This is a genomic window from Geodermatophilus sp. SYSU D00705 (genome assembly GCF_054050135.1).
Genome location: NZ_JBJGYT010000012.1, coordinates 56,105 through 111,677, shown reverse-complemented (window position 1 = coordinate 111,677; position 55,573 = coordinate 56,105). Strand labels below are relative to the sequence as shown.

Below are 55,573 nucleotides of genomic sequence, written 5' to 3'. Positions count from 1 at the left end.
GGGCAGGGCGCGGATGGCCGCCGGGGTGCCGTCGAGGTTGTTGCCGCCGTGGTTGGACACCGAGATCGCCGTGACGCCGGCGTCCACCGCGCGCTCGGCGTCGTCGACCCGCATGACGCCCTTGAGCATGAAGTGCCCACCCCACTGCTCGCGCAGCCAGGCGACGTCGTCCCACGAGGGCATCGGTGACTGGGTCCACTCGCCGTAGGCGCCGAAGAAGGTCGGCGCCGGCGCGCCGGGCTCGGCGACCATGTTGGGCACGGTGAGGTCCGGGACCTTCCCGGTCCGGGCGAAGTCGAGCAGCCACCGGGGCTTGAGCAGGACCTGCGGCGCGTACCGGCGGGCGGCCTCGAGGTCGATCTTCTCGGGGATGAACGGGCTGCCCCAGTCGCGGCCGTAGGCGAACGACCAGTCCAGCGTGGCGATGAGGCCGACCGCGCCGGCCCGGCGGGCGCGCTCCATGCGGGCGGCCATCGCGTCGCGGTCGCCGACCCAGTACATCTGGAAGAACGTCTGCGGGTTGGCCGCGACGACCTCCTCGACCGGCTTGCTGGCGAAGGAGGACAGGCCCATCGCCACGCCCCGGGCGGCCGCGGCCCGTGCGACGGCGACCTCGCCGTCGGGGTGCACGGCCTGCACGCCGGTCGGGCTGATCACCACCGGCATCGACACCGGCTGACCCATGACCGACGTCGCCAGCCGGCGGTCGTTGCTCAGGCCCGCCACGTGCGGCGCGAACCCCAGCTCGCCGAAGGCCGCGGTGTTGTCCTCGACGGTCAGCCCCCGGTCGGAGCCGGCCACCAGGGCGCCGTAGACGCCCTTCGGCAACCGCCGCTCCGCCCGCCGCTGGGCCTCCGCCACCGACTCGAACCAGGCGTTCGCCATCGCCGCACCCTCCCGTCGTCGCGTGCCGTGCCCGACCACCCTCGCCCGCCGACGGCGGGCGCGCAGCGCGGACCGGGGTCGGCCACCGGCTACCGGACCGGGGCCGCGGCGCCGCCGGCCGGCCGCCGGAGCAGCACGGCCCGCAGCCGGTCGCCGTCCTCGACGTACCACTGACGGGTGCGCTCGGCCCGCTGCAGCCCGCCGCCGGAGAGGTACTCGGCGAAGCCGGCGTGGCCGCCGGCGGCCGCGGTGCCGGCGATGTCGTAGCACCAGTCGTGGTTGAGCCGGACGGCGGTGACCAGCCGGTCCCGGTCGGCGTCGGTCAGGCCGTAGCGGTCCGCGAAGCGCCGGAGGCGGAACAGCCCGCGCCCGCGCCGCAGGTCGTCGACGTACCGGTCCGGTCGCAGCGGCGCCCACAGGCGGACGGCGCAGGCGACGTCCCAGACCCGCGAGCCGGGGCTGGCCAGGTCGAAGTCGATGAGCGCGACCGCCCGCCCGCCGCGGAACACGACGTTGTCCAGGTTGACGTCGTTGTGGCTGACCAGCTCGCCGGCGAACGGGGCGGGCGGCGACGCGGGCCAGGCGTACGGCGACGGGTCGAAGCTGCCCACCGCCCGGTGGTAGTCGCGCAGCAGCGCGGCCACGCTGTCCAGCGCCTCGTCGGTGAGCGCCCACGGCGGGTACGGCGGGGTGACCGCGGTGCCGGGCACGAACGAGAGCACTTCGCGGCCCAGGTCGTCCAGGCCCAGGAACCGGGGCGCGCCGGCGAACCCGACGTCGGCGAGGTGGCGCAGCAGGGCGTGGGTGGCCGGGCTGGTCGGGCGCAGCGGACGCCGGACGGTGTCCCCGACCCGCACGACCTCGCCGCGGTTGGCCGTGCCGCCCACCAGGGCGACCTCGGTGTCCCTGTTCTCGGGCACCGGACCTCCAGGTCCTCGTGCCCGCGCCGGCCCGGGCCCCTCAGGTCTCCTCGAGCACGGCCCGCGCGAGCGCCGTGTGGGTCACGATGCCCCCGACGAGGCCGCTGCGGAGGGCGGCGCGCACGGCCGGCGCCTTCCGCACGCCGTAGGGGACGACGACGACCTCGGGGATCGCCCGCATCTCCTCGGCGCTGATCGCGATCATCCGGTCGGCCAGCTCCGTCGGGACGGGCTCGCCCTCGGCGGAGACGAAGACGCCGGAGATGTCGGCGCAGACCCCCAGCTCGCGCAACGCCCGCCGGTCGGCCTCCGAGGCCGAGTCGTGGATGGTCGACTGGCCCGGCTCCCACAGCCCCACGCCGGCGACGGCCTTGGTGACCGACGGCAGCTGGCCGAAGGCGCGGGCGACCTCGGGCTGCTGGCGCAGGGCGCGCGCGGTGGCGGCGTCGGGCACCGTGAGCGGCGCGTAGAAGCAGTGCGCCACCCCGCCCGAGGCGGCGGCCACGTCGCGGACGACGTCGACGGAGGTGTCCGGCCCGTCGGGGAGGGAGAGCGCCCCGGTGAGCTGGACGACCGGCGTGCCCGGCAGCGGGGGGAGGGCCCGCGCCATCGCGCTGACCGACCGCGCCCAGGCCAGGCCGAGCACGTCCTGCGCCGTCACCACCTCGGCGAGCAGCTGCGCGGCGGCGCGGCCGACGTGGTCGCGCAGGGTGGGCGGGTCGTCGTCCGGCGTGTCGACGACGACCGAGTGCTGCAGCCCGTACCGGTCCCGCAGCCGCGCCGACAGGTCGACGTCGATCTCGCCGTCGTGCCGGATCTCGATGCGCACCAGGCCGCTGGCCCGCGCGGCGTCGAGCAGCCGCGCGACCTTGAACCGGCTGAGCCCGAACTCGCCGGCGATCTCCACCTTCGACCGGCCGTCGAGGTAGTAGCGGCGCGCGACGGACGCGGTGAGGACCACCTGGGCGGGGCCGGTGTCCTGCGGGGGCATGCGGGGCCCTTCTGCTCAGCCGAGCGGATCGGTCGCTCCCATTGCACCGCATCTTGACGCCGACCGGCGTCCTGACGAGACTTCCGTCACACAGATGAGGGATGAGCCGCTCAGATGAGCAGCGCTGTCCCGGTGCCTGTCCGGGGAGAGACCATGTCTGCACCCGTCCACCGAGGTCGCCGGTCCCGCCGGGCCGGGCACCGACCCCGTCTGGCACTCGCCTCGGCCACCGCCCTGGCCCTGGGGGTCAGCGGGTGCGCCGGCTGGGGCGGGGGTCCCGGCGGGGGCGGGGAGGACAGCATCAACGTGCTGATGGTCAACAACCCGCAGATGGTCGACCTGCAGCAGCTCACCGCGGAGCACTTCACCGCCGAGACCGGCATCTCGGTGAACTACACGGTGCTGCCGGAGAACGACGTCCGGGACAAGATCAGCCAGGAGTTCTCCAGCCAGGCCGGCCAGTACGACGTCGCCACACTGAGCAACTTCGAGATCCCGATCTACGCGCGCAGCGGGTGGGTGGCGCCGCTGGACGACTACATCGCGGCCGATGCCGAGTTCGACCAGGCCGACGTCCTCGGCCCGATGACACAGTCCCTCTCCGGGGACGACGGCCGGGTCTACGGCGAGCCGTTCTACGGCGAGTCCTCGTTCCTCATGTACCGCACCGACGTCCTGGAGGCGGCCGGCCTCACGATGCCGGAGAAGCCGACCTGGCAGGAGGTCGCCGACATCGCCGCGGCCGTCGACGGCACGCAGCCGGGCATGGCCGGCATCTGCCTGCGCGGGCAGCCCGGCTGGGGCCAGATCTTCGCGCCGCTGACCACGGCGGTGAACACCTTCGGCGGCACCTGGTTCACCGAGGACTGGGAGGCGCAGGTCAACAGCCCGGAGTTCGTCGAGGCCACCCAGTTCTACGTCGACCTCGTCCGCGAGCACGGGGAGGTCGGTGCACCCCAGGCCGGCTTCACCGAGTGCCTCAACAACCTGATCCAGGGCAACGTCGCCATGTGGTACGACGCCACCTCGGCCGCCGGGTCGCTCGAGGCCGAGGGCTCCCCGGTCAAGGGCAAGATCGGCTACGTCGCCGCGCCGGTGGTGGAGACCCAGAGCTCGGGGTGGCTGTACGCCTGGGCGTGGAGCATCCAGCAGGCGAGCACCAAGAAGGACAACGCGTGGGAGTTCATCTCCTGGGCGTCCAGCCGGGAGTACGAGGAGCTGGTCGGTCAGGAGCTCGGCTGGTCGCGGGTCCCGGCGGGAAAGCGGGCGTCGACCTACGAGAACCCCGACTACCTCGCGGAGGCCGGCGCCTTCGCCCAGCCGACGGTCGAGGCGATCCGGTCGGCCGACCCGTTGAACCCCGGCGTGCAGCCTCGCCCGGCGCCCGGCATCCAGTTCGTCGGCATCCCGGAGTTCCCCGACCTGGGCACGCGGGTGTCCCAGGACGTCAGCTCGGCGATCGCCGGCCGGATGACCGTGCAGGAGGCCCTCGACCGGGGGCAGCAGCTGGCCGAGGACGTCGCCGAGCGCTACCAGGAGCGGGAGTCGTCGGGATGACCGCCACCACCTCGTCGCGCGGCACGCAGCCCGCGCTGCCCGAACCCCCACCCGACCGGGAGCGGCCATGAGCACCACCCTGGAACGCAGCCGCGAGGACGTCCGGCCGCCCGGCCCCCCGTCCGGCGGAGCACTGCGCCGGTCGGCCGACTGGGCGCGGCGGGCGCCGCTGCTGCCGGCGCTGGTCTTCATGATCATCGTGACCCAGCTGCCGTTCGTGGCCACGCTGGTCATCTCGTTCATGGACTGGAACGCCTACTACCCGGACGAGCGCGGGTTCACCGGCTTCAGCAACTACGTCGACGTCGTCACCGACGTCGCCACGCGCGACGCGATCATCGTGACCATCCAGCTCACCGTGGTGGTCGTGCTGGTCAGCCTGCTGCTCGGCATGGGCATCGCGCTGCTGCTGGACCGCAAGTTCCTGGGGCGCGGCGCGGTGCGCACGATGATGATCACGCCGTTCCTCGTCGTCCCGGTCGCCGCGGCCCTGCTGTGGAAGCACGCGCTGTTCAACCCCGAGTACGGCCTGCTCAACGGCACCCTGACCTGGCTCTGGGGGCTGTTCGGCTCGGACGACGCGCCGCAGCCGGACTGGATCACGATGGCGCCGCTGGCGTCGATCGAGATCGCCCTCATCTGGCAGTGGACGCCGTTCATGATGCTGATCCTGCTGGCGGGCCTGCAGAGCCGGCCGCTGGACGTGATCGAGGCGGCCCGGATCGACGGCGCCAGCAGCTGGCAGATCTTCCGCTACATGACCTTCCCGCACCTGCGCCGCTACCTGGAGCTGGGTGCGCTGCTCGGGGCGATCTACATCGTGCAGACCTTCGACGCGGTCTTCGTCATCACCTCGGGTGGCCTGGGCACCGCGAACCTGCCCTACACGATCTACCAGACCTTCTACACCGCCCACGACTACGGCCTGGCGTCGGCGGCAGGCGTCATCACCGTGATCGGCACGATCGTCATCGCCACCCTGGCGCTGCGGACGGTGTCGACGCTGTTCCAGGAGGAGAACGTGCGATGAGCTCGGTCACCGACGTCGCCCCGGTCCCCGCCACCCGCACGTCCGAGGGGGCGCCCCGCCGGCCGCGCAAGCCGCGGGGCGGGCTGGTCCTCGGCCTGGTGGCCTGGGTGGTCGGGCTCCTCTTCGTGACCCCCGTGCTGTGGATGGTGCTCACGTCGTTCCACAGCGAGGAGGCCGCCGCCACCAACCCGCCCTCGGTCTTCGCACCGCTGACCCTGGAGGGCTACCGGACGTTCTTCGGCGTCGGCACCGGGACCAACCCCTGGCCGGCACTGCTGAACTCGCTGACCGCCAGCATCGTCTCCACGATCCTGGTGCTGCTGCTGGCGATCCCGGCGGCGTACGCGCTGTCGATCCGGCCGGTGCGCAAGTGGACCGACGTCATGTTCTTCTTCCTGTCCACCCGCATGCTGCCGGTGGTGGCCGGGATCCTGCCGATCTACCTGTTCGCCCAGTGGAGCGGGCTGCTCGACAACATCTGGCTGCTCATCGTGCTCTACACCTCGATGAACCTGCCGATCGCGGTCTGGATGATGCGCTCGTTCCTCGCCGAGGTCCCGGTGGAGATCCTCGAGGCGGCCGCGATGGACGGCGCCGGGCTGTTGCGGACGCTGCGCCAGGTCGTGGCGCCCATCGTCCTGCCGGGGATCGCGGCGACCTCGCTGATCTGCTTCATCTTCAGCTGGAACGAGCTGCTGCTGGCCCGGACCCTCACCGGGACCCGGGCCCTGACCGCGCCGGTGTACCTGACCGGGTTCGTGACCAGCCAGGGCCTGTTCCTCGCCCAGATGTGCGCGGCGGCCTTCGTGGTGTCCCTGCCGGTGCTCGTCGCCGGGTTCGCCGCGCAGGACAAGCTGGTGCAGGGCCTGTCGCTCGGCGCCGTGAAGTGAGGGCAGTCGTCCGCCCGCAGGTGGCCGTCGTCCACCCCCAGACCTGACTCGAGCGAGGAGAACCCGATGGCCTCCGTCACCTACGACAAGGCGAGCCGGATCTACCCGGGCTCGGACAAGCCCGCGGTCGACTCCCTCGACCTGCAGATCGCCGACGGCGAGTTCCTCGTCCTGGTCGGGCCCTCCGGCTGCGGCAAGTCCACGAGCCTCCGGATGCTCGCCGGCCTGGAGGACGTCGACCGCGGGAGCATCCGCATCGGGGACCGGGACGTCACGAACCTGAAGTCCAAGGACCGGGACATCGCGATGGTGTTCCAGAGCTACGCCCTGTACCCCCACATGACGGTGGGCGACAACATGGGCTTCGCCCTGAAGATCGCCGGCAAGAGCCGGGAGGAGATCGCGACCCGGGTCCGGGAGGCGGCCAGGATCCTCGACCTGGAGCAGTTCCTGGACCGCAAGCCGAAGGCGCTCTCCGGCGGCCAGCGCCAGCGCGTCGCCATGGGCCGGGCCATCGTCCGCCAGCCGCAGGTGTTCTGCATGGACGAGCCGCTGTCCAACCTCGACGCCAAGCTGCGGGTGCAGACCCGCACGCAGATCGCCGCGCTGCAGCGCCGCCTGGGGACGACGACGGTCTACGTCACCCACGACCAGGTCGAGGCGATGACGATGGGCGACCGCGTGGCGGTGCTCCGGGCGGGCGTCCTGGAGCAGTGCGACACGCCCCTGCGGCTCTACCAGGAGCCGGCCAACGTCTTCGTCGCCGGGTTCATCGGCTCTCCGGGCATGAACATCGCCGAGTTCCGCATCGAGGACGGCCACGCGGTGCTCGGGCGGGCGCGCCTGCCGCTGAGCACCGCGGCCCTGAGCGCGCTGTCCGCGGAGGGGGCCGACCGCGTCGTCGTCGGCTTCCGGCCCGAGGCCCTCGACCTCGTCTCGGCGCAGGACGCCGGCGCCTTCCCCGTGGACGTCGGGGTGGTCGAGGAACTCGGCTCGGACGCGTTCCTGCACGGGACGCTGCCGGAGCTGCGCGAGGACTCGGGCCCCCTCGGCGACAGCATCGTCGCGCGGGTCGACCCGGCCCGGCCGCCGGCGAAGGGTGAGCAGGTGCACCTGCGCATCCAGCCGGGCAAGGAGCACGTGTTCTCGCCGTCGACCGGACGGCGGCTGCCCACCTGACCCCCGAGGAGACCGTCATGGCGCCGCTTGACGCCTCGTCGCTGCCGTCGCTCGCGGGCACGGTGTCGGTGCCGACCTACGACCGGTCCCGGCTGCGGGCCGGCATCGTGCACCTGGGCGTCGGCGCGTTCCACCGGTCCCACCAGGCGATGTACCTCGACCGCCTGCTGGAGCGCGGCGAGGCGGAGGAGTGGGCCATCTGCGGCGTCGGCGTGCTGCCGTCGGACCGTCGCATGGCCGAGGTGATGGCGGCTCAGGACGGGCTGTACACGCTGGTCGTCAAGCACCCCGACGGCAGCCTCGAGGCCCGGGTGGTGGGGTCGATCGTCGAGTACCTGCTGGCCCCCGACGACCCCGACGCGGTGGTCGAGAAGATGGCCGCCGAGACCACGCGGATCGTCTCCCTGACCGTCACCGAGGGCGGCTACAACGTCGACCCGGTGACGGGGGAGTTCGACGCTTCCGACCCCGGCGTCGTGCACGACCTGCGGCCCGGGGCGGCCCCGGCGACGTCCTTCGGCCTGGTGGTGGAGGCGCTGGTCCGCCGGCGCGACCGTGGGCTGCCCCCGTTCACCGTGGTCTCCTGCGACAACATCCAGCACAACGGCGACGTCGCCCGCCGCAGCTTCGCCGCCTACGCCTCGCTGCGGGACCCGGACCTCGGCACGTGGGTCGACCGCGAGGTGCCGTTCCCCAACTCGATGGTCGACCGGATCACCCCCGCGACCACCGACGACGACCGCGCCGAGGTCGCCCGGCGCTTCGGCGTCGACGACGGCTGGCCGGTGGTCTGCGAGCCGTTCACCCAGTGGGTCGTCGAGGACCGCTTCGGCCTCGGCCGCCCGCCCCTGGAGGACGCCGGGGTGCAGGTCGTCGAGGACGTCGACCCGTACGAGCGGATGAAGCTGCGGCTGCTCAACGCCGGCCACCAGGGGCTGGCCTACCTCGGGCGTCTTGCCGGCTACCGGCTGGTGCACGACGCGGCGCAGGACCCGCTGTTCCGGCGGTTCCTGCTCGGCTACATGGAGGAGGAGGCGACGCCGACCCTCCTGCCGGTCCCCGGGATCGACCTCGACGAGTACCGGCACAGCCTGATCGAGCGCTTCTCCAACCCGCACATCCGGGACACGCTGGCGCGGCTGGCCTTCGACGGCTCCGAGCGGCTGCCGAAGTGGCTGCTGCCCGTGGTGCGCGACAACCTCGCCGCCGGCGGGGAGGTGCGCCGGTCGGCCGCGATCGTCGCCGGCTGGGCGCGGTACTCCGAGGGTGTGGACGAGGACGGGCAGCCGATCGAGATCGCCGACCGCCGGCGGGACACCCTCGCCGCCTCCGCCCGCCGCCAGCGGCAGGACCCGCTGGCCTTCGTCGCCGACCGCGAGCTGTTCGGGGACCTGGTCGACGACGAGCGGTTCACCTCGGCCTACCTCGCGGCGCTGACCTCGCTGCACGAGCGGGGGGCCCGGGCCACCCTCGACGCTCTGGTGGCCGAGCTGGCCGGCACCTGACCCTCCGGTCAGCCGCCGGGGGTGCCCGGCTCCCGGTGCAGGCCCAGGCCCGCGATCCACAGGTCCAGCAGGACGTCGAGCACCACCTGCCGGTCGGTCTGCCAGTACCCGATCACCCAGTCGGTGACGAAGTCGGTCAGCTGGATGATCAGCAGGCTCAGCCGCAGCCGCGCCTCCTCGCGGTGGTCCTCGCCCCACCGCGCCAGGTAGCCGGACATCGCGTCCGCGCACCGGCCCAGGAACTGCGGGGTGAGCGCGGCGAGCTCCGGCTCGAGCCCGACGGCCTGGCGGTTGACGACGACGTCGTCGCGGTGCCGCTCGTAGAAGCCCAGGGCGTCGTCGAGCCAGGCCCGCAGCTGCTCGCGGGTGGGGACGCCGAGGGCGTCGAGGCGCTGGTAGTACTCGATGGTCTCGGGCATCAGCCGGCGCTCGGCGAGCGCCGCGGCGGCCTGCCACTTGCCGTCGAAGTGCAGGTAGAAGGTCGCGCGGCTGGCGCCGGCCCGCGAGGCGATCTGCTCGATCGTGGTGGCGGCGTAGCCCCGCTCCACGAACAGCTCCTCGGCCGCCTGCAGGAGCACCTCGAAGGTCGAGGCCTTCTGCGCCTCGCGGATGCTCGGGCGCGCCCTCACCTGCGCTGCGGGGGCCTCCTCGGACACCGGCTGAGTGTAGGGACGGAACGACGCCGTCCGCTCCGCCGTCCGGGCCACGGGCGCGGCGGCTCCCCGGGGCCCGCCGGCGGGGCTCACCCCAGGCTGGCCCGGACGGCGTCGATGAGGGCGGCGGTCCGCGGCTCGCCGACCAGGGAGGCGCCCAGCTGGTTCTGCGCGTAGCCGAAGCCCACCCGGTGCTCGACGTCGGCGAAGCCCAGGGCCCCGCCGGCCCCCTGGTGGCCGAAGGAGGCGGGACCCAGCAGCGGCAGCCCGGCGTGGTCGAGCATGAAGCCGGTGCCGAACCGGCTCGGGTTCATCAGGACCCGGTCGGCGCCGAAGACCTGCTCGGCGCGGGCGGCCTCGACGGTGGCCTCGGACAGCAGGCGGACGCCGTCCACCGGTGCGACGGTCGCCGCGTACATGCGGGCCAGCGAGCGGGCGTTGGTCACGCCGTTGGCGGCCGGCTGCTGCATGCGCAGGGCACGCGGGTCGTTCCACGTCTCGGCGTGCGGGGTGGGCAGCGCGCCGTTGGTCGACAGCACCCGGGCGAACAGCGACGTGGGGTCCGTCATCGCCCCCACGATCTGCAGGACTGCAGCCTTGACCTGCGGGTCCTCGATGGCGTCGAGCGCCCCGGGGTCGGGGACGCCGTCGATCAGGGGCGCGTGGTCGACGTCGGTGCCCTCGGGGACGCCGATCCAGAGGTGCAGCTCGAGCGGCGCGGCGATCCGCTCGGCGAACTCCTCGCCGAGGGACCGGCCGGTGACCCGGGCGACCAGCTCGCCGAGCAGCCACCCGAAGGTGAGGGCGTGGTAGCCGTGCGCGGTGCCCGGCTCCCACAGCGGCTCCTGCGCGGCGAGCGCGGCGGCGGCCGGGCGGCCGGCGAACAGCTCCTCCCGGGTCAGCGGCGCGGTGGGCACCGGCAGGCCCGCCTGGTGGGTGAGCAGCATGCGCACCGGGACGCCGGCCTTGCCGCCCTCGGCGAACTCCGGCCAGTAGGTGGCCACCGGGGCGTCGAGGTCGAGCACGCCGGCCTCGGTGAGGGCGTGCACCAGGATCGCCGTCGCCCCCTTGGTCGCGGAGTAGACGGTCGTGGTGGTGTCCGGGCCCCACGCGCGGCCGGTGACCGGGTCGGCGACCCCGCCCCACAGGTCCACGACGGGGCTGCCGTCGACGTAGACCGCCACCGAGGCGCCGACGTCCCCGCGGACCCGGAAGTTGTCCTCGAAGGCCTCCCGCACGCCATCGAACCCCGGAGCGACGTGCCCCTCGACCGACAACTCTGCGGCCATGACCTCTCCTCGGTCTGCGCTGACGACGTCCGCCGGCAGGCCCGGCCGACCCCTTCCCACGGGTGTGAGCCGCGCCACAGTAGGGCGGCTCCGACGGTCGGGTCAACGAGTCGCTGGACCGCAGTCCAGTCAGTTGACGGCGGACCGGGGGCGCTGTCACTGTGACCCACCTCACTGCCGGGCCGGGCAGTGGTCACCCCCTCTGTCCCGATCGCCAGGAGGCACGGACATGCGCTGTGGGATCACGCTCTTCATCCAGGGCTACCAGGACTGGGACCGCTTCGAGGCGGTCGAGGCCGGGGAGCCGGTGCCCCCGCTGGACCCCGCGGAGGACGCTCGGCGCTACGACGAGGAGATCGAGTCGGCGCTCAAGATCGAGGACCTCGGCTTCGACTCGCTGTGGACCGTCGAGCACCACGTCAGCCCGTACACGATGATCACCAACCCGATCCAGCTGCTGACCTACTTCGCCGGCGCCACCAGCCGGATCGACGTCGGCACGATGATCGTCGTGCTGCCCTGGCACCACCCGCTGCGCGTCGCCGAGGACATGACGATGCTCCAGTACGTCCTGCGCGGGCGGACGCCGTTCATCGGGGTCGGCCGCGGCGCCGGCCGGCGCGAGTTCCGGCAGCTGGGCTTCGACATGAACGAGTCCAAGGAGCGCTTCGCCGAGAGCATCCAGGTCATCCAGAAGGCGCTCACCGAGGAGCGGTTCAGCTTCGCCGGGGAGCACTACCGGTTCGAGGACGTGTCGATGCGGCCCCGCCCGCGCGACCCGCAGCAGCTGCTGGACGCGATGCACTTCTCGTGGGGGTCGCCGGCCTCGGCGCCCATCGGGGCCCGCTTCGGCCTGAAGCCGCTGATCATCCCGCAGAAGCCGTGGGCGGACTACCACGCCGACCTCACCGAGTTCAGCCGCGCCCGCGCAGAGTGCGGGCTGCCGCCGGTGCGGCCGCGGATCCACATGAACGTCTTCTGCGCCGAGACCGAGGCCGAGGCGGAGGCGGGTGCCCGCCAGTTCGTGCCGCAGTACGCCGACAGCGCCGTCCGGAACTACGAGCTGTTCAGCAACCACTTCGCCACGACGAAGGGCTACGAGCACTACGCGCAGATGGCGAACGCCGTGCCGTCGAAGGAGGTCGCCACCGCCGGCATGGCGCAGACCTACCTCGACAACCACGTCTGGGGCACGCCCGAGCAGTGCATCGCCAAGCTGCGGGCGATCGCCGAGGAGTTCCACCCCGAGGAGTTCATGCTGGTCATGCGCTTCGGCAACATGCCCCAGGACGTCGCCGAGAGGAGCACCGCCCTCTTCGCCCGCGAGGTGCTGCCGGCCGTGCACGAGTTCCCGACGATGGAGCCGATCGGCTACGAGCTGGAGGCCGCCGCCGTCTGACCGCCAGCCGGGGCCGGCCCGGGGTGCGCGTCCAGCCGTCTCCCAGGCGCCCCCAGCCGGCCCCCGGCCGGGCGGACGACCCTCCCTCCGGGAACCGGCCGGACGACGGAGGACAGATGGCGCACCACCAGCAGGACGACCCGGCGACGCGGTACCAGGGCCGCCTCCTGCCCCGACCCCGCGAGGAGGTCGTCGACCAGGGGCTCGGCTCCGACGTCGGCCCCCTGCTCACCCGCCGCCGGCTGCTGGGCTCTCGCGCACCGTGCCGTCGCGCGGCCGGGCTGGGACCGTGGAGGCGTGCCCGCCGTGACCGCCCTGCCCGAGGCCGTGCGGTCCCGGTTCCGCGCCCGCGTGTCCGGCGACCCGGCCGGGGTGCCCGACTGGGTCCGCGACATCGGCACCGTGGGCAGCGGACCGGGATGGTTCGAGCCGGACGGCGTCGTGTGGTGGGTGCACGGCGACCTGTCCACCCTCGTCGGCGGGATCGCCGCGCTCCTCGGCCAGGCCGCCCACCCGCTCGCGCTGGCCGGCGTGCAACGGCACTCCGCCTACCTGGCCGACCCCTGGGCGCGGCTGGCCGGCACGGCGCGCTGGCTGGTGGTGACGACGTTCGGGTCGGCGGAGCTGGCCGAGCGGGAGGCCGCCCGGGTGCGCCGCATGCACACCGTCGTCCGCGGCACCGACGCCGCGGGCCGGCCCTACTCCGCCGGCGACCCGGACCTGCTGCGCTGGGTGCACCTCGCGTTCACCGACGCCTTCCTCGCCGCGCAGCAGGCCGTCGGCCGCCCGGCGCCGGCGCGCTTCGGGCGCCGCTGGCCGGACACCTACGTGGCCGAGTGGGCCCGCAGCGCCCGTGCCCTCGGCGCCGGCGACCTGCCGGCGACCGCGGCCGAGCTGGCCGAGGCGCTGGCCTCCTACCGGCCGGTGCTCGAGCCGGTGCCGGGCGAGCTGCGCTCCTTCCTCACCGCTCCGCCCGGCCTCGGCGCAGGGGAGCAGGTGTTCTACCAGGGCCTCGCCGGGGCCGCCGGGCTGCTCGTGTCGCCGGTGGTCGCCGCGGCGGCCGGGGTGCCCGGCCGGGGCCGCGGCGTCGTCCGGCTGCCGGTGACGCGGGCGCAGCTGCGGGCGCTGCAGGTGGTGCTGGGGCCGCGCAGCCCCTCGGAGGAGGCAGCGCGCCGGCGGCTGCGGCTCGGCCCCGAGTCGACGTGGACCGGCCGGCGGCCGTGAGGGACCATCGGGCGCGGGTGCCGGAGGAGCGGGAGGGCGGCATGGCCACGGTCAGTCTCTCGGCCGGCGACTTCGCCGAGACGGTGGGGGCCGGCGGCATCGTCCTCGTCGACTTCCGGGCGTCCTGGTACGGCCCGAGCCGCGGGTTCGCGCCGGTGTTCGAGGCGGCCGCCGAGCGCCATCCGGACCTCCTCTTCGCCACCGTCGACGCGGAGGCCGAGCGCGGCCTGGCGGCGGCCGTCGGGGTCCGGGCGGTGCCGACGCTGATGGTGTTCCGCGACGGGGTCCCGGTCTTCGCCGAGCCCGGCGCGCTGCCGGCCGACTCGGTGGAGCTGCTCATCGCCACGATCCGGGAGCTGGACATGGCCGCGGTGCGGGAGCAGTTCCCGCACCGGTGACCGCCCGGCGTCAGCGCGCCCGCGCCCGGCTGCTCGACGGCGAGGCGGTCCGGGAGGTCGTCGTCACCGTTCCCTGACGGCACCGCGGCCGGGCCCCGGTGTCGGGACCCGGCCGCTGCGGGCGGGGGATCAGTGCAGTGGTGCCGGTGCCGGCTCGTCGTCGGCGGCACGCTGGCCGTCGGCGTCCGCCGGCTCCTCCGGCCGGTCCGCGGGTACGTGCCGTCGGGCCGGCTCGGGGTCCTCCACCGCCTCGCCGCGGGCGACCATCCCGGCGACGTCGGACAGCGGGATCTCCTTGAGCAGCAGCGCCAGCACCAGCGCGATGGCGAAGGCCGGCAGCAGGTACCCGAACACCGGGGCCAGGGCGTCGGCGTAGGAGTCGACGATGGCCGTGCGCAGCGGGTCCCCGGCCGCCTGCACCGCGGCCGGCACCAGGCTCTCCGGCGAGGTGATGCCCGCCGCGACCGCCTGCTCGCCGTTGGCCTGCAGCGCGCCGGTGAGGTTCTCGGTGAGCCGGCTGGTGAAGATCGTCCCGAAGATCGCCACGCCGAGGGTGGCGCCGACCTCGCGGAAGTAGTTGTTGGTGGCGGTGGCCGCGCCCAGGTCCGCCGGCGGGACGGCGTTCTGCGCCACCAGCACGACGATCTGCATGATCAGCCCGAGGCCCAGGCCGATGACGAACAGCATCGTGCAGATCGTCACCAGCGACGTCTCCCCCGACAGCGTGGTCATCCAGGCCATCGCGGCGGCCACGACGAGCACCCCGATGATCGGGAAGGCCTTGTACCGCCCGGTCTTCGTGGTCGCGATGCCCGAGCCGATGACGGTGATGAACAGGCCGCCCATCATCGGCAGCAGCAGCAGGCCGGAGTTGGCCGCCGAGGTCCCCGAGGCCATCTGCAGGAACGTCGGCATGAACGCGATCGCCGAGAACATGCCCAGGCCCACGGCGGCGCCGAGCGCGGTGGTGACGACGAAGGTGCGGTTGCGGAACAGGCTCAGCGGGATGATCGGCTGCGCCGCCCGCTGCTCCACCAGGACGAAGGCCAGCGCCGAGACGACGAACGCGGCCATGAGGGCCAGCGTGGCGCCGTCGGTCCAGCCGCGGTCGCCGCCGAAGTCGGTGAAGAAGATCAGCGACGTGGTGGTCGCCGACAGGGTCACGACGCCGGCGTAGTCCACCGGCTCGGTGTTGCGCCGGCGCGGCAGGGTGAGGGCGAACCAGCCGATGAGCAGGGCGGCGACGCCGACCGGCACGTTGATCCAGAAGCACCACTGCCAGCCCAGGCTCGCGTGGTCGGTGAAGTAGCCGCCCACCAGCGGGCCGGCGACGGCGGAGAGCCCGAAGACGGCGCCCAGCGGGCCCATGTACTTGCCGCGCTCCCGGGCGGGGACGACGTCGGCGATGATCGCCTGCGACAGGATCATCATGCCGCCGCCGCCGAGGCCCTGGACGCCGCGCCAGATGACGAACCAGGTGAAGTCCGGCGACAGGGCGGCGCCGACGCTGGCGACGGTGAACAGGCCGATCGCGACCAGAAACAGGGTGCGCCGGCCCCACAGGTCGCCGAACTTGCCGTAGATCGGCATGACGATCGTGCTGGCCAGCAGGTAGGCCGTGGTCACCCAGGCCATGTGGGAGACGCCGCCGAGGTCGCCGACGATCGTCGGCATCGCCGTCGAGATGATCGTCTGGTCCAGGCTCGACACGAGCATGCCCGCGATGAGCGCGGAGAAGATGAGGTTGATCCGGCGTCGGGTCAGGACGATCGGCGCCGGATCGGTGGTGGCGGTGGTCAACGTGCTCCCTGGACGGGTCGTGGCGCCGAGGTCGTCGGCGCCGGGCTGAGGGTGGCGAGGAACGCGGTCCGCGTCGCCTCGAGGTAGGGGGAGAGGGGTGTGCCGTCGTCGGCCTCGAACCAGGCGCGGCAGGCCGACCGCACCAGCGCCTGGGCGGTGGCGGCGAGCGCGGTGCAGCCGGTGTCGGGGCCGGGCAGGCCGAGGCGCTGTGCGAGCAGGCCGGCGATCTCCTGCTCGTGCGAGGCGGCCCGGGCCAGGTGGACGGCGAGCAGGCGGGGCTCGCGCTCGGCCAGCGCCATCGCCGTCTGCAGGCCGGTGCGGCCGACCTCGGTGAACAGCGGGGTCGGGTCGAGCAGGCCGAGCAGGTCGGCCAGGAGGTCGCCGGTGGGGCCGCCGGCGAGGAAGGCCGCCCGGGTCTCCGGGGTGCCGACGGGGGGCTCCTCGCCGATGACGGCGAGTTCCTTCGACTCGAAGTAGTTGAAGAAGGTGCGCAGGGAGACCCCCGCGCGGCTGCAGATCTGCTCGACCGTGACGCCGTCGAGCCCGGCGGCCAGGACGAGTTCCTGGGCCGCCTCGGTGAGCCGCCGCCGGGTGTCGGACTTCTTGCGCTCCCGGAGCCCGCTTTCTTGCACGCCGTGCATCGTTGCACGGTGTGCACTCATTTCCCAGGACGTGTGGCGGAGCGCACGGGCGGGTCGCACCCGGGGGCCGGCCCGCCGCACCCGGCGGCGGGCCGGACGCCGTCAGGCCCGGGCGAGCACCTCGAGCGCGGCCTCGGCGCAGGCGGTGTCCTCCTCCGGGGTCGCGCCGCTCACGCCGACACCGCCGACGACCTCGCCGTCCCGGAGCACCGGGAGGCCGCCACCGAGGGTCGTGGGGCGGAAGCCGAGCTGGGCACCGGCCACGACCAGCACCTCCGGGCGGCGTTCCTCCACGTCGCGGAGCTCCCCGGAGGGACGGCGGAACGCCGTGGCCGTGGCCGCCTTGGTGCGCGCGATGCCCGCGGTGAACCCGGGGGCGCCGTCCGCGCGGGAGACGACGACCTCCATCCCGGCACCGTCGACCACCGCGACGCTCACCCGCACGCCCAGCCCCTCCGCGTGGGCGAGGGCGGCGTCCACCGCCGCGCGTGCCTGCTCGTTCCCGATGCCGTGGCTCATGCCCGTTCCTCCCGGTCGTCGTCGGGCCGCGGGAGCTCGCGACCCCCGGCACACCGTGCCAACGGGGAGCGGAACGGGCGAAGCCGGGTCAGGCGAGAGGGAGGGCGGGTCAGCGGGGGAGGGTGATCCGGTACTGGGCCATCTTCCGGTACAGCGTGGCCCGGCCGATGCCCAGCTCCTCGGCGGCGCGGGTGATCGTCGTCCCCGGTTCGGTGAGGCAGCGGACGATCTCGTCGCGCTCGAGGCGCTCCAGCCGGCTGAGCGGGCGGCCGCCGCCGTCGAGCACCTCCGGCGGCAGGTGGTGGACGTCGACGAGGTCGGCGCGGGCCGCCGCGTCGCGGACCGCGCGCCGCAGCTGGCGCACGTTGCCCGGCCAGGCGCAGGTGGTCAGGGCGCGCGCGGCGCGGGGGGTGAAGTCGACCGGGCGGTGCCGCTCCTGCCGGGCGAACCAGGCGGCCAGCGGCAGCACGTCGTCGGTGCGGTGCCGCAGCGCGGGCGCCTCGACGACGGTGTCGACGAGGGTGGCCAGGCGGCCGGGCACCGCGGTGAAGTCGGGTGCGGTGAGCACGAACGGCTGGGGCCGGCCGCTGCGGCGCACCGCGGCGAGGGTCTGCGCCAGCTCGTCGGCGGCCCAGGCGGGCAGGTGCGCCAGGCCGGAGACGATGACGAGGGTGTCGGGGTCGCGCAGCTCCGGTGTCCACAGCTCCAGCCAGGGCGCGACGTCCCCGCCCTCGGGCGCCCGCGCGTGCAGCACCCGCTGGCGGGGGGCGACCCGGCGGCGGGCCGCGGCGGCCAGCGTCGCCTTGCCGCTGCCCGGTTCCCCGACGACCGCGGTCACCCGGTCCGCCGCCGCGGCGGCGCCGGCCACCGCGGCGCGCCACCCGGCCGACACGCACGGGTCGCCCGCCTCCGCCGCGAGGTGCCCGCCGACGACGTGGAAGACCTCGCCCCGCGGGGCCGGTCGGACCGTGCGACCGCCGGCGCGGACCAGCATCAGCGCGCTCGTGGCGCTGGCCGCGGCCTGGGCCAGGCCGAGCAGCAGCTCCGAGGACGAATCCGACCAGGTGGTGAGGTTGATGCTGCCCGCGAGGTCGCCGCTCACCGGGTCGACGACGGGCACCGCGGCGCAGGTGAACCCGCGCAGCTCGGCGCACCAGTGGTCGGCGGCCCGGACCAGCGACGGTGCGCGGTCGGCGAGGGACAGGCCCAGCCCGTTGGTGCCGGCGTTGCGCTCGGCGTAGGAGAAGCCCGGCGCCAGGTGGACCCGGTCGAGGGAGCGGAGGATGCCGGCGTCGCGGCACAGCCGGGCCAGCACCAGGCCCTCGGCGTCGGCGACCATGAGGCTGACCGGCTCGTTCGGGATCGCCGCCTGCAGGTCGGTGAGCACCCGGTGCGCGCACTCGTACAGCAGCGACCCGGTGTCCATGGAGCCGGTGAAGACGGGGACGACCTCGTCGGGGGTGACGCCGTAGTCCTGGCTGCGGCGCCACGAGGCCCGCAGCCGGGGCGGCGCCGGCCGGGCGGCCAGCGCGGGGTCGGTGAGGGGGTCGGGGGTGGCCCGGGGCACGTCCACGGGACACCTCCTGGGCGGGGCGGGCCGGGTGGCTGTGGCCCGCGCCACACGAATGTAACCCCGCAGGACGCCGTCCAGGGGGCGTTCCAAAGTGAGACAACGAGCGGCTTCTGCCGCCGTCCGGCCCTGCCTAGCGTCTGCTCCACGAGCGTGACAGGCGTCACAGGAGAGCCGACGGAGGCCGCACATGTACACCAAGGACGGCGAGAAGTACTACGTGGTGGACGCCCACATCGCGCTGTGGGACGCCCGCCCGGAGAACCAGCGCAACGTCCACGGCAAGCAGTTCATCGACTGCTTCTACGACTACCACCGCAACCTCAGCCCGGAGTCGGAGGTCTGGGGGTACGAGGAGTACCTGTACCAGGGCGGCGAGCGGCTGATGCGCGACGTGTTCGTCGACGGGATCGTCGACCACGCGATCTTCCAGCCGGCCCGGCTGGCGGAGTTCTACCACCGGGGCTTCGGCCAGACCGACGAGGCGTTCGCGCTGGCCCAGGCCCACCCGGACAAGCTGACCTACAACCACTACTGGGACCCCCGCGACGGGGAGAACGGCCTGGACCGGCTGCGCGCCGACGCCGAGCGGTTCGGCCTCAAGGGCGTGAAGCTCTACACCGCCGACTGGCACGGCGAGTCCCGCGGCTGGAAGCTCACCGACCCCATGGCCTACCGGTACTTCGAGGTCTGCCGCGAGCTGGGCATCACGAACATCCACATCCACAAGGGCCCGACCATCCGCCCGCTGGACCGGGACGCCTTCGACGTCGCCGACGTCGACCACGTGGCCAGCGACTTCACCGACCTGACCTTCGTCGTCGAGCACTGCGGGCTGCCCCGGCTGGAGGACTTCTGCTGGATCGCCACCCAGGAGCCCAACGTGCACGCGGGCCTGGCCGTGGCGATGCCGTTCATCCACACCCGGCCGCGCTACTTCGCGCAGATCATCGGCGAGCTCGTCTACTGGATCGGCGAGGACCGCATCCTCTTCTCCAGCGACTACGCCCTCTGGACGCCGAAGTGGCTGGTCGAGCGGTTCGTGGACTTCCAGATCCCGGAGGACATGACCGAGTACGCGCCGCTCTCCACCACCGTGAAGAAGAAGGTGCTCGGCCTCAACGCCGCGCGACTCTACGACCTCCCCGTTCCGGAGGAGTGCCGGCTGCCCGAGGCCGCCGAGACCGAGACCGGCCCGCGCGAGCCGGGGGCCGCCGACCTGGCGATGGCCGGGGGGAGCAGCCGGTGACCCAGGTCCTCACCGGGGAGGTCACCGAGGCCGCCGTCCGCGCCGCGCTGGACGCCGTCGTCGACCCCGAGCTGGACGAGCCGATCACCGACCTCGGCTTCGTCCGCTCGGTGGCCGTGGACGGCGCGACCGTCGAGGTGCACCTGCGCCTGCCGACGTCGTTCTGCGCGCCCAACTTCGCCTGGCTGATGGCCTCCGACGCCCGCGAGGCGGTGGCCGCCGTCCGGGGGGTCGGGCGGGTCGTGGTGGCCCTCGACGACCACTCCGACTCCGACCTGATCAACCGCGGGCTCGCCGCGGGCACGGACTACCGGGCCACCTTCGCCCACGAGGCGGAGGAGTCCCTCGACGAGCTGCGGGCCACCTTCACCCGCAAGGCGCACACCGCGGCGATGGAGCGGGCGCTGACCGCGCTGCTGCGCGCCGACCGGTCGCTGACCGAGGCCGACGTCGCCGGCCTGACCCTCGCCGACCTGCCGGCCGGTGCCCCCACCACCGTGGCGCTGCTGCGGCGGCGGGCGGCGCTGGGGCTGTCCACCGACCCCGGCGCGCCGGTGCTGGTCGGCGACGACGGGAGCCGCCCGAGCCCCGAGCAGGCCCCGCTGGTCCTGCGCCGGGCCCGGTCGGTGCGGATCTCCGTCGACGGCAACGCGCACTTCTGCCGCGGGCTGCTCGCCACCCGCTACCCGGGGGCGGAGGCCGACCAGGTGCCCCGCCCCGAGGACCGTCCCCTGATCCCGCTCACCGTCTCGAAGGGAACGCACCCGTGAAGGCCGTCCGTGTGCACGAGTACCACTCCGACCCGAGGATCGACGACATCCCCGAACCGCAGATCCAGGGTCCGCTCGACGTCATCGTCAAGATCGGCGGCGCCGGGGTGTGCCGGACCGACCTGCACATCCTCGAGGGGCAGTGGGCCGAGCTGCAGAACCCGGAGCTGCCCTACGTGATCGGGCACGAGAACGCCGGGTGGGTGCACGCGGTGGGGGAGGGTGTCACCAACGTCGCCGTCGGTGACACCGTGATCCTGCACCCCCAGCCCAGCTGCGGCCTGTGCGCGGCCTGTCGCGCCGGCCACGACATGCAGTGTGCGAACGCCTTCTTCCCCGGGCTGTCGAACGACGACGGCGGCATGGCCGAGTACCTGCGCACCACCGCCCGGGCCTGCGTGAAGCTCGACCCGTCCACCAACCCGGCCGACGTCGCCGCACTCGCCGACGCCGGCATCACCGCCTACCACGCGGTGCGCAAGGCCCTGCCGCTGCTGCACCCGGGCACGACGACGGTCGTGCAGGGCGCGGGCGGCCTCGGCCACATCGGCGTCCAGTGCCTGGCCGCGCTGTCGGGCACCCGGATCATCGTCGTCGACCGCAACCCCGACGCCCTGGAGCTCGCCCGGCAGATCGGCGCGGACGAGACCGTGCTCGCCGACGGCGACCAGGTGCAGGCGGTCCAGGACCTGACCGGCGGGGGCGCGAACGTCGTCCTCGACTTCGTCGCCGAGCAGGGCGCGGAGATGGACGGCTGGCACATGACCGGCCCGGCCGGCTCGTACTACGTCATCGGCTACGGCGGCGAGCTGCGCATCCCGACGCTGGACTTCGTCGCCGGCGAGAAGAACATCGTCGGCAACATCGTCGGCACGTACACCGACCTGGCCGAGCTGATGGTGCTCGCGCAGGCCGGGAAGGTCACCCTGCACACCCAGCAGTACCCGCTCGACCGGGCCGTGGACGCGCTGCGCGACCTCGACGCCGGGAAGGTCCGGGGGCGCGCGATCCTCGTCCCCTGACGAACGGCCGCCACGGCTCGCCGGCTCGCCCGGCCCGCTCCAGGCCCGGGCGAGCACGGCCACGGCGGCCTCAGTCGCGCCGGGCCAGGGCGGCGGACTGTTCCGCGCAGAGCTCGGACAGCGCCTGCGGCGCGGCGCGGCAGATCCGCGGGAAGCTCAGGTAGCCGTGCGGCATCGCCACGTACCCGGTCAGGCGGACCGGGACGCCGGCCCGGCGCAGCGCGGCGGCGTAGCGCAGGCCGTCGTCGCGGATCGGGTCGTGCTCGGCCACCTGGACCAGTGCCGGCGGCAGCCCGGCGAGGTCGTCGGCGAACAGCGGTGAGGCGTAGGGGTGGGTCGGGTCCTGGCCGCCGAGGTAGTGGTCGCGGAACGACAGGCAGTCGGCCTTCGTGAGGATCGGCGCGTGCGCGTTCTCCTCGATCGAGGGGCTGCTCATGGTGAGGTCGACCGCCGGGTAGACCAGCCCCTGGTGGGCGATCCGCGGACCGGAGCGGTCACGGGCCATCAGGCTGACCACGGCGGCCAGGTTGCCCCCCGCGCTGTCACCCATGACCGCGACGCGGCCGGGGTCGGCGCCGAGGTCCGCCGCCCGGTCCACCACGTCGACGAGGGCGCCGTAGCAGTCCTCGGCCGCCGCGGGCCAGCGGTGCCCGGGCGCCAGCCGGTAGTCCACCGAGACCACCACGGCGCCGGTGGTCGTCGACACGTGGCTGCACAGCCAGTCCGCGGTGTCGAGCGACCCGATCGTCCAGCCTCCGCCGTGGAAGTTGACGACGAGCGGCAGTCGTCGGTCGGCGGCACGGGCGGGCCGGTAGACCCGGATCGGCACGGACGCCACCTCGCCTTTCGCGGTGCCGTCCGCGAGCGTCACGCCACCGGCGACCGCGCCGAACAGCAGGTCCGTCAGCGGGTTGTGGCCGATCCGCTGCTGCTGCGCCCGCTGCAGCCGGGCGTCGTCCATCGAGGCGACCGAGGCCAGGCCGGCCAGCCGGCCGAGCAGCCGCACGCGCAGGTCCATCCGTGTCATGCCGCCATCCTGCCCCGAGGGTGGCCCGTGCCCGGTCCTACGCCGTGCTCGTGGCCAGCTCTGCCGCCGCGGCCTCCGCGCGGCGCCACGGGCGGACGACGGTCAGGACCAGCACGGCCATGAGCGCGCTCGCGGCCAGCATCGTCGCGGCCATGACGGCGCCGGTGGTGCCGGTCAGCGAAGCGAGCGGCGGCAGGGCCGCGCCGGCACCGAACACCACCATGCCGAGCAGGGCCGAGGCGGCCCCGGCCGCGGACCCGTGCGGCGTGAGCGCCAGCGCGGTGCTGTTGGCGCCCACGCCGCTGAGGCAGGCGACGACGACGAACAGCGGCACGAGTACCGCGACCAGTTCCTCGCTGAGCGCGCCGGCGAGCAGCGCAGCCGACGCGGCGACGACCAGCAGCACCGACGCGACGAGCAGCCGCGCCGGGCCCAGGCGCATGACCAGGGCCCCGTTGACCTGGCCGCCCAGCACCAGCCCGACGGCGTTGGCCGCGAACACCAGGGAGAAGGCCTGTGCGTCCAGGCCGTGCTCCTCCTGCAGCACGAACGAGCTCATCGAGATGTAGGTGAACAGGACACTGCCCTGCAGTGCGTTGACCGCCAGGTACCCGGCGAAGGCCCGGTCCGTGACCAGGCCGCCCATCTGGCGCAGCTGCGCCCGGACGCCGGCGGTGTGCCGTCCCTCCTCCGGGAGGGTCTCGGGCAGCGCCGCGCGTGAGCCGAGCAGGATGACCGCCCCGATCCCCGCCAGGGCCAGGAACAACCCGCGCCAGTCGGCGAACCGCAGGATCTGCGCGCCCAGCACGGGCGCGATCACCGGCGCCAGGCCGAAGACGAGCACCAGGTGCGAGAACACGCGCGCGGCCCGCCGTCCCTCGAACAGGTCCCGGACGACGGCCCGAGCGATGACGATGCCCGCGCCGCCGGCCAGCCCCTGCACGAAGCGCAGCGCGAGCAGGAGCCAGATCGAGGACGCCAGGGCGCACAGCGCCGAGGTCAGCACGAAGAGCGCCACCCCGACCAGCAGCGGGCGGCGGCGCCCCACCCGGTCGCTGAACGGGCCGGTGACCAACTGTCCGAAGGCGAGGCCCCCAGACAGGTGGCCATGGTGGCCTGCGCCAGCGACGGCGTGGTGTCCAGCGCTCCTGCCATGTCCGGCAGGCCCGGGAGGTAGAGGTCGGTCGCCAGCGGCCCGAAGGCGGTCAGCGCGCCGAGGACCAGGTAGGTGCTGCGGGGGATCCGCGGCTGCGCCATCGGGCTCCTGTCGTCGGGCGGTCGTCGTCCCGGCCAACGTCTCTCCTCCGGACGGCCCCGGCGAGGACGTCGTCCCGGAGTGCGGAACGAGCGCGCCACGACCTCGTCGGGCGAACGGGGGCGCCCTGGCAGGCACGGACCGGTCCACGGAACGGCACGCGGGTGTTGTCCAGATCACTCCGGTGGCCTGTCCTGGCGCCCCCCACACGCCCCGGAGGTGCAGCAGTGGAACTCAGGCGATCGGCCGGCGACCCGCAGGAACGCCGTGACCGGTCGGGTCGGTGCACTCGTCCTGCGTCCGCCCCGCCGAGCCGCCGCTGATCATGCGTGACACGGTGTTCTGCCTGATCGGCGACGCCGACCACGACGCCATCCGGGCGTCCGTGGAGGAGATGGCCGAGACGGTGGCCGAGTACGTGTCGGGCTACCGGCTCAAGCAGGACGTCCAGTTCACCCCGATCCCCGACGGGGAGCCGGTGCACACCCTCCTGCCTGAGGGCGCCGGTCCGGTCACCACCAAGGTGACGGTCTTCCTCGAGGTGGAGGGCGCCGCCCACTACCTGCCGGCCTACGCCGGCAACCTCGACATCATGACCTCGGCGGCCCTGCAGGTCGGCGAGCGTCTGGCCACCCGGACCCCTGCGCAGGTGACCGCATGACCGCACGGAAGCTCTACGTCCAGGACGTCACGCTGCGGGACGGCATGCACGCCGTCCGGCACCGGATCTCACCCGCCGACGTCGCTCGCATCGTCGCCGCGCTCGACGCTGCCGGGGTCGACGCGATCGAGGTCGCCCACGGCGACGGGCTGGCCGGCGGGAGTCTCAACTACGGCCCCGGCTCGAACAGCGACTGGGAGTGGATCGAGGCCGCCGCCGAGCACTGCGACCGAGCGGTGCTGACCACGCTGCTGCTGCCGGGCATCGGCACCATCGCCGAGCTCGAGCACGCCTACTCCCTCGGCGTGCGGTCCATCCGCATCGCCACCCACTGCACCGAGGCCGACGTCGCCGCCCAGCACATCGCCACCGCCCGCGACCTGGGCATGGACGTGTCCGGGTTCCTCATGCTCAGCCACATGGCCCCCGCCGCCGAGCTCGCGCGGCAGGCCGAGCTCATGGAGTCCTACGGCGCACACTGCGTCTACGTCACCGACTCCGGCGGCCGGCTGACCATGGACGGCGTGCGCGAGCGGGTGCGCGCCTACCGCGACGTGCTCGACCCGGGCACGCAGATCGGCATCCACGCCCACCAGAACCTGTCGCTGGCGGTGGCCAACTCCGTCGTCGCCGTGGAAGAGGGCGTCACCCGGGTGGACGCCTCCTTGGCCGGGCACGGTGCCGGCGCGGGCAACTGCCCCATCGAGCCGTTCATCGCCGTGGCGAACCTCCAGGAGTGGCAGCACGGCTGCGACCTGCTCGCCCTGCAGGACGCCGCCGACGACCTCGTCCGCCCGCTGCAGGACCGCCCCGTCCAGGTCGACCGGGAGACCCTCACGCTCGGCTACGCCGGCGTCTACTCGAGCTTCCTCCGGCACGCCGAGGCCGCCGCGACGCAGTACGGCATCGACGTCCGCAGCATCCTGATCGAGGTCGGGAGGCGCCGCCTCGTGGGTGGCCAGGAGGACATGATCGTCGACATCGCCCTCGACCTGCTCGCCGAGCGCGCGGCCGAGGTCGCGTAGCCGCTCGTCGTCCGTACCTGCCCGCGCCCCCTTGTCGACCGGGGGGCGCGGGCGGTCTCCTGTTTGCGGCCCTACCCTGCCCGCAGCCGCGTCGTCTTCCCGAGGAGCCCCATGTTCTCGAAGGTCCTGGTCGCCAACCGCGGGGAGATCGCCGTCCGGGCGTTCCGTGCCGCCTACGAGCTGGGTGCGGGCACGGTCGCGGTGTTCCCCTGGGAGGACCGCAACTCCGTCCACCGGCTCAAGGCCGACGAGAGCTACCAGATCGGTGAGGAGGGCCACCCGGTCCGCGCCTACCTGTCGGTGGACGAGATCGTCGGCGCCGCGCGGCGGGCCGGCGCGGACGCCGTATACCCCGGCTACGGGTTCCTGTCGGAGAACCCGGACCTGTCGGCGGCCTGCGCCCGGGAGGGCATCACCTTCGTCGGCCCGTCGGCCGAGGTGCTGGAGCTGACCGGCAACAAGGCCCGGGCGATCGCCGCCGCCCGGGAGGCCGGCCTGCCGGTCCTCGCGAGCACCGAGCCCAGCGACGACGTCGACGCGGTGCTGACCGCCGCGCGGGACATGCCGTTCCCGGTGTTCGTGAAGGCCGTCGCCGGCGGCGGCGGGCGCGGCATGCGCCGGGTGGAGGACCCCGCAGAGCTGGCCGGCGCGGTGCAGGCGGCGATGCGGGAGGCCGAGGCAGCCTTCGGCGACGCCACCGTCTTCGTCGAGCAGGCGGTCGTCGACCCGCGGCACATCGAGGTGCAGATCCTCGCCGACGGGCAGGGGAACGTCGTCCACCTCTTCGAGCGGGACTGCTCGGTGCAGCGCCGGCACCAGAAGGTGGTCGAGCTGGCCCCGGCCCCCAACCTGGACCCCGCGCTGCGGGAGCGCATCTGCGCCGACGCGGTCGCCTTCGCCCGCGCCATCGGCTACGTCAACGCCGGCACCGTCGAGTTCCTGCTCGACGCCCAGGGCCGGCACGTGTTCATCGAGATGAACCCGCGCATCCAGGTCGAGCACACGGTCACCGAGGAGGTCACCGACGTCGACCTGGTGCAGTCCCAGCTGCGGATCGCCTCGGGGGAGACCCTCGCCGACCTCGGTCTGTCGCAGGACACCATCCGGCTGCGGGGCGCGGCGCTGCAGTGCCGCATCACCACCGAGGACCCCGCCAACGGCTTCCGTCCGGACACCGGCCGGATCACCGCCTACCGCTCGCCGGGCGGCGCGGGCATCCGGCTGGACGGCGGCGCCTCGCTGGGCGCGGAGGTGGAGGCGCACTTCGACTCGCTGCTGGTCAAGCTGACCTGCCGCGGCCGGGACTTCGCCACCGCGGTCGCCCGGGCGCGGCGCGCGGTGGCCGAGTTCCGCATCCGCGGGGTGGCCACGAACATCCCGTTCCTGGCCGCCCTGCTCGACGACCCCGACTTCGCCGCCGGGCGGGTGACGACGTCGTTCATCGAGCAGCGCCCGGACCTGCTCACCGCGCGCAGCAGCGCCGACCGCGGCACCCGGCTGCTGACCTACCTGGCCGACGTGACGGTCAACCAGCCCCACGGGGAACGCCCGCACCTGGTCGACCCGCTGGAGAAGCTGCCCCGGGTGGACCTGCGCGCCACGCCCCCCGACGGCTCGCGGCAGCGGCTGGCCGAGCTCGGGCCGGAGGCGTTCGCCGCGGACCTGCGCGCACAGACCGCGCTGGCGGTCACCGACACCACCTTCCGCGACGCGCACCAGTCGCTGCTGGCCACCCGGGTGCGCACCAAGGACCTGCTCGGCGTCGCCGGGCACGTCGCCCGGACCACCCCGCAGCTGCTGTCCCTGGAGGCGTGGGGCGGGGCCACCTACGACGTGGCGCTGCGCTTCCTGCACGAGGACCCGTGGGAGCGGCTGGCCGCGCTGCGGGAGGCGGTGCCCAACATCTGCCTGCAGATGCTGCTGCGCGGCCGCAACACCGTCGGCTACACGCCCTACCCGGAGCAGGTGACCACGGCGTTCGTGGCCGAGGCGGCGCGCACCGGCATCGACGTCTTCCGCATCTTCGACGCGCTCAACGACGTCGCCCAGATGCGCCCGGCCATCGACGCGGTCCGCGAGACCGGGACGGCGGTGGCCGAGGTGGCGCTGTGCTACACCGGCGACCTCTCCGACCCCGGCGAGACGCTGTACACGCTGGACTACTTCCTGCGGCTGGCCGAGCAGATCGTCGACGCCGGCGCGCACATCCTGGCGATCAAGGACATGGCCGGGCTGCTCCGGCCGCCGGCCGCCGCGACGCTGGTGACCGCGCTGCGGGAGCGGTTCGACCTCCCCGTCCACCTGCACACCCACGACACCGCCGGCGGCCAGCTGGCCACGCTCATGGCGGCCTGGCAGGCCGGCGTGGACGCGGTCGACGGCGCGGTCGCGTCCATGGCCGGCACCACGAGTCAGCCGCCGCTGTCGGCGATCGTGGCCGGCACCGACGCCACCGAGCGGGCCACCGGCCTGGACCTGCGGGCGGTCAACGACCTGGAGCCGTACTGGGAGGCGGTGCGCCGCATCTACGCGCCGTTCGAGTCCGGCCTGCCGTCACCGACCGGGCGGGTCTACACCCACGAGATCCCCGGGGGACAGCTGTCCAACCTGCGCCAGCAGGCGATCGCGCTCGGGCTGGGGCAGCGGTTCGAGGAGGTCGAGGACGCCTACGCCGCCGCCGACCGGCTGCTCGGCCGGCTGGTCAAGGTCACGCCGAGCTCGAAGGTGGTCGGCGACCTCGCGCTGCAGCTGGTCGGCTCCGGCGTCGCGGTGGAGGACTTCGCCACGGAGCCCGGGAAGTACGACCTGCCCGACTCGGTGATCGGCTTCCTCCGCGGCGAGCTGGGCGACCCGCCCGGCGGCTGGCCCGAGCCGTTCCGCAGCCGCGCGCTGGAGGGCCGCCGTCCCGCCGAGCCGCCGGCCGAGCTGTCCGACGACGACCGCGACGTTCTGGCGAAGGAGCCGCGGGCGACGCTCAACCGGCTGCTGTTCCCGGGCCCGACGCGGGAGTTCCTGGCCCACTCCGAGGCCTACGGCGACGTCTCGGTGCTGCCCACCAAGGAGTTCCTCTACGGCCTGCGGCCCGGCGACGAGCACGCCGTCGACCTCGAGCCGGGTGTCACGCTGCTGATGGGCGTGGAGGCCGTCTCCGACCCCGACGAGCGCGGCATGCGGACCGTGATGTGCACCCTCAACGGGCAGCTGCGCCCGGTGTCGGTGCGCGACCGCTCCGTGGAGGCCGCGGTCAAGGCCGCGGAGAAGGCCGACCGCAGCGACCCGAAGCAGGTCGCCGCGCCGTTCGCCGGCGTGGTCACCCTCCAGGTCGCCGAGGGCGACAGCGTCGCCGCGGGCCAGCCGGTGGCCACCATCGAGGCGATGAAGATGGAGGCCGCGATCACCGCACCCGCGGCCGGCACGGTGCAGCGCCTGGCCATCGGGTCCGTGCAGCAGGTGGAGGGCGGTGACCTGCTCGTCGTCCTCGGGTGAGGCGGTCAGTAGGAGATGACGCCGCGGGAGCCGCCGCCCACGGCGACGGCGTCCCCGGTGATCGCCGCGCTGCGGGGTGAGGCGAGGAAGGTGACCACGTCGGCCACCTCCCGGGCGGTGACCAGCCGGCCGATGCTGGTGCCGGCGGCCATCGCCCGCTCCGCCTCCGCGGGCGTGCCGCCCTGCTCGGCAGCCCGGTCGGCGAGCAGCTGGGCGGTGCGCTCGGTCACCGTGATGCCGGGGTGGACGACGGTGACGGTGATGCCGGCCGGGCCCAGCTCGTCGGCGAGGTTCGCCGTCATCGCGGCCACCGCGACGTTGCGCACCGAGCCGACCAGGGAGCCGGTCCGGCGGGCGTTGAGGCCGCTGATGTTGATGATCCGGCCCCAGCCGGCCGCGGCCATGTGCGGCGCCACCGCCCGCGCGCAGCGCAGGTAGCCCAGCACCTTGGTCTCCACCTCCTCGCGCAGCGCGTCGTCGGAGAGCTCGGCCAGCGGCGGCACGGGCCCCGAGGACGCCGGCCGGGCGGCGGCGTTGACGAGGACGTCCACCCCGCCCAGCTCGGCCACGACGCGCTCGACCGCGGCCCGCACCGCGGCGTCGTCCCGGGTGTCGGCGGGGCAGGCCAGGACGGTCGTGCCGTGCCGCCGGACGCGGCCGGCGGCGGCGTCGAGGGCCTCGGCGCCCCGGGCGACCAGCGCCACGTGCACGCCCTCGGCCGCCAGGCCGTCGGCGATCTCCAGGCCGATGCCGCGGCTGGCGCCGGTGACGATCGCCCGCTTGCCGGTGAGCTGCAGGTCCATGCCCCCTGCCTACCGGCCCGGCCGGCCGGCGGCGAGCGGACCGGCGGCGGCCTCAGCCGCCCGCCGGCGCCCAGATGCCGGTGATCGGCTCGGCGTCGGCGGCCTCCCCGAGGGGCTCGAGGCCGTACATGTCCTCGATGGTGCGCAGCAGGTCGTAGTGGTCGATGCGCTGGTCGCTGCGGGTGGGGACGACACCGGCGCCGGCCACGACGGTGGCGATGTGGTTGTCGTCGGTGCCGCTGTCCTCGTCGAAGGTCATCACCAGCAGGCTGTCGTGCGCCGTCGCCCACTCGACGTAGGGCCCGAGGTTGTCCTCGGCCCAGGCGTCGCCCACGTCGACGCCGCAGTCGTGCATGTCGTTGCACAGGTCCGGGACGACGAAGGCGACGGTGGGCAGCTGCGCGTGGTCGGTGGGCCAGGCGCTGAAGGGCTGGTTCACCGAGTCGGGCAGGTCGGTCCAGTTCACCCAGGGGTTGTGCTTGCGGGCGTAGTCGCCGCTCTCGCAGCCGGTGTACCCGGGGCGGGGGAGGCCCTCGGCGTACCCGACGAAGGTCTCCCCGGCGGCCAGCAGTTGGCTGGCGAGGTTGTCCCCGGTCAGCTCCACCGGGCAGTCGTTGTCCTCGACGCCCTGCGTGGACCCGGAGAACAGCGCCAGGTAGTTCGGCTGGCTCGGGTGCACCTCGCCGTGGGCGTCGGTGAAGTCGGCGCCGGACCGGGCCAGCGACGTCAGGTAGGGCGCGTCCGAGCTGCCGACGACGTCCGTGGCGTCCTCGTTCTCGAACACCACCACCACGACGTGGTCCGGGCGCGGCAGCTCGCCGGACGCCGCCGGGCCCTGCTCGGCCGTCCCGCCCCGGGATGGCGCGGCGGCGTCGTCCGAGCCGGACGTGCCCGCCGGTCCGGACGTGCAGGCGGCCAGGAGCAGCGCCAGGGCCAGCACGGCCGCCGGGCGCCCGCGCGGCGTCCGGGTGCGGCCGGTCGCGGACGCGCGGGGCTGGTGCACGGCGGGCATCGCGGCTCCCGGGGGCAACGACCGGCGGCGGGCCACCCCCGCTGCCACGGAACGGAACTGCAGCGTCCGCAGCCTCGCCCCGCCGTCGGGGGTGCACAAGGGGTGGCGCGTGACTCACAGGGACCTGACAGGTGGTGTGGCCGGTCACAGGCGCAGAGTCGGGGCATGGACGCGCTCCCGGCCGACCAGGGGTACCGCGCCGGCGAGCCGGGGTTCCGCCGCGCCACGCTCGCGATCTTCCTGGCCGGGGTGGCGGTGTTCGCGATGCTCTACCTGCCGCAGGTGCTGCTGCCCGAGCTCACCCGCGTCTTCGCGGTCTCCCCGGCGGCCTCGACGCTGTCGGTCTCCGTGGCCACCGCGGGCCTCGCCCTGGGACTGCTGGTCCTCGGCCCGGTGTCCGACCGGCGCGGGCGCACGGCGATCCTGCACGGCAGTCTCGCCACCTCGGCGTTCCTCGCGGTGCTGGTCGCGGTGGCCCCGACCTGGCCGGTGCTCCTCGTCCTGCGCGGCCTGCAGGGCTTCGTGCTCGCCGGCCTGCCCGCGGTGGCCGCGGCCTACCTGCGGGAGGAGCTGGACGCGTCGGTCTCCGCCCGGGCGATCGGCCTGTTCGTCAGCGGCAACGCGATCGGCGGGCTGACCGGCCGGCTGCTCGGCGGCGTGCTGGTCGACCTCGGCGGCTGGCGGACGGCGACCGGCGGGATCGCGCTGCTGGGGGTGGGGTGCGCGGTCGCGGTGCGGCTGCTGCTGCCGCCGTCGCGCCGGTTCGTGCGGGTGCCGCGGGAGGTGCCGGTGCTGCGGCAGCTCGTCGCCGGCGTCACCGACCCCGTGCTGCTCGGCCTGTACGGCTGCGCGGCGCTGCTGATGGGGGCGTTCGTCGCGGCCTACAACGCCGCGACGTTCCGGCTGGAGTCCGCGCCCTACGCGCTCGCGCCGGCGGTGGCGGGGCTGGTGTTCCTGGCCTACCTGCTCGGCTCGGTCAGCTCGGCGGTCGGCGGGGAGCTGGCCGGGCGGTTCGGCCGCCGGCCCGTGGTGCCGGTCGCGGTGGCGGTGATGGCCTGCGGGGTCGCGCTGACCCTCGCCGCGCCCCTGGCCCTGTTCGTCACCGGGTTGTGCGTGCTCACCATCGGCTTCTTCGCCGCCCACGGCGTGGCCAGCGGGTGGGTGGCGCTGCGGGCGGCCTCGGGCGGGCGTGCCGTCGGGCAGGCCGCCTCGCTGTACTCGTTCTGGTACTACGTCGGCTCGTCGGTCGGGGGCACCCTCGCCGGCGTGGCCTGGGACGGCGGCGGCTGGACGGCTGTCGTGCTGCTCACCGGGGGACTCACGCTGGCCGCGCTCGTCCTCTCGCTGGTGCTGGGGCGCAGCACCGCCCTGCAGCCCGGCTGAGCGGAGGGCGCCCGGCCGGCACCACCTGGGAGGAGTCCCGGCCCGGCCGGTGGCGGCCCGCGTCAGTGCTCGAGCAGCCAGACGGCGCTGTTGGGCGGCAGGGCCACGGTCCCGACCGCGGCGTGCACCCGCGTGCTGGAGCTGAGCAGCACCGTGCCGGAGCAGCCGACCAGCGCCGTCTCGGTGCCCATGTTGACCACGCAGCGCACCGTCTCGTCCTCGCCCGCGCAGCGCACCGTGAGGACGTCGCCGTGCGTGGTCACCGTCGCCGTGCCGGTGGCGAACGCGGGGTGCGCCCTGCGCACCGCGAGGGCCCGGCGGTAGAGCTGCAGCGTCGAGTTGCTGCGCCCGGCCTGCCGCGACACCGCGTACCGGCCCCAGTCGGCCGGGATCGGCAGCCACGGCTCCGCGGCGCCGTCGGGGGAGAAGCCGACCCCGTCGGTGGCGTTCCACGGCATGGGGATGCGGCAGCCGTCGCGGCCGGCGCGGGCGCCGCCGCTGCGCAGGAAGATCGGGTCCCGCTTGGCCTCGTCGGCGACGACGGCCTGCGGCAGGCCCAGCTCCTCGCCGGCGTAGAGGTACGCCGAGCCGGGCAGCGCGAGCATCAGCAGCGCCGCGGCGCGGGCGCGGGCGCGGCCCAGCGCGCCGCCGCCGAAGCGGGTGACCTGACGCTCCTTGTCGTGGTTGCCCAGCACCCACGACACCGGGGCGCCGACGGTGCCGAACGCGTCCAGCGCGCTGGAGATCGCCTCGGCGAAGGCGTCGGTGTCCCACGCCGACTTGAGCAGCCGGAACGACAGGGCCTGGTGCATCTCGTCGGGCCGCGAGTACAGCGCGACCTGCTCGAGGTCGGCCAGGCAGACCTCGCCGACCAGCATGGTGTCGGGGTACTCGTCGCAGATCGACCGCCAGCGGCGCCACACGTCGTGCACCTCGGGCTGGTTCCACGTCATCGCCTGCTCCGGACCGTGCCCGAACAGGGTCGGCGCGTAGAACCCGGGGTTGTCCCGCAGGGCGGCGTCCTTGTACAGGCCGTAGGCGACGTCGACCCGGAAGCCGCTGACCCCGCGGTCCAGCCAGAACCGCAGCGTCCGCTCGAAGTCGGCGGCGACCTCGGGGTCGCGCCAGTTCAGGTCGGGCTGCTCGGGGGCGAACAGGTGCAGGTACCAGCGGCCGTCGGGCGTGCGCGACCAGGCCGGCCCGCCGAACAGGGACTGCCAGTTGTTCGGCGGCTCCTCCGACGGCGGGGCGAAGTGGTAGCGGCCGGCCTCGGGGCAGTCCGGGTCGGCCAGCGCGGCCTGGAACCACCGGTGCTGGTCGGAGGTGTGGTTGGGGACGACGTCCAGCACGACCCGCAGGCCCACCCGGCGGGCGTCGTCCACCAGGGCCTCGAGGTCGGCGACGTCGCCGTACTCAGGGTCGACGGCGCGGTAGTCCACGACGTCGTAGCCGCCGTCGGCCCCGCCCGAGGGGTAGTGCGGGTTGATCCACAGCGCGTCCACGCCGAGCCAGGCCAGGTAGGGCAGGCGCGAGCGCAGGCCGGCCAGGTCGCCGATGCCGTCGCCGTTGCTGTCGGCGAACGAGCGCAGGTACACCTGGTAGACCACGGCGCTGCGCCACCAGGGCGACGGAGCGGACGCGGAGGCGGTGCGGGGGTCGGTCGAGAGCCCCGCGAGGGAGAGCCGACGTGCCATGTGGCCTCTATCGGCAGTCCGCCCCCGGGTGTGGTGTGGCTCGGATCACAAAACCGCCCGCCCCGGTTGGCAGGTTCCGCCCGGGCTCAGCCGTCGGTGCTGTTCCCGGGCGCCGCCGCCAGGTCGCGCTCGAGGGCCAGCGCCGTCGCGCCGAGTGCGGCGACCCACTCGGGCACCCGGACCCGGCTGAAGCGCACCGTGGGCATCGACAGCGTCAGGGCCGCCACGGCCTCGCCGTCCTCGCGGTGGACGGGGTGGCCGATCGCGGTGACGCCCCGCTCGGTGGCCTGGTTGTTGATCGCGAAGCCCTGGCGGCGCACGCGGGCCAGCGTCCGGGTGAGCGCCGGCAGGTCGACGGGCCCGGCGTCCGGCCCCGACCAGATCTCCGCCAGCGCCTGCGGCGACAGCGCGGCCAGCAGCACCAGGCCGCCCGAGGCCGCCTGCGCCGGCAGCAGGCGGCCCTCGCGGTCGCCCACCCGAAGCAGCTGGTCGCACTCGACGGTGGCCACGAAGCGCACACGGTCGCCGGTCCGCACCACGAGGTTCACCGTCTCCGCGCACTGGTCGACCAGGCTGCGCATGTGCGGCAGCGCCACCCGGCGCAGCACGCTCGCCGGCTCGGCGGCGGGCATGGGCCGCAGGACGTGGCCGGCGTGGTAGCGGCGGTCCTCGTCCTGCCAGGCGAAGTCCCGGTACACCAGCATCGACAGGATCCGGTGCGCCGTCGACCGGGCCACCCCCAGCCGCTCCGCGGCCTCGAACACCCGCAGCGGCCCCTCGTGCTGCAGCAGGACGGCGAGCCGGAGGGCGGAGTCGACGGACTCGATGCGGTACACCGGCTCGTTGTCCACCGCTGCCCCTTCCTGAGCTCCGGAGCGGTCGATTCCGCAGCCCAGAATGCCGCACGGTCCTCCGCGTGGTGCGGGTCACGATCCCAGCGCGGGTGACCGTCACCCGCGAGGAGCTGAGGAGGGCCGGCGTGCCGGAACGAGCCGCGGGAGCCGACCGAGCGGACCCAGGAGCGCAGCGCAGCGAGCTGGCCGAGGCCAACCACGTCCTCGTCGACCAGGGCATCCTGGACGGCTTCGGGCACGTGAGCGTCCGGTCGGCCGAGGACCCGGGTGCCTTCCTGCTCTCGCGCAACCTCGCGCCCGGCCTGGTCCGGCCCGACGACGTCCAGCTGATCACCCTCGACGGGCACACCGACGACCCCCGCCCGTCCTACCTCGAGCTGTACATCCACGCCGAGATCTACCGGGCGCGTCCGGACGTGCAGGCGGTGGTGCACAGCCACTCGCCGGCCCTCATCCCCTTCGGGGTCTCCCGGACGCCGCTGCGGCCGATCCTGCACATGGCCGGCTTCCTCGCCCCGCGGGTGCCCGTCTTCGAGGCCCGCGACTCCCTGGGCGCGGCGTCGGACCTCCTCGTGCGGGACGCCGCCGCCGGGGCCGCGCTGGCGGGGTCGCTCGGCGAGGCCTCCGTGGTCCTCATGCGCGGCCACGGCTCGACGTCGGTCGGCGCCTCGCTGCAGGAGGCCGTGTACCGGGCCGTGTACGCGGAGGTCAACGCCCGCGTGCAGAGCGAGGCGCTGCGCCTCGGCGAGTGCGTCTTCCTCACCGACGAGGAGGCGGCGGCGACCGTGGCGACCATCACCGCCCAGATCCCCCGCGCCTGGGGCTTCTGGCGGGACCGCGCCCGGGTGCCGGCGTGACCGACCGCCCCCGCACCACCCCGACCGCACCCCTCCCGGCCCGAAGGAGTTCCACCTTGACCCGAACCACGTACCGCGCCGCCGCCGTCGGCGCCGCGGCGCTGCTCGCCCTCACCGCGTGCGGGAGCTCCGACGGCTCCGGGAGCGCGGCGCCGGGGGAGGAGGGCCCGACCCCCGTCACCATCGGCACCCAGCCCATCGTGGACTCCGCGCCGCTCTACCTCGGGGTCGACCAGGGCTTCTTCGAGGAGGAGGGGCTCGACCTCACCATCGAGAGCGCGGTCGGCGGCGCGGCCGTCGTCCCGAGCGTCGTCTCCGGGGACTTCGAGTTCGGGCGCGGCAACGTGCTGTCGACCATGATCGCCGTCGACCAGGGGCTGCCCCTGCAGTGCATCACCAACGCCAACTCCACGGCCGGCAACCCCGACTTCGGTGCCGTCGTCGTGCCGGGGGACTCGCCCATCCAGTCCATGGCCGACCTCGCCGGCCGCACGGTGTCGGTCAACACCCTGAACAACATCGGGGACACCACCATCCGCTCGGTGGTCGAGGAGGCCGGGGGCGACCCGGGCGCCGTCCAGTTCGTCGAGATCCCGTTCCCCGACGCCCCGGCCGCGCTGCAGAGCGGCCAGGTCGACGCCGCGTGGATCCTCGACCCCTTCCTCACCGAGGCCGTCGACGCCGGCGCGCGGGTGCTGTCGTACAACTTCTCCGACTTCCACCCCGAGCTCGACATCTCCTGCGTCTTCACCTCCCAGCAGCTGCTCCAGGAGCAGCCGGAGGTGGTGGAGGCCTTCCAGCGGGCCATGAACCGGTCCCTGGAGTTCGCCCAGGAGAACCCCGACGAGGTCCGGCGGATCACCGGCACCTACACCGAGATCGACCCGGCGGTGCTGGAGCGGATCACCATCCCCACCTTCCGGACGGAGTTCAGCGAGGAGGCCATGGCGCTGCTCGGGGCCAAGGCCACGGAGTACGGCACCCTCTCGCAGGAGCCGGACCTCGACCAGCTGCTGCCCTGACCCCCACGGCCCGGGGGACGACGACCGGTCGTCCCCCGGGCCGCGCGCGTCGGGCCTCCGGAGCGGCCTAGCATCGGCGCCCATGCGCCCGTTCCTGTTGCTAGCCTCGCGGGCCGAGGACGAGGCCGCGGACGACGAGTACGCGGCGTTCCTCCGGCTGACCGGGCTCGACGAGGCACAGCTGCGCCGGGTGCGCATGGAGGCCGGCCCGCTGCCGGACCTGGACCTCGACGACTTCTCCGGCGTCTTCCTCGGCGGGGGACCGTTCAACTCCAGCGACCCGCCCGAGGAGAAGTCGCCGGACCAGCACCGCGTGGAGGCCGAGCTGCGCCCGCTGCTGGACGAGGTGGTCGCGCGCGACCTCCCCTTCTTCGGAGCCTGCTACGGCATCGGCACGCTGGGGGTGCACCAGGGCGGGGTGGTCGACCGCACCTTCGGCGAGCCGGTGTCCTGCGTGGCGATCGAGCTCACCGAGGCCGGCCGGGAGGACCCGGTGCTGGCCGGGCTGCCGGAGGTGTTCGACGCGCTGGTCGGCCACAAGGAGGCCTGCCGGGTGCTGCCGCCCTCGGCCGTGCTGCTGGCCACCTCCGCCGCCTGCCCCGTGCAGATGTTCCGGGTCGGGCGCAACGTGTACGCCACCCAGTTCCACCCCGAGCTCGACGTCCCGGGGGTGGTCACGCGGGCGCGGGTCTACCAGCACGCCGGCTACTTCCCTCCCGCCGAGCTCGAGGAGTTGATCGCGCGGCTGCGCACCGCGGTGGTCTCCGAGCCCGGCCGCATGCTGGCCAACTTCGTCGCCCGGTACGCCTGAGGGCCCACGGGGCGGCTTCACCGGGCGGCCCGCGGGCGGGAGACTGCCACCGCACGCCCGGTCGTCCACCGCCCGGGCCCTGGAGGGGCGGGAGACCTGGATGACCCCGGCGACGGGAGCCCGATGGGCGCGGGTGTGGTGACCGGCACGCAGTCCTCCCCGGGCGGGGGCTCCGGCCTGCTGGCCCGCGTCGCGCCGCTGCGCCGCAGGCTGCGCACCGAGGCCGGGAGCGCCGGCCTGCTGCTGCTGGCCACCGTGGCCGCGCTGCTGTGGGCCAACTCCCCGGTGGGCGACTCCTACGACGCCTTCTGGCACACCGAGTTCGCCGTCCGGGTGGGGGGCACGGAGCTCGCCCTGGACCTGCAGCACTGGGTCAACGACGGCCTGATGGTGTTCTTCTTCTTCGTCGTCGGGCTGGAGATCAAGCGCGAGCTGGTCATGGGCGAGCTCACCGACCGGCGCCGGGCGGCGGTCCCGGCGCTGGCCGCCGTCACCGGCCTCGCGGTGCCGGCGCTGGTCTACGTGCTGTTCAACCTCGGCGGCCCGGCGGTGTCGGCCTGGGGCGTGGTCATCTCCACCGACACCGCGTTCCTGCTCGGCGTGCTGGCGCTGGTCGGCCCGGCCTGCCCGGCGCAGCTGCGGCTGTTCCTGCTCACCCTCGCCATCGCCGACGACGTCGGCGCGCTCAGCGTGATCGCGCTCTTCTACACCGAGGACCTCGCGGTCGTCCCGCTCGCCCTGGCGGTGCTCGGCCTCGCGCTGATGCTGGGCCTGCGGTACCTCAACGTCTGGCGCGGCCCGGCGTACCTGGTGCTCGGCGTCGCGGTGTGGATCGCGATGTACGCCTCGGGCGTGCACCCCACCCTCGCCGGCGTGGTGATCGCGCTGTTCACCCCCGCCTACCCGGCGCGGGTCGCCGAGGTGGAGGACGCCGCCCGGCTGACGCGGGCCTACCGGCAGTCGCCCAACCCCGAGTTCGCCCGGGCCGCTCGGCTGAGCATCGACCGCTCGGTGTCGGCCAGCGAGCGGCTGCAGCAGCTGTGGCAGCCGTGGACCAGCTTCGTCATCGTCCCGGTGTTCGCCCTCGCCAACGCCGGGGTCGTCCTCAGCGGGGACACCCTGCGGGCGGCGCTCACCTCACCGGTCACGCTCGGCGTGGTGGGCGGGCTCGTCGCCGGCAAGCTCCTCGGCATCCTGCTCGGCACCCTCCTGGCGGTGCGCGGCGGGCTCGGCGAGCTGGCGCCCGGGCTCACCGGCTGGCAGCTGGCCGGGGGAGCGGCGCTGTCGGGCATCGGCTTCACGATCTCGCTGTTCATCGTCGACCTGGCCCTGGACGACGAGCGGCTGGCCGACCAGGCCCGGGTCGGCGTCCTCATCGCCTCGCTGCTGGCCGCGCTGCTCGGCTGGGGGCTGTTCCGGCTCGCCGACCGCCGCCGTCCCCCCGGCGCCACCGGGCGGCCGGTGCTGCTCGACCCGCCGGTCGACCCCGCGCGCGACCACGTCCGCGGCCGGGTGGACGCGCCACTGACCCTCGTCGAGTACGGCGACTTCGAGTGCCCCTTCTGCGGCCGGGCCACCGGCGCGGTGGAGGAGCTGCGCGAGCGGTTCGGGGAGCGGCTGCGCTACGTGTTCCGGCACGTCCCGCTGGTCGACGTCCACCCGCACGCGCGGCTGGCCGCGGAGGCGGCCGAGGCCGCCGCCGCCCAGGGCCGGTTCTGGGAGATGCACGACGAGATGTTCGCCGCGCAGGACCGGCTCACCCCCGGCGACCTGCTCGACCACGCCGCGGCGATCGGCCTGGACGTGCAGCGCTTCGCCCGCGACCTCGGCGCCGGCCGCCACGCCCGCCGGGTCGAGGAGGACGTCGAGTCGGCGGAGGCCAGCGGCGTCGAGGGCACGCCCACCTTCTTCGTCAACGGACGCCGGCACGCCGGCCCCTACGACGCCGACACCCTCGCCGCCGCGCTCCTGGCCACCGCCGGAGCCGGAGTCGCCGCCGACGTCCCACCCGCCGCGGCCGACGACGACCCGGCCGGCCTCGTCCTGCCGGCCCTGGGCCCCCGGCGGGAGGAGCGCCCACCGGCCGACGCGGTCGCGGAGCCCGTGCCGGCCGACCTGCCGGAGACCCCCGACCGGGACGGCGCGGACCCGCGGCTGACCGACGAGCACCTGGCGGTGCTGGACCGGTTCGGCGTCCGGCGCCGGTACGAGGCCGGCGACGCCGTCTTCCGCGAGGGCGACCCGGGCTACGACTTCGCCGTCGTGCTCTCCGGCGCGGTCGCGATGGTGGAGGACCTCGGCCGCCCGGGGCAGCGGGTGCTCGCCGTCCACGGCCCGCGCCGCTTCCTCGGCGAGCTCGACCTGTTCAGCGACGCCCCGGTGTCCCTGACGGCGCACGTGCTGCGGGCGGGCGAGGTGCTGTGCGTGCCCGACGACCGGATGCGGGAGGTGTTCGCCGCCGACCACGACCTCAAGGAGACGGTGCTGCGCTCGTTCCTCCTGCGCCGCTCGATGCTGCTCGAGCTCGCCGCGGACCTGCGCATCGTCGGCCGGGCCGGCGCACCCGACAGCCGCCGGCTGCAGGACTTCGCCCGGAGCAACCGGTTGGCGGCGGTCTTCGTCGACCTCGACAGCACCGCCGACGGCGCGGCGCTGCTCGGCGAGCTGGGGGTCTCCGAGGCCGACCTGCCGGTGGTGGTGTGGCGGCGCGGGGAGGTGCTGCGCAACCCGACCGACGCGGAGGTCGCCGCGGCCGTCGGCGCCGGCGGCTGAGCCGGCCAGGACGTCCACGGCGTGGCGGGAACCCGCGGGGGTCCCCGCCACGCCGGGCCGTCCGCGCGGGACTCAGCGCTGGGCGAGATAGGCCGCGGCGGTCTCCCGCAGCCGGTCGTGCACCCCGTCGACCGCGACGGCGCCGCCCAGGTACCGCTTGGCCAGCTTCGCCACCATCGTGTAGTTGGTGTCCACGACGTTGCCCGCCGGCGCCAGGCCGGCCTGGCTGACCAGCTGGTAGGCGTCCAGCGGGTCCCACCCGGTCAGCTGCGCCGCCCACGTCACCAGGTCGTGCTGGCTGATCCGGAACGCGTCCTCCAGCGGCCGCACCGAGCCGGTCGACATGAGGAACTCGTCGCTCTCCAGCCGCGGCCAGGCCGGTGCCCCGCCCTTGACCAGGTCGACGACGACCACGGTGCGCATCGCCGCCTCGACGGCGGTGCCGCACACCTCGCCCTCGCCCTGCCGGCAGTGCCCGTCGCCGAGGGAGAGCAGCCCGCCCGGGACGTTGACGCCGAGGTACAGCGTCGTCCCGGCCCGGACCTCGGGGGTGTCCATGTTCCCGCCGTGCGCCCCGGGGGTGATGCTGGCGAAGACCTCCCCGCCGGCCGGCGCGACGCCGATCGTGCCGTGCATCGGGTCCAGCGGGAGCTCGACCTCGGGGCCGCCGCGGCGGGGACGGAAGAGGCAGGTGCCCCGCTCCCGGTCGACCTCGTAGACCCAGACCAGCTCCTCCAGCGCCTCGTGCAGCATCGCCGTCGAGTGCGTGGTGGTGAGCGCCCCGAAGTGCGGGAACGTCGTCGACACGGCCCAGTCGCGGACCGGCGCGATGTCCACCACGTGCACCGCCAGCGTGTCGCCGGGCTCGGCTCCCTCGACGGCGATCGGCCCGGTGACCGGGTTGAGGTAGGGGAACTCGCAGACCTGGCTGGGCAGGTCGCCGACGCCCCGGACCCGGCCGCCGAAGCAGTCCTCGGTGGTCAGCTCGACCACCGTGCCCGGGGCGACGGTCACCAGCGGCTCGCCGCCGCCGAAGGTGTAGCGGAGCTGGTCGGCCGTCGGCTCGACGGTCACGACCTCCAGCGAGATCGTCACAGGCTCTCCTCCGCGCGGAGCTCCGCCTCGCGGCCGGTGGCGAGCAGGGCGACCAGCAGGACGACACCGACGCCGAGCCACACGAAGCCGAGCGTCTGCGCGGCCACCTGCGCGTTGATCACGACGTACACGAGGATCGCGAACCCGATCACCGGGACGGCCAGGTGCAGCCACCAGTTCCGGCTCTTCTGCCGCACCACGTAGTGCACGACGACCGAGACGTGCAGCAGCAGGAACGCCGACAGCGCGCCGAAGTTCACCAGCGTGGACAGCAGCGAGATGCCGTCGTCCCGGCTGCTCATGTAGAGGCCCAGCACGAGGGAGACCGCGGCGACCAGGAGCGTGGCGTTGACCGGCACGCGGCGGGTCGGGTGCACCTTGCGCAGGAAGCCGGGCAGCTGGCGGTCACGCGCCATGGCGAACAGCAGCCGCGAGGTTGCGGCCTGCGCGACCAGGGAGTTGGCGAAGCCCCACGCGATGGCGGTGGCGATGGCGGTCAGCGTCGACAGCCAGGCCCCGCCGGCGACCGCGGCGGCGTCGTAGAAGGCCGTCCCGGCGGCGTCGCCCTCGGCGATGAGCGTGTCGGGGTCGGGCACGAGCAGGGCGGCGACCCAGGTCTGGACGATGAACAGGGTCCCGGCCAGCGCCAGCGCGGCTATCATCGCCTTGCCGATCGAGCGCGCCGACTCGCGGTTCTCCTCGGCGAGGGTCGAGATGCCGTCGAAGCCGAGGAAGCTCAGCACCGCGATGGACACCGCGCCGAACACGAGCTCGAGGGAGAACGTGTCGCTGTTGTAGATCGGCGAGAAGTCGAACCCGCGCCCCTCACCGGAGGCCAGCGCGACGATGCCGATCACCAGGAAGATCGCCAGCACGATCAGTTCGGCGACCAGCATGATCTTGTTGACCCGGGCCGTGAACTCGATGCCGAAGTAGTTGACGACGGTGTTGAGGACGACGAAGCCGACCAGCCACACCCAGATCGGCACCGAGGCCCAGATCGAGTTCATCGCCACGGCGGCGATGAGGTAGAGCAGGCCGGGGACCAGCACGTAGTCGAGCAGGATCATCCAGCCGGCGATGAACCCGACCGGCTGGGCGATGCCGCGCCCGGCGTAGGTGTAGACCGAGCCGGCCATCGGGAAGGCGCGCGACATCTGCGAGTAGGACGCGGCGGTGAACGCCATGGCCAGGCCGCCGATGGCGTAGGCGAGCGCGATCATCCCGCCGGAGGCCTGGAAGACGCTGCCGAAGATGCCGAACGGCGCGATCGGCACCATGAAGATCAGGCCGTAGACCAGCAGGTCGGTGAAGCTGAGCGAGCGCTTGAGCTCCTGGCGGTAGCCGAACGCCTCGACGCCCGGGTCGCCGGTCGCGGGGATCGGTCCCCGTGCGGCGCCCGGGAGCGGACCGGCCGGGTCGCCGGTCCGGTGGTGGGTGGTACGGGGGTCGCTCACGGCCACTCCTCTTCCTCCGGCTCGGGGCCGGGCGGGGAGAGACTAGGCCGCACTGCTTCCAGATGGAAGCAGATGCCGGTCAGGCGATCCGGACCTCGCGGAAGGCCAGCCCCTCGGCCCGGGCCAGCCGGGGGACGGCGCGCACCGGGCGCGGGGCCGGCCGGGGCCCGGCCGGCGTGACGGCCAGGCGCACCCCGTCGTACACGCCGCGGGCGTACGCGCACACCACCGGCGCGGCGGGGCCCGCCCGGCGCAGGTGCCGCTCCTGCAGGTCGAGTTGTCCCTCGTCGGCGGCGCCGTCCACGGCGGCGAAGGACGGCATGCAGGCGAACAGCTCGCCCGTGTCGTCCCCGCCGACCGCGTAGAGGCCGTTCTCCTCCAGCGCACCGGACAGTCGCACCACCCGCCGGTCCAGCCCGGCCCGGCCGAACTCCCGGTTGAACGCGACCAGGTCCCGCCCGACGAGGCTCAGCAGGACGGCGTCCGCGCGGGTGCGCCGGACGAGGTCGACCATCGGGCCCGGGTCGGCCGGCCCGAACGGCACCAGCAGCTCGCCGACGACGTCCGCGCCCAGCCCGCGCAGCACCGCGGCCGCGGCGCGGTGCACGGCCTGCGGCCAGACGTAGTCGTTGCCCACGAGCGCCCAGCGGCGGGCCCGGCGGTGGCGGACCAGCCAGGCCAGCGCCGCGGCGTGCTGGTCGCGCGGGGAGGAGCCGATCCGCAGCACGCCCGCCCGGTGCCGGCCGCCCTCGTGCGGCGGGGTGAACACGTACGGCGCCCGGCCGCCGAGGGCGGTCTCCAGCGCGCGGTGCACGTCGCTGGTGTGGAACCCGACGAGGACGTCGAACGCGCCGGCCTCGTGCAGCGCGGTCGCCTCGGCGGCCACCACCGGGGGCGGCCGCCCGGAGTCGACGGTCACCAGCTCCACCGCCCGGCCCCGCACGCCGCCGTCGGCGTTCGTCTCGTCCGCGGCGAGGCCGGCCAGGTCCAGCGCGGACGGGGCGGTCATCGCCAGCGGCCCGGTCAGCGGGACGGCCAGCCCGACGCGGACGACGTCCGGAGGGCGGGGGAGGAGCAGTGCCTCCCACGCGTCCACGGGACCGGTCGGTTCGGGCACCTGATGAGTATGGTGCGGCCATGGTCGTCGAGCAGCAGGCGAACCCGGTGACGGCGGGTCCCGGCACCTCGCTGGTGGAGCTGCTCACCGTCGCGCAACGCCGGGTGGCCCGCGGCGTGACCGCCGCGCTGGCCGATGACGGCGCCACGCTCGACGTCTTCCGCGTGATGCGCTGCCTCGCCGCGGAGCCGGGGCGGTCGATGGGGGAGCTCGTCGCGGCGCTGTCCCTGCCGGCGCCCACCCTGACCCGGCTGGTCGACGGCCTCGTCGACGCCGCGGAGGCCTACCGGCTGCCGGACCCGGACGACGGCCGGCGCGTGCGCGTGCACCTGTCGGCCCGCGGGCGCACCCGGCTGGCCCGGCTCGAGGGCCTGGTCCGGGCGCACGAGGACGCGCTGGCGGCCACCCTGGGCGCGGACCGGGTCGAGACGCTGGCCCGCGCGCTGGCCGGGTTCGCGCCCGCCTGAGTCAGTCGGTGCTCGGCGGCAGCAGCCGCGGCATGAAGACCTCGTCGATCGGCCGTGGCCCGACGTACTGCCGGCAGGTGCAGGCCACCCACTGGTGCCCCGACCAGCGCCCCCGCTTGTCGTAGGTGTCGCGCCGCAGCTCGGCGTAGCAGGTGTTGGTCCCGGTGTCGTGCTGGCTGAGCGTGTGGCCGCACCCGCACAGCGGGGTGGTCGGGGCCGGCGGCGCGGCGGGCCTGCGGCGGCTCAGCCGGCCGCCGAGGAAGCCCATGGCGAGCAGGGCTGCGCCGACGATCAGGCTGACTGGTTCCACCGTTCCGGCTCCTCCCGCGTGGTGCCTGTCGACGGTAACGCGGGAGGAGGGCCGGCGGTGCCGCTCAGTCGGTCTTCTTCCCCCGGCCGCTGACGGCGTCGCGCAGGTGGTCCAGCAGGCTGGCGACCGGGCCGAGCACGGTGCGGACGCCGGCCTCGTTCGGCGTCATCGGGTGGGCGCGCGTGGGCGCGATGGCCTTGACCCGCTCCACCTGCTCCGCCATCCGCACCAGCTCGTCGCGGTCGAACGTCGCCCGCAGCTCGGTGAACATCCGGCTCTCCTCGTGCTCGACGTGGTGCCGGATCTCCCGGATCAGCGTCTGCACCTCGGCGTCGAACTGCGGGTCGTCGGCGTCCATGCGCTCGAGCCGCTTCATGGTCTCCTCGGCCTCGGCGTGCTCGTGCTTGGAGTGCTCGGCCTCCTCCTTGTCCACCTGCTTCTCGACGCGCGGGTAGACCTGGGTCTCCTCGGCCACCGAGTGCTTGACCAGGCCGATGGTGACCTCGTCGACCAGCTCCCGCTTGCTCCGCAGGGCGTCGGGCCCGGTCTGCCCGACCAGCCCCTCGAGCTGGGTGAAGATGCGGTCGAACTCACGGTGGTCCGCGCTCAGCAGGTCGACGACGTCCCGCTGGCCCTCTGTCTGTGTCACGGTGTGCTCCTCCCGGTCGGCTGGCTCCTGGGTTCCCCGCAGGACGCGGCGACACACCGGTCCCACCTGGTCCGTCCCACCCGGCCGGGTTGTTTCGACCATGTGGACAGGGGCACAGGGGACGCGTGGAGTCCTATGCCGTGGGGTTCGCCCGTCCCGACCGCTGGTCGCCGGGGCGACCGACCGAACAGAGTCACCCCTGGCACGCCGTGGAGGCCCATCGGCCTCCGGCCGAGCTGGACGGTGAGGTGGAACTCGCCGTCTGCGGGGCCATCGTGCAGGTCTGGGGTTCGCAGCAGTGGGCGCGCGTCGGCGCGGGCCGCACCGCCTGCCCGCAGTGCCAGCAGATGACCGCGGTGGGCACGCCGCTCAGCGCCGTCGGCTGAGGGGAGGCCGTCCCGTCACCGCGCCGGGCGCCGGCCGCTGATCGCCGAGAGGCCGGTGATCTCCCGGCCCACGATCAGCGACTGCACCGAGTCGGTGCCCTCGAAGGTGAAGACGGCCTCCATGTCGGCGTGGTGGCGGGCGACGTGGTGCTCGAGCAGGATCCCGTCCCCGCCCAGGATGTCGCGGGCGTCGGCGACGATCGCCCGGGCCTTCGCGGCGTGGTTCATCTTCGCCAGCGACGCCATCGCCGCCGTCATCCGCCCGGCGTCGGCCAGGGTGGACAGCCGCCAGCACATGAGCTGCATGGCGGTGATCTCGGCCAGCATCCGGGCGAGCTTGTCCTGCACCAGCTGGTAGCCGGCGATCGGCTGACCGAACTGCTCCCGCCGCAGCGCGTGCGCGAGCGCGAGCTCGTAGGCGGCGGTGGCCAGCCCGAGGGCGCGCCAGGCCACGGTGTACCGGGTGCGGTCGAGCACCGCGGACACGTCCCGGAACGACGAGCAGTGGGCGAGTCTGTTCTCCAGCGGCACGCGGACGCCGTCGAGGGTGATCTCGGCCTGCCACACCGCCCGCAGCGCGGTCTTCCCGGTCATGACGGTGGCCCGGTAGCCCGGCGTCCCCTTGTCGACGACGTAGCCGCCGACCGCGCCGTCCTCGCCGCGGGCCCACACCAGCACGTGGTCGGCGATGGTGCCGTTGCCGATCCACTTCTTCTGACCGTCGAGCACGTAGCAGTCGCCGTCCCGGCGCGCGGAGGTCTCCAGGGCGACGGCGTCCGAGCCGTGCCGGGGCTCGGTGAGCGCGAAGGCGCCGATCCGCTCCATGCGCGCCATCGCCGGCAGCCAGCGCTGCCGCTGCTCCTCCGAGCCGAGCAGGGCGATCGACTGCATGGCCAGGAAGCTGTGCACCCCGTTGAAGGTGCCGACGCTGCCGTCGGCGCGGGCCAGCTCCGCGGCGACGATGCCGGCCGACACCGCGCTCATCCCCGGGCAGCCGTATCCCTGGATGGTGCCGCCGGCGATGCCGAGCGCGGCGATCCCCGGGACGAGCTCGAACGGGAACTCCGCGCGCTCCCAGTAGTCGTTGATCCGCGGCGTGACCTCCCGGTCGCAGAAGGCGCGCACCCGGTCGCGCAGCTCGATCTCCTCCGGGGCGAGGAGCTCCTCGAGGGCGTAGAAGTCGGGGCTGGTCCCACTCACCCGGCGGACGCTACGGCGGGGGCGACCGGGCCGCGCGCCGGACGGCGCCGTACCCGCGGGGGTCGGTTAGGTTGCCCCGGGTCGCCGTCGGGAGGTCGGGTGCCGTTCTTCATCACGCGGGTCGCGCGGCTGCTGCACCTGCGGCTGCGTGGCTGGCGGTTGCCGCTCGCCGTCGCCGTGTTCGTGTTCCTCAGCAGCTGGCTGGCGATGGCGCTGGTCGAGCCGGCGGGCAGCGGCATCGCCGACCCCGGGACCTACTGGTGGTACTTCGCCGTCACCTCGGCGACGGTCGGGTACGGCGATGTCTTCCCGGAGACGCTCGGCGGCCGGCTGGTCGGGGCCTACGTCATCGTCGGCGGCATCGTCACGCTCACCCTGCTCTTCACCTCGCTGGCCGCCGCGCTGCAGTCGGGGAAGGGCAAGAGACTGAGGGGGCTGGTCACGCTGGACCTCGCCGACCACGTCGTCCTGCTCGGGTACGCGCCCGGCCGCTCCGCGCGGATCATCGGCGAACTCGTCGCCGAGCGCGACGTGCAGGTGGTGCTCTGCGCCTGGGACGAGGTGACCGAGGACCCACTGCCGGAGCTGCCCGACGTCCACTTCGTCCGGGGCGATCTGACGTCGGAGGACGTGATGTCCCGCGCCGCCGTCGCCCGCGCCGGGACGGCGGTCGTGGACGTCCGCGACGACAACGAGGCGCTGGCCGTGGCGCTCTCCGTCGCGCACGCCAACCCGCGGATCCACCTGGTCGTCGCCCTGCGCGACCTCGGCCGGCTGGACACGCTGCGCTACGTCCACCCCGAGGTGCAGGCGGTGCAGTGGCACATGCCGTTCCTGCTCACCGAGGAGGCCAACGACCCCGGGATCGCGCAGGTCTACAACGACCTGATGACCAGCGGAGGACACGGCAACACCTACTCGACCCGCGTCCCGGCCGGCTTCGCGCACGCCACGTTCGGCGACTGCCAGACCTGGTTCGGCCGCACCTTCGGGGCCACCGTGCTCGCGCTGCGCACCGAGGGCCGCCTGGTCGTCAGCCCGGCCTGGGACGCGCCCGTGACCGAGGGGGCGACGATCTACTACGTCGCCGGACGCCGGATCGAGCCCGCGCGGCTGCTGGCGACCCGCTGAGGCTCACGCTCCGAGCAGCCCGCGCAGGTAGGCGGCCTGCCCCAGGTGCTGCAGGTCGTCGGAGAGCACGCTGACCAGCCGGACGCCGAGGGTGACCGGCGGGTCCCAGCGCTCGTCGACCACGCGGTCGAGGTCGTCGTCGGACAGGTCGCGCAGGAACTCCGCCGTCCGCTCGTGCACGGCCGCGGAGTACCCCAGCAGCAGCTCGGCCGACGGCACCCGCACCGCGTCGACCTCCTCGCGGCTCATCCCGTAGCCGGTGGCCGCCTCGTCGACGGGCAGGCCGAAGCGGCCGGCCCAGCCGTCCGACGTCCAGACCTGCTCGGTGCCCGCCACGTCGGCGACGTGGTCGTCCTGGACCCGGAGCAGGTGCCAGACCAGCCAGCCGACGGGGTTGGCGTCGGGGCCGACCCGCCGGGCGAGGTCGTCGGCGTCGAGCCCCTCGACGGTGCCCCGGAGGGTCTCGGCGATCTGCTCGTAGGCGTAGAGCAGGAGGTCGCGGCTGCGCATCAGTCGTCGTCCCCGTCCCGCGGCTCGCTCTGCGCCTCCAGGTCGGCGGCCTGCTCGGGCGTCTCCAGCTCCAGGGCGATGTCTCGGGGCTGCGGCTGCTGAGGGTCCGGCGTCGTCATGCCGCGAGCGTGCCGCAGATCGGCCGCGCCCGCGTCTCCTAGAACCAGCCGAGCAGGTACCCCGCCAGGGCGGTCAGCCCGGCGAGGACGGCCAGGGTCAGCAGCAGCAGGGCCACGACGGGGACGACCACCCACCGGCGCTTGAACCGGCGGCGACGCGTCCGGGCGGGGGCGGCGGGCGGGGGCTGCTCGGGCGGCCCGGGCGGCCCGGGCGGCTGGGGCGGCTGGGGTGGCGCTCCCGCCGTCCGGCGCTCCCGCCGCCGGTCGACGAGGTGGCGAGCCTGGTCGCGGGCGTCGCGGGCCACGGCGCCGAGGACGGTCGCCGAGGCCGCGGCGAGCCCCTTCAGGTCGGCGGCGTCGAACCGCTCCAGGCGGCTGCCGTCGCGGGCGGCCCCGGAGGGCCGGTCGGGCGCCGGGCCGCGCGCCGGCGGCGACCACGTGGGTGGGACGCCGGCACCGGCCAGCGCCTCCTCCAGCTGCCGGCGCGCCTGCTCGGCCGTGGTGCGCGCGGCGGGGTCCTTGGTCAGCAGCCCGCGCAGGACCGGCGCCAGCGGGCCGGCGTGCTCCATAGGGCCGGGCGGCTCGGTCACCACCGCCATGAGCGTGGCCATCGGCTCGCCGCGGGAGAAGGCGAGCCGGCCCTCGACCGCGGTGAACAGGGTCGCGCCCAGGGACCACAGGTCCGCCGCCGGGCCCGGCGGCTCCCCGTTGGCCCGCTCGGGCGCCATGTAGGACGGCGAGCCGATGATCGCGCCGGTGGTGGTGATCGTCGGATCGCCGGTGGCGGTCGCGATGCCGAAGTCGGTGAGACAGGCCCGGCCGTCGGGGGCGACCAGCACGTTGGCCGGCTTGACGTCGCGGTGCACGATGCCGGCGTCGTGCGCCGCCGAGAGGCCTGCCAGCACGTCCAGCCCGATCCGCGCGACCGCCGTCCACGGCAGCGGGCCATCCCCGTCGACGACCTGCTGCAGGCTGCAGGACTCGACGTGCTCCATGACCAGCCAGGGCCGGCCGTCCTCCTCCACCACGTCGTAGACGGCGGTGACGCAGGGGTGGTCGAGCCGGGCGGCGGTGCGGGCCTCGCGGAGGGTGCGCTCGCGCAGGACCCGGCGCTCGTGGTCGGACAGGTGCACCGCGAAGGTGACCTCCTTGACCGCGACCGGGCGTTGCAGCTTCTCGTCGGTCGCCAGCCACACGACGCCCATGCCGCCGCGGCCCAGCACCTCGCGCAGCGCGTACCGGCCCCCGACCAGACGCTCTGCAGCAGCGGGTTCCGCGGCCATGGGCGGACGGTACGCCGCAGGGCCGCGCAGCGCCGGGCCGGAGTGCACCGCGAGGCGGAGCGCACCGCGGGACGGTCGGCGGCAGGGCGGCGACGAAGGACCCTGGGCGGCGGCGCCGCGGCGGCCGACGCTGGGGTCGTGCCGGCCGGCCGCCGGGCACCCGGTCCGGCGGGGACGGAGGCCGGGGGAGGGCGTCATGACCCAGCGGGCCGAGGAGGCGGAGGAGCGCAGCCGGGGGCCGCGCGTCGTGGTCGGCGTGGACGGCTCCACCGGGGCGCGGGCGGCCCTGCGCTTCGCGCTGGAGGACGCCGCCCGTCGCGGGGTGCCCGTCGAGGCGGTGACCGCGTACCGGCCGCCGGAGGTCTGGATGGACTTCTACGGGGTGGAGGACCAGGACGCCGACCGGGCCCGGGCGGTCGCCGTCGAGCGGGCCGAGGCGTTCGTCGCCGAGGTCCTGCGCGACGTGCCGCAGCCGGTGCCGGAGGTGCGGGTGCGGGCGGTCATGGGCGTGGCCGCCGAGGGGCTGATCCGCGAATCGGCGGGCGCGGACCTGCTGGTGGTGGGCAGCCGCGGCCACGGCGGCTTCTCCAGCATGCTGCTGGGCTCGGTGAGCATGCAGTGCGCGCTGCACGCGGCCTGCCCGGTGACCGTCGTCCACTCACCGGAGGCACACCGGCACCGGCTGGGCCTGCGCCGGGAGCACGCCGCCCGGGGCGCGCGGACGGCGGTCGGGTGACCCGACGCCTGGTGCTGCGGCCGGCCACGACCGACGACGCGGAACCGGTCGCCGGCGTGCACGCGCGAGCCGGACGGGCCGCCTGGTCGTCGTTCCTGGGCGACGTCCTCGCGGAACCGGAGGTCGGGACGTGGCGCGCGCGATTGGACGAGCCCGGCTTCATCGTCGCCGAGCGGAACGGGCGTGTCGTCGGTTTCGCCCGGGCCGACGACGCAACGGGGGAGGTCGCCTACCTCTACGTGGAGCCCGGCGAGCAGGGCCGGGGGACCGGGCGGCAGTTGCTCGCGGCGGTGCTGGCGGAGCTCCGGGCGACGGGTCACCGGCGGGCCCTGCTGCGGACCGAGGAGCGCAACACCGGGCCCCGGCGGTTCTACGAGTCCGGCGGGTGGCGCCCGACCGGCGAGGTGCTGGAGCGGGACTGGCGCGGGCGCCGGTTGCGCGAGGTCTGGTACGAGCGCTGCCTGGACTAGGCCGGCTCGCCCAGCCAGCGCCGCAGCACCTCGTCCTCGCGGCGGAGCACGACCAGCGCGAGCTCGCGGACGGCGGCCTCCACCTGCCGGCCGACGATCGGCGCGTCCACCTCCGCCTCCGCGGTGACCGTCGACCGGGTGCCGCCGTCGACCGGGGTCAGCCGCCGCTCGCCCCGGACCACCGCGGTGCGCCCGAAGACCTCGGCGCTCACGTGGACGACGCCGTGGTGCCCGGCATCGCCGTCGGTGCCCCACGTGCGCCGGTCCACCACGGCGACCTCCCGGCCGACGAACCGGGTGAACACCGGCGGGATGCCCACGGTGGGCACCAGCAGCCGCATCGTCGTGCGCGGGCCGCCGTCGGCCTCCCCGGTCTCCACGCCCTCCAGCCGGGCACCGAGCGCGTCGACGTAGTCCCGCAGGAAGGCCTCGTCGCTGAGGACGGCGAGGACGTCGTCCGGAGCCGCGGGGAAGGTGGCGGTGTGGTCGATGGGCACGCCGTATCCTCCTCCGTCCGTGACCGCCGCGCCCGCCGGACCACCCGCACGGATGACGGAGAGCCGGGCACGCGTCCACGGAGCGTGTCGACGCGGCCGGGGTCCGCACGGAGGTCGGGCCGTGGCCTCCCGGCGCGGGATTACGGAACCGTACGGTCATGTCGCTCGCCGGTAGGAGCGCCGGCACCGGCCGCTGGAGCAACCGCATGCGCAGGATCACGGTAGGGGCAGTCGTCGGGGCGGCGGCGGTGACACTGGCCGTCCCCAGCGTGGCGGCGGCGGCCCCGGCGGAGGCGCGCTACCTGGTGGTGCTCGCCGACGGCGTCGCCGACCCCGTCCGCGCCGCCACCGACCTCGACCAGCAGTACGGCGGTGAGACGGAGTCGGTGTACGACGCGGTCAACGGGTACGCGGCGGAGATGACGCAGGCCGAGGCCGCGGCCCTGGAGGGCGATCCCGCCGTCGCCTACGTCGTCTCCGACGGGACGTTCGCCCAGCTGGACAGCGAGCCCTTCGCGGTCTCCTGCCAGCAGGGGCCGAGCCCCGCATCCGCGCAGTGCCTGCCCGAGGACGTCGACCGGATCGACGGCGAGCAGAGCAGCACCGCCTCCGGGGACGGCGCCGGCGCGGTGGGCACGAACATCGCCGTCATCGACACCGGGGTGGACCGCAGCCACCCCGACCTGAACGTCGTCGGCGGCGTCGACTGCTCGACCGGCACGCCCGTGGACGCGCCGTCGGCGTTCACCGACGCCATCGGGCACGGCACGTTCGTGGCCGGCGTCGCGGCGGCCCGGGACGACGGCGCCGGCGTGGTCGGTGTCGCGCCGGGCGCGCCCGTCTACAGCGTCAAGATCTTCAACGACACCACCGGGACGGCCACCAACGCGGCGGTCCTCTGCGCGGCGGACTGGGTCACCCAGACCCGGCTCGACGACGACCCCGCCAACGACATCGCGGTGGCGAACATGAGCATCGGCGGGGCGGGCACCGACGACGGGCAGTGCGGTGCGACCGACCAGGACGCCATGCACACGGCGATCTGCCGGTCGGTGGAGGCCGGGACGCTGTACGTCGCCGCCGCCGGCAACTCCACGGTGGACTTCGGTGCCATCGCGCCGGCCACGTACGACGAGGTGCTCACGGTGACCGCGGCCAGCGACTTCGACGGCCGGCCCGGCGGGCAGGCGTCGCCGACGTGCTACGGCACCGACTTCGGACAGCTGGGGGACCGGGACGACGCCGCGGCGTCCTACAGCAACTACGCGACCACCGAGCAGGACCGGTCGCACACCGTGGCCGCGCCGGGGACGTGCGTGACCGGTCCGATGCCCGGCAGCGCCTACGGTGCCGCGGCCGGCACGAGCTTCAGCGCCCCGCTGGTCTCGGGGACGGCGGCGCTGTGCATCGACGCCGGGATCTGCTCCGCGGGCGACCCGGTGGCGACCGCCGACCGGATCCGGGCCGACGCCACCGACCACAACACGGCCGACCGGGCCTACGGCTTCGAGGGCGACCCGGTGCGGATGGCCGGCGAGCGCTACTACGGCTTCCTGGTGCGCGCCGCGGCGTACTGACTCACGGCGAGGAGCCCTCGATCCAGGCGCGCACGGTCGCGGAGAACAGGTCGGGGGCCTCGACGTTCCAGTCGTGGCCCACCCCGGGCACGACCCGGCCCGCGGCGACGGGCAGGACGGCCGGGATGGTCTCCACCGCCCGCCGGATCAGCGCCGACTCCCGGCCGCCCGCGAGCGCGAGCGTCGGCGTCGGCACCGCGGCCATGGAGCCAGGGAGGGTGTAGCCGGCGACCTCGGCCGTGATGCGGCGGCGGGTCCGCGGGCTCATCGCCGGCACGTCCGCGGTGAAGGCCGCGCGGATCCGCGGCGGCAGGCCGAGGGCGCGGGCCCGGGCGTCGACGAGGCGCCGGCTGCGCACCTGCGCCGTCGTCAGCCAGGCCTGCGGAGCGAGCAGCCAGCGGTGCGGCCACGGTTCGGTGGTCACCCCGCTGACGACCGCCCGCTCCAGGACGTCGGGATGACGCTCCAGGAGGGTCAGGACGACCTGGCCGCCGAGTGAGAGCCCGACGACGTGCGCCCGCCTGCCCGGCGCCCGGGCCCGGACCAGCGCGGCGACCCGGTCGGCGGTGTCGGCCAGCGAGGTCCACGGCACGTCGCGGCTGCGGCCGTGCCCCGGCAGGTCCACGCCCAGGCAGAGGTGGTCGGCGAACGCCGGCACCTGCTGCCACCACATCCAGCTCGCCACCCCGACGCCGTGCAGGAACACGATCGCCGGCGCGCCGGGCGGGCCGGCGGCCTCGGCGTGCAGCGACACGACCTCAGCTCCGGCGGCTGACCACCGCGAACGCGGTCGCGCCCACGGCCACCTCCGCGAACAGCAACAGGGCCAGCACCACCTCCACGCGGGCGCCGAGCCCGATCGCGAGCGCCGCGACCCCGGTCAGCGGCAGGGCGAGCAGGCCGAGCACGGCCAGGGCCCGGGTGAGCAGGGCGTCGTCCCGCTCGTCACCGGTCTGCGTCCACGCCCGCTCGAAGCTCGTGGCCGAACCCGGACGCCGGCGCACCCGCCACGCCATCACCGCGACGGCGACCAGCGCCACCGCCGCGCCCTGGAGGAAGCCCAGCCCCGTGTTGCCCGGCCCGTACTCCTGCAGCAGCAGCCCGACGGCGATGAGCAGCGCGACCGCCGCGAGGACGGCGCCGAGCGCCAGCGCCGTCTGGGTGCCGGTGCGTCGGTCAGTCGACATGGAAGATCTCCTCGACGGTGCGCTGGAAGTGGCGGGCGATCGCGATGGCCAGGGGGAGCGAGGGGTCGTAGCGGCCGGTCTCGATGGAGTTGACCGTCTGCCGCGAGACCTCCAGCGCCTCGGCCAGCTCGCGCTGCGAGAGCCCGCAGGCCAGCCGCAGCGCACGGACGTCGTTCTCCAACGGACACCTCGAGGTGGTCAAGGGGGCTTGTCGCGACAAGCGTGCTTGACACCCTCGGCGGGTGTCAAGCCTCCTTGTCTCCGGCTCGGTGCGCGGCCCTCAGTCGGGAGCGCTGGATGCGGGTGGACCGGACATGGAGGCATGGACGTCCACGAGGGGGGTCGCCGGGACCCGGATGAGGCCCCTGGCCGGGCGGTCGAGGTCGAAGGTCACCACGAGCAGGACCGTGACGAGCAGGGCCGCGACCACCGTCGTGGCCAGACCGCGCCGGATGGAGGACAGGTGCAGGGCGAGGTGGAGGGCCAGCGCGCCGAGAGCCACAGCAGCCCCGACGACCTCCACGACGAGCACGGCCGTCGGCACACGGTTCGTCAGTGCGTACACACGGGTGGACTGCGCGTCGAACATCTCGTTGAGCGACTCGACGTACAGACGGGGGGCACTGGCGACCGGTTCTCGCTCGAGAGCGTCTCCGGCCAGCGACCAGAGCCGGCGCTGGTCGCGCTCACTCGCTGACAGTGCCGCCTGCTGGGCGGGGCTTCCCGGCACCGAGTCGGCGATCTCGATGCTGGTCCGGGTGTACCGCCGCAGCACGTCGAGCGTCTCGGTGCGCATCGGCTCGGGAAGGGTCTGCGCGCGCAGGTAGGTCGTACCGATGGCGTTGGCTTCGTCGACGGTGTCGGCCCTGCGGGTCTCGTACCGTCCCAGGGCGAGGCTGAGGCCGAAGGCGAGGAGCAGGCCCATGAAGCCGATGAGCGCCCCTTGCAGCACCCCGAGCGGCTCTCGGAACCTGTCCGATGAACGGCCCATCCGCTGGCCGATGAACAGCCCGCCGAGCGTCGTGCCGATCATGACCAGACCGAGCAGAGCCGCCAGCACCCAGGTGTTCAGCCCGAAGAACAGCATGCTGCCCCCTCCGGGCCACGTGGCCTCCGCAGGAGAGTGCTCGGGGCGACCCGAGGCGCCTCCGACGCGGCGCAGCACCCGGCCGGACCGGAGGGCGCATCTGTCGCGGCTGAGGCGGGGTGCGCTGCCGGCGAAGCGGTCA

54 protein-coding genes (1 of these 54 only partly in view) are annotated in these 55,573 nt (G+C 74.5%); 25 read left to right on the top strand and 29 right to left on the bottom strand.

From position 1 onward, the window contains the following. The 3 genes from mftD to ACI78Q_RS12110 all read right to left on the bottom strand — a co-directional run. Nucleotides 1–885, bottom strand: the 5' portion of a protein-coding gene (gene mftD / locus ACI78Q_RS12120) for a pre-mycofactocin synthase MftD (protein ID WP_456923622.1). It extends 345 nt beyond the left edge of the window; 885 of the gene's 1,230 nt are visible here — the first part of the coding sequence; its start codon is at nt 883–885; the stop codon falls past the left edge of the window. Nucleotides 886–974: 89 nt separating this feature from the next. After that, entirely contained in the window at nt 975–1,805 is an 831-nt protein-coding gene (locus ACI78Q_RS12115; protein WP_456923621.1) for a phosphotransferase, read from the bottom strand. A gap of 40 nt (nt 1,806–1,845) precedes the next feature. Beyond that, complete coding sequence (locus tag ACI78Q_RS12110) at nt 1,846–2,796, bottom strand: sugar-binding transcriptional regulator (protein ID WP_456923620.1); 951 nt, start codon at nt 2,794–2,796, stop codon at nt 1,846–1,848. A 153-nt stretch (nt 2,797–2,949) separates the two neighbouring features. Here ACI78Q_RS12110 and ACI78Q_RS12105 point away from each other — a divergent pair, with 153 nt between their 5' ends. The 5 genes from ACI78Q_RS12105 to ACI78Q_RS12085 all read left to right on the top strand — a co-directional run bounded on the left by ACI78Q_RS12105 (nt 2,950) and on the right by ACI78Q_RS12085 (nt 8,957). Then, nucleotides 2,950–4,353, top strand: coding sequence for an ABC transporter substrate-binding protein (locus tag ACI78Q_RS12105; protein WP_456923619.1), 1,404 nt, complete (start codon nt 2,950–2,952; stop codon nt 4,351–4,353). A 67-nt stretch (nt 4,354–4,420) separates the two neighbouring features. After that, nucleotides 4,421–5,383, top strand: a complete 963-nt coding sequence (locus ACI78Q_RS12100; RefSeq protein WP_456923618.1) for a carbohydrate ABC transporter permease — start codon at nt 4,421–4,423, stop codon at nt 5,381–5,383. After that, nucleotides 5,380–6,273 carry a carbohydrate ABC transporter permease gene (locus ACI78Q_RS12095; protein WP_456923617.1) on the top strand — a complete coding sequence of 298 codons (894 nt, stop codon included), beginning with the start codon at nt 5,380–5,382 and terminating at the stop codon, nt 6,271–6,273. The genes ACI78Q_RS12100 and ACI78Q_RS12095 overlap by 4 nt, the downstream gene beginning before the upstream one ends. 66 nt (nt 6,274–6,339) lie before the next feature. Beyond that, nucleotides 6,340–7,452, top strand: a complete 1,113-nt coding sequence (locus tag ACI78Q_RS12090) for an ABC transporter ATP-binding protein (RefSeq protein WP_456923616.1) — start codon at nt 6,340–6,342, stop codon at nt 7,450–7,452. Nucleotides 7,453–7,469: 17 nt separating this feature from the next. Continuing rightward, nucleotides 7,470–8,957 carry a mannitol dehydrogenase family protein gene (locus ACI78Q_RS12085; RefSeq protein ID WP_456923615.1) on the top strand — a complete coding sequence of 496 codons (1,488 nt, stop codon included), beginning with the start codon at nt 7,470–7,472 and terminating at the stop codon, nt 8,955–8,957. Between the two features lie 8 nt (nt 8,958–8,965). Here the strand turns inward: ACI78Q_RS12085 and ACI78Q_RS12080 are convergent, their stop codons facing one another. Continuing rightward, nucleotides 8,966–9,613, bottom strand: a complete 648-nt coding sequence (locus tag ACI78Q_RS12080) for a TetR/AcrR family transcriptional regulator (protein WP_456923614.1) — start codon at nt 9,611–9,613, stop codon at nt 8,966–8,968. Between the two features lie 86 nt (nt 9,614–9,699). Beyond that, entirely contained in the window at nt 9,700–10,899 is a 1,200-nt protein-coding gene (locus ACI78Q_RS12075) for a serine hydrolase domain-containing protein (protein ID WP_456923613.1), read from the bottom strand. A gap of 229 nt (nt 10,900–11,128) precedes the next feature. Here ACI78Q_RS12075 and ACI78Q_RS12070 point away from each other — a divergent pair, with 229 nt between their 5' ends. The 3 genes from ACI78Q_RS12070 (at nt 11,129) to ACI78Q_RS12060 (ending at nt 13,920) form a co-directional block, all read left to right on the top strand. Next, entirely contained in the window at nt 11,129–12,298 is a 1,170-nt protein-coding gene (locus tag ACI78Q_RS12070; RefSeq protein WP_456923612.1) for an LLM class flavin-dependent oxidoreductase, read from the top strand. Between the two features lie 297 nt (nt 12,299–12,595). Beyond that, nucleotides 12,596–13,522, top strand: coding sequence for an oxygenase MpaB family protein (locus ACI78Q_RS12065; RefSeq protein WP_456923611.1), 927 nt, complete (start codon nt 12,596–12,598; stop codon nt 13,520–13,522). A 41-nt stretch (nt 13,523–13,563) separates the two neighbouring features. Beyond that, a complete protein-coding gene (locus ACI78Q_RS12060; RefSeq protein ID WP_456923610.1) occupies nt 13,564–13,920 on the top strand; it encodes a thioredoxin family protein in 357 nt (118 codons plus the stop codon). A 129-nt stretch (nt 13,921–14,049) separates the two neighbouring features. Here the strand turns inward: ACI78Q_RS12060 and ACI78Q_RS12055 are convergent, their stop codons facing one another. From ACI78Q_RS12055 to ACI78Q_RS12040, 4 genes are all read right to left on the bottom strand, one after another. Continuing rightward, nucleotides 14,050–15,720 (bottom strand): MDR family MFS transporter, encoded by a 1,671-nt coding sequence (locus tag ACI78Q_RS12055; RefSeq protein ID WP_456923609.1) that lies wholly within the window; start codon nt 15,718–15,720, stop codon nt 14,050–14,052. Further along, the gene (locus ACI78Q_RS12050) at nt 15,717–16,352 is read right to left on the bottom strand and encodes a TetR/AcrR family transcriptional regulator (protein ID WP_456923608.1); all 636 of its coding nucleotides are present in this window, start codon (nt 16,350–16,352) and stop codon (nt 15,717–15,719) included. Before ACI78Q_RS12050 ends, ACI78Q_RS12055 begins: the two co-directional genes overlap by 4 nt. A gap of 111 nt (nt 16,353–16,463) precedes the next feature. After that, on the bottom strand, nt 16,464–16,880 hold the full coding sequence (locus ACI78Q_RS12045; RefSeq protein ID WP_456923607.1) for a heme-binding protein: 417 nt from the start codon (nt 16,878–16,880) through the stop codon (nt 16,464–16,466). Nucleotides 16,881–16,989: 109 nt separating this feature from the next. Continuing rightward, entirely contained in the window at nt 16,990–18,453 is a 1,464-nt protein-coding gene (locus tag ACI78Q_RS12040; protein ID WP_456923606.1) for an AAA-type ATPase lid domain-containing protein, read from the bottom strand. 187 nt (nt 18,454–18,640) lie between these two features. On the opposite strand from ACI78Q_RS12040, the gene ACI78Q_RS12035 reads away from it, so the two are divergent. The 3 genes from ACI78Q_RS12035 to ACI78Q_RS12025 are packed head-to-tail and all read left to right on the top strand — an operon-like array spanning nt 18,641 to nt 21,491. Beyond that, nucleotides 18,641–19,699 carry an amidohydrolase family protein gene (locus ACI78Q_RS12035; protein ID WP_456923605.1) on the top strand — a complete coding sequence of 353 codons (1,059 nt, stop codon included), beginning with the start codon at nt 18,641–18,643 and terminating at the stop codon, nt 19,697–19,699. Further along, on the top strand, nt 19,696–20,469 hold the full coding sequence (locus ACI78Q_RS12030) for an iron-sulfur cluster assembly protein (RefSeq protein WP_456923604.1): 774 nt from the start codon (nt 19,696–19,698) through the stop codon (nt 20,467–20,469). The genes ACI78Q_RS12035 and ACI78Q_RS12030 overlap by 4 nt, the downstream gene beginning before the upstream one ends. Then, a complete protein-coding gene (locus ACI78Q_RS12025) occupies nt 20,466–21,491 on the top strand; it encodes an NAD(P)-dependent alcohol dehydrogenase (protein ID WP_456923603.1) in 1,026 nt (341 codons plus the stop codon). Before ACI78Q_RS12030 ends, ACI78Q_RS12025 begins: the two co-directional genes overlap by 4 nt. Before the next feature lie 70 nt (nt 21,492–21,561). On the opposite strand, the gene ACI78Q_RS12020 is transcribed toward ACI78Q_RS12025, so the two are convergent. Genes ACI78Q_RS12020 through ACI78Q_RS12010 form a run of 3 tightly spaced genes read right to left on the bottom strand, consistent with a single transcriptional unit; the run spans nt 21,562 to nt 23,775 of the window. After that, on the bottom strand, nt 21,562–22,518 hold the full coding sequence (locus ACI78Q_RS12020) for an alpha/beta hydrolase (RefSeq protein ID WP_456923602.1): 957 nt from the start codon (nt 22,516–22,518) through the stop codon (nt 21,562–21,564). 37 nt (nt 22,519–22,555) lie between these two features. After that, nucleotides 22,556–23,566 (bottom strand): MFS transporter, encoded by a 1,011-nt coding sequence (locus ACI78Q_RS12015; RefSeq protein ID WP_456923601.1) that lies wholly within the window; start codon nt 23,564–23,566, stop codon nt 22,556–22,558. Next, entirely contained in the window at nt 23,518–23,775 is a 258-nt protein-coding gene (locus ACI78Q_RS12010) for a hypothetical protein (protein ID WP_456923600.1), read from the bottom strand. The genes ACI78Q_RS12015 and ACI78Q_RS12010 overlap by 49 nt, the downstream gene beginning before the upstream one ends. 281 nt (nt 23,776–24,056) lie before the next feature. Between ACI78Q_RS12010 and ACI78Q_RS12005 the strand changes: the two genes are divergently transcribed. From ACI78Q_RS12005 to ACI78Q_RS11995, 3 genes are all read left to right on the top strand, one after another. Continuing rightward, nucleotides 24,057–24,434, top strand: coding sequence for a hypothetical protein (locus tag ACI78Q_RS12005; RefSeq protein ID WP_456923599.1), 378 nt, complete (start codon nt 24,057–24,059; stop codon nt 24,432–24,434). Continuing rightward, nucleotides 24,431–25,459 carry a 4-hydroxy-2-oxovalerate aldolase gene (gene dmpG, locus ACI78Q_RS12000; RefSeq protein ID WP_456923598.1) on the top strand — a complete coding sequence of 343 codons (1,029 nt, stop codon included), beginning with the start codon at nt 24,431–24,433 and terminating at the stop codon, nt 25,457–25,459. The genes ACI78Q_RS12005 and dmpG overlap by 4 nt, the downstream gene beginning before the upstream one ends. A 111-nt stretch (nt 25,460–25,570) precedes the next feature. Further along, entirely contained in the window at nt 25,571–28,945 is a 3,375-nt protein-coding gene (locus ACI78Q_RS11995; protein ID WP_456923597.1) for a pyruvate carboxylase, read from the top strand. Nucleotides 28,946–28,950: 5 nt separating this feature from the next. Here the strand turns inward: ACI78Q_RS11995 and ACI78Q_RS11990 are convergent, their stop codons facing one another. Next, nucleotides 28,951–29,748, bottom strand: a complete 798-nt coding sequence (locus ACI78Q_RS11990) for an SDR family NAD(P)-dependent oxidoreductase (RefSeq protein WP_456923596.1) — start codon at nt 29,746–29,748, stop codon at nt 28,951–28,953. 52 nt (nt 29,749–29,800) lie between these two features. Next, a complete protein-coding gene (locus tag ACI78Q_RS11985) occupies nt 29,801–30,760 on the bottom strand; it encodes an alkaline phosphatase family protein (RefSeq protein WP_456923595.1) in 960 nt (319 codons plus the stop codon). Nucleotides 30,761–30,925: 165 nt separating this feature from the next. Between ACI78Q_RS11985 and ACI78Q_RS11980 the strand changes: the two genes are divergently transcribed. Beyond that, nucleotides 30,926–32,143 (top strand): MFS transporter, encoded by a 1,218-nt coding sequence (locus tag ACI78Q_RS11980; RefSeq protein ID WP_456923594.1) that lies wholly within the window; start codon nt 30,926–30,928, stop codon nt 32,141–32,143. A 62-nt stretch (nt 32,144–32,205) separates the two neighbouring features. Here the strand turns inward: ACI78Q_RS11980 and ACI78Q_RS11975 are convergent, their stop codons facing one another. Continuing rightward, a complete protein-coding gene (locus ACI78Q_RS11975) occupies nt 32,206–33,837 on the bottom strand; it encodes a glycoside hydrolase family 13 protein (protein WP_456923593.1) in 1,632 nt (543 codons plus the stop codon). Between the two features lie 86 nt (nt 33,838–33,923). Beyond that, the gene (locus tag ACI78Q_RS11970; RefSeq protein WP_456923592.1) at nt 33,924–34,688 is read right to left on the bottom strand and encodes an IclR family transcriptional regulator; all 765 of its coding nucleotides are present in this window, start codon (nt 34,686–34,688) and stop codon (nt 33,924–33,926) included. Between the two features lie 92 nt (nt 34,689–34,780). Between ACI78Q_RS11970 and ACI78Q_RS11965 the strand changes: the two genes are divergently transcribed. The 4 genes from ACI78Q_RS11965 (at nt 34,781) to nhaA (ending at nt 40,153) form a co-directional block, all read left to right on the top strand. Then, nucleotides 34,781–35,548, top strand: a complete 768-nt coding sequence (locus tag ACI78Q_RS11965; protein ID WP_456923591.1) for a class II aldolase/adducin family protein — start codon at nt 34,781–34,783, stop codon at nt 35,546–35,548. A 56-nt stretch (nt 35,549–35,604) separates the two neighbouring features. Then, nucleotides 35,605–36,570 carry an ABC transporter substrate-binding protein gene (locus ACI78Q_RS11960; protein WP_456923590.1) on the top strand — a complete coding sequence of 322 codons (966 nt, stop codon included), beginning with the start codon at nt 35,605–35,607 and terminating at the stop codon, nt 36,568–36,570. 82 nt (nt 36,571–36,652) lie between these two features. Then, on the top strand, nt 36,653–37,381 hold the full coding sequence (locus ACI78Q_RS11955) for a glutamine amidotransferase (RefSeq protein ID WP_456923589.1): 729 nt from the start codon (nt 36,653–36,655) through the stop codon (nt 37,379–37,381). Between the two features lie 123 nt (nt 37,382–37,504). Continuing rightward, nucleotides 37,505–40,153, top strand: a complete 2,649-nt coding sequence (gene nhaA, locus ACI78Q_RS11950) for a Na+/H+ antiporter NhaA (protein WP_456923588.1) — start codon at nt 37,505–37,507, stop codon at nt 40,151–40,153. A 72-nt stretch (nt 40,154–40,225) separates the two neighbouring features. Here the strand turns inward: nhaA and ACI78Q_RS11945 are convergent, their stop codons facing one another. From ACI78Q_RS11945 to ACI78Q_RS11935, 3 genes are all read right to left on the bottom strand, one after another. After that, nucleotides 40,226–41,248: an acetamidase/formamidase family protein gene (locus ACI78Q_RS11945; protein ID WP_456923587.1), complete on the bottom strand. Its 1,023-nt coding sequence runs from the start codon at nt 41,246–41,248 to the stop codon at nt 40,226–40,228. After that, entirely contained in the window at nt 41,245–42,705 is a 1,461-nt protein-coding gene (locus tag ACI78Q_RS11940; protein WP_456923586.1) for an APC family permease, read from the bottom strand. The genes ACI78Q_RS11945 and ACI78Q_RS11940 overlap by 4 nt, the downstream gene beginning before the upstream one ends. 79 nt (nt 42,706–42,784) lie before the next feature. Then, nucleotides 42,785–43,822 carry an ABC transporter substrate-binding protein gene (locus ACI78Q_RS11935; protein WP_456923585.1) on the bottom strand — a complete coding sequence of 346 codons (1,038 nt, stop codon included), beginning with the start codon at nt 43,820–43,822 and terminating at the stop codon, nt 42,785–42,787. Nucleotides 43,823–43,842: 20 nt separating this feature from the next. Between ACI78Q_RS11935 and ACI78Q_RS11930 the strand changes: the two genes are divergently transcribed. Beyond that, nucleotides 43,843–44,289, top strand: a complete 447-nt coding sequence (locus ACI78Q_RS11930) for a MarR family winged helix-turn-helix transcriptional regulator (RefSeq protein ID WP_456923584.1) — start codon at nt 43,843–43,845, stop codon at nt 44,287–44,289. Nucleotide 44,290: 1 nt separating this feature from the next. On the opposite strand, the gene ACI78Q_RS11925 is transcribed toward ACI78Q_RS11930, so the two are convergent. Both ACI78Q_RS11925 and ACI78Q_RS11920 read right to left on the bottom strand, forming a co-directional pair. Next, on the bottom strand, nt 44,291–44,599 hold the full coding sequence (locus tag ACI78Q_RS11925) for a hypothetical protein (RefSeq protein ID WP_456923583.1): 309 nt from the start codon (nt 44,597–44,599) through the stop codon (nt 44,291–44,293). Nucleotides 44,600–44,663: 64 nt separating this feature from the next. Beyond that, nucleotides 44,664–45,248, bottom strand: a complete 585-nt coding sequence (locus ACI78Q_RS11920) for a hemerythrin domain-containing protein (protein ID WP_456923582.1) — start codon at nt 45,246–45,248, stop codon at nt 44,664–44,666. Between the two features lie 248 nt (nt 45,249–45,496). Here ACI78Q_RS11920 and ACI78Q_RS11915 point away from each other — a divergent pair, with 248 nt between their 5' ends. Continuing rightward, nucleotides 45,497–45,634, top strand: coding sequence for a hypothetical protein (locus ACI78Q_RS11915; protein ID WP_456923581.1), 138 nt, complete (start codon nt 45,497–45,499; stop codon nt 45,632–45,634). Nucleotides 45,635–45,649: 15 nt separating this feature from the next. On the opposite strand, the gene ACI78Q_RS11910 is transcribed toward ACI78Q_RS11915, so the two are convergent. Beyond that, complete coding sequence (locus ACI78Q_RS11910) at nt 45,650–46,834, bottom strand: acyl-CoA dehydrogenase family protein (protein ID WP_456923580.1); 1,185 nt, start codon at nt 46,832–46,834, stop codon at nt 45,650–45,652. A 99-nt stretch (nt 46,835–46,933) separates the two neighbouring features. Between ACI78Q_RS11910 and ACI78Q_RS11905 the strand changes: the two genes are divergently transcribed. Then, entirely contained in the window at nt 46,934–47,965 is a 1,032-nt protein-coding gene (locus ACI78Q_RS11905; protein WP_456923579.1) for an ion channel, read from the top strand. Nucleotides 47,966–47,968: 3 nt separating this feature from the next. Here the strand turns inward: ACI78Q_RS11905 and ACI78Q_RS11900 are convergent, their stop codons facing one another. Both ACI78Q_RS11900 and ACI78Q_RS11895 read right to left on the bottom strand, forming a co-directional pair. Beyond that, entirely contained in the window at nt 47,969–48,475 is a 507-nt protein-coding gene (locus ACI78Q_RS11900) for a mycothiol transferase (protein ID WP_456923578.1), read from the bottom strand. A 157-nt stretch (nt 48,476–48,632) separates the two neighbouring features. Continuing rightward, nucleotides 48,633–49,877, bottom strand: coding sequence for a serine/threonine-protein kinase (locus ACI78Q_RS11895; protein WP_456923577.1), 1,245 nt, complete (start codon nt 49,875–49,877; stop codon nt 48,633–48,635). A gap of 196 nt (nt 49,878–50,073) precedes the next feature. Between ACI78Q_RS11895 and ACI78Q_RS11890 the strand changes: the two genes are divergently transcribed. Continuing rightward, nucleotides 50,074–50,613 carry a universal stress protein gene (locus tag ACI78Q_RS11890; RefSeq protein ID WP_456923576.1) on the top strand — a complete coding sequence of 180 codons (540 nt, stop codon included), beginning with the start codon at nt 50,074–50,076 and terminating at the stop codon, nt 50,611–50,613. Beyond that, nucleotides 50,610–51,083, top strand: coding sequence for an N-acetyltransferase family protein (locus ACI78Q_RS11885; protein ID WP_456923575.1), 474 nt, complete (start codon nt 50,610–50,612; stop codon nt 51,081–51,083). Before ACI78Q_RS11890 ends, ACI78Q_RS11885 begins: the two co-directional genes overlap by 4 nt. Here the strand turns inward: ACI78Q_RS11885 and ACI78Q_RS11880 are convergent. Beyond that, complete coding sequence (locus ACI78Q_RS11880) at nt 51,080–51,580, bottom strand: DUF2505 domain-containing protein (protein WP_456923574.1); 501 nt, start codon at nt 51,578–51,580, stop codon at nt 51,080–51,082. The two genes, ACI78Q_RS11885 and ACI78Q_RS11880, sit on opposite strands and share 4 nt — an antisense overlap. Nucleotides 51,581–51,786: 206 nt before the next feature. Here ACI78Q_RS11880 and ACI78Q_RS11875 point away from each other — a divergent pair, with 206 nt between their 5' ends. Beyond that, a complete protein-coding gene (locus tag ACI78Q_RS11875; protein ID WP_456923573.1) occupies nt 51,787–53,157 on the top strand; it encodes a S8 family serine peptidase in 1,371 nt (456 codons plus the stop codon). Nucleotide 53,158: 1 nt separating this feature from the next. Here the strand turns inward: ACI78Q_RS11875 and ACI78Q_RS11870 are convergent, their stop codons facing one another. The 4 genes from ACI78Q_RS11870 to ACI78Q_RS11855 form a co-directional block, all read right to left on the bottom strand. Further along, a complete protein-coding gene (locus ACI78Q_RS11870; protein WP_456923572.1) occupies nt 53,159–53,911 on the bottom strand; it encodes an alpha/beta fold hydrolase in 753 nt (250 codons plus the stop codon). A gap of 4 nt (nt 53,912–53,915) precedes the next feature. Beyond that, on the bottom strand, nt 53,916–54,344 hold the full coding sequence (locus ACI78Q_RS11865) for a hypothetical protein (RefSeq protein WP_456923571.1): 429 nt from the start codon (nt 54,342–54,344) through the stop codon (nt 53,916–53,918). Beyond that, nucleotides 54,334–54,525 carry a helix-turn-helix transcriptional regulator gene (locus tag ACI78Q_RS11860; RefSeq protein ID WP_456923570.1) on the bottom strand — a complete coding sequence of 64 codons (192 nt, stop codon included), beginning with the start codon at nt 54,523–54,525 and terminating at the stop codon, nt 54,334–54,336. Before ACI78Q_RS11860 ends, ACI78Q_RS11865 begins: the two co-directional genes overlap by 11 nt. Before the next feature lie 99 nt (nt 54,526–54,624). Further along, complete coding sequence (locus ACI78Q_RS11855) at nt 54,625–55,431, bottom strand: bestrophin-like domain (protein WP_456923569.1); 807 nt, start codon at nt 55,429–55,431, stop codon at nt 54,625–54,627. Nucleotides 55,432–55,573 lie beyond the last annotated feature (142 nt).

What these genes read in the sequence shown, in the direction of transcription:
- ACI78Q_RS12110 (WP_456923620.1), bottom strand. Translation starts at nt 2,796, where the DNA reads ATGCCCCCGCAGGACACCGGCCCCGCCCAGGTGGTCCTCACCGCGTCC.
- ACI78Q_RS12105 (WP_456923619.1), top strand. Translation starts at nt 2,950, where the DNA reads ATGTCTGCACCCGTCCACCGAGGTCGCCGGTCCCGCCGGGCCGGGCAC.
- ACI78Q_RS12100 (WP_456923618.1), top strand. Translation starts at nt 4,421, where the DNA reads ATGAGCACCACCCTGGAACGCAGCCGCGAGGACGTCCGGCCGCCCGGC.
- ACI78Q_RS12095 (WP_456923617.1), top strand. Translation starts at nt 5,380, where the DNA reads ATGAGCTCGGTCACCGACGTCGCCCCGGTCCCCGCCACCCGCACGTCC.
- ACI78Q_RS12090 (WP_456923616.1), top strand. Translation starts at nt 6,340, where the DNA reads ATGGCCTCCGTCACCTACGACAAGGCGAGCCGGATCTACCCGGGCTCG.
- ACI78Q_RS12085 (WP_456923615.1), top strand. Translation starts at nt 7,470, where the DNA reads ATGGCGCCGCTTGACGCCTCGTCGCTGCCGTCGCTCGCGGGCACGGTG.
- ACI78Q_RS12075 (WP_456923613.1), bottom strand. Translation starts at nt 10,899, where the DNA reads ATGGCCGCAGAGTTGTCGGTCGAGGGGCACGTCGCTCCGGGGTTCGAT.
- ACI78Q_RS12070 (WP_456923612.1), top strand. Translation starts at nt 11,129, where the DNA reads ATGCGCTGTGGGATCACGCTCTTCATCCAGGGCTACCAGGACTGGGAC.
- ACI78Q_RS12060 (WP_456923610.1), top strand. Translation starts at nt 13,564, where the DNA reads ATGGCCACGGTCAGTCTCTCGGCCGGCGACTTCGCCGAGACGGTGGGG.
- ACI78Q_RS12045 (WP_456923607.1), bottom strand. Translation starts at nt 16,880, where the DNA reads ATGAGCCACGGCATCGGGAACGAGCAGGCACGCGCGGCGGTGGACGCC.
- ACI78Q_RS12035 (WP_456923605.1), top strand. Translation starts at nt 18,641, where the DNA reads ATGTACACCAAGGACGGCGAGAAGTACTACGTGGTGGACGCCCACATC.
- ACI78Q_RS12020 (WP_456923602.1), bottom strand. Translation starts at nt 22,518, where the DNA reads ATGACACGGATGGACCTGCGCGTGCGGCTGCTCGGCCGGCTGGCCGGC.
- ACI78Q_RS12010 (WP_456923600.1), bottom strand. Translation starts at nt 23,775, where the DNA reads ATGGCGCAGCCGCGGATCCCCCGCAGCACCTACCTGGTCCTCGGCGCG.
- dmpG (WP_456923598.1), top strand. Translation starts at nt 24,431, where the DNA reads ATGACCGCACGGAAGCTCTACGTCCAGGACGTCACGCTGCGGGACGGC.
- ACI78Q_RS11995 (WP_456923597.1), top strand. Translation starts at nt 25,571, where the DNA reads ATGTTCTCGAAGGTCCTGGTCGCCAACCGCGGGGAGATCGCCGTCCGG.
- ACI78Q_RS11990 (WP_456923596.1), bottom strand. Translation starts at nt 29,748, where the DNA reads ATGGACCTGCAGCTCACCGGCAAGCGGGCGATCGTCACCGGCGCCAGC.
- ACI78Q_RS11985 (WP_456923595.1), bottom strand. Translation starts at nt 30,760, where the DNA reads ATGCCCGCCGTGCACCAGCCCCGCGCGTCCGCGACCGGCCGCACCCGG.
- ACI78Q_RS11980 (WP_456923594.1), top strand. Translation starts at nt 30,926, where the DNA reads ATGGACGCGCTCCCGGCCGACCAGGGGTACCGCGCCGGCGAGCCGGGG.
- ACI78Q_RS11975 (WP_456923593.1), bottom strand. Translation starts at nt 33,837, where the DNA reads ATGGCACGTCGGCTCTCCCTCGCGGGGCTCTCGACCGACCCCCGCACC.
- ACI78Q_RS11955 (WP_456923589.1), top strand. Translation starts at nt 36,653, where the DNA reads ATGCGCCCGTTCCTGTTGCTAGCCTCGCGGGCCGAGGACGAGGCCGCG.
- nhaA (WP_456923588.1), top strand. Translation starts at nt 37,505, where the DNA reads ATGGGCGCGGGTGTGGTGACCGGCACGCAGTCCTCCCCGGGCGGGGGC.
- ACI78Q_RS11930 (WP_456923584.1), top strand. Translation starts at nt 43,843, where the DNA reads ATGGTCGTCGAGCAGCAGGCGAACCCGGTGACGGCGGGTCCCGGCACC.
- ACI78Q_RS11900 (WP_456923578.1), bottom strand. Translation starts at nt 48,475, where the DNA reads ATGCGCAGCCGCGACCTCCTGCTCTACGCCTACGAGCAGATCGCCGAG.
- ACI78Q_RS11895 (WP_456923577.1), bottom strand. Translation starts at nt 49,877, where the DNA reads ATGGCCGCGGAACCCGCTGCTGCAGAGCGTCTGGTCGGGGGCCGGTAC.
- ACI78Q_RS11890 (WP_456923576.1), top strand. Translation starts at nt 50,074, where the DNA reads ATGACCCAGCGGGCCGAGGAGGCGGAGGAGCGCAGCCGGGGGCCGCGC.
- ACI78Q_RS11875 (WP_456923573.1), top strand. Translation starts at nt 51,787, where the DNA reads ATGCGCAGGATCACGGTAGGGGCAGTCGTCGGGGCGGCGGCGGTGACA.
- ACI78Q_RS11865 (WP_456923571.1), bottom strand. Translation starts at nt 54,344, where the DNA reads ATGTCGACTGACCGACGCACCGGCACCCAGACGGCGCTGGCGCTCGGC.
- ACI78Q_RS11855 (WP_456923569.1), bottom strand. Translation starts at nt 55,431, where the DNA reads ATGCTGTTCTTCGGGCTGAACACCTGGGTGCTGGCGGCTCTGCTCGGT.